Source organism: Hoeflea sp. IMCC20628 (assembly GCF_001011155.1).
Classification (GTDB): Bacteria; Pseudomonadota; Alphaproteobacteria; order Rhizobiales; family Rhizobiaceae; genus Hoeflea.
Window position 1 is genome coordinate 1121345 of sequence record NZ_CP011479.1, and the last position, 56134, is coordinate 1177478.

Here is a 56134-nt window from a genome sequence, read left to right on the forward strand (position 1 = left end):
CATCAGATGCATTGGCGATCATTAAGATAGGCAGGCATTTCAAGCGCTTGCGGGCTCTGATTGCCAAATTGAATCTGCTAACTCATGCAATTTATGTGGAACGCGTGTCACTCGACGCTGAACGGCTGATGCCGCTTGCCGAGGTCCCCGAGGACACGGCTCCGTATTTTTCGATGATCCTGATTTACAAGGGCGGCGAGGACTGGATCCACGCCTTGCCCGGGAGCAAAACATGACCACATCTCCCGCCATCATCATTCTCTCCGAAGCGGCTTTGCCGATTGCCAGGCGTATTGCCAGGGCGACCGGCGGCGAGGTGCACGGACTGGCCCGACGTATCACTGAAACCGTTGATGTAACCTTTACAGATGTGGGGTCACATCTCGCCATTCAGTTTTTGGACGGCCGCCCGATGATCGCGGTTATGGCAGCCGGTGCGGTGATCCGGCTGCTGGCGCCACACCTGTCCGACAAGATGAGTGAGCCGCCGGTGATCGCCGTGGCCGAAGATGGATCAGCTGTCGTTCCGCTTCTGGGCGGCCATCACGGAGCCAATGATCTGGCGCGGGAGATCGCCGATCTGGTTGAGGGCTTCGCTGCCATCACCACAGCCGGTGATGTGAAATTTGGCATTGCGCTGGATCAGCCGCCGGAAGGCTGGGTGCTGGCCAACCCGGAAAACGCCAAGCAGGTGATGGCGGATCTGGTGGCCGGAAAATCGGCGCGACTTGAGGGCGAGGCGGGCTGGCTGGCCGGGAGCGGATTGCCGCTGTCAGCGGATGGCGAGGTTGTTCTGCTTGCCTCTGACAAGGCCGTCACGTCGCCCGTAAATGGTCTGCTGTATCATCCAAAAAACCTCGTGCTCGGCATCGGCTGTGAACGTGGTGCTGGTGGTGACGAAGCGTTGGCGCTGGCTTTGGAAAGTCTCGAGCAGACCGGTCTGTCACCCGCTTCAGTCGGGCTCGTGACATCAATTGATGTGAAGGCAGATGAGGCAGCGGTACATCATGTGGCCAGCCACTTTGGTTGCCCGGCGCGGTTCTTCGATGCCGCTACGCTGGAGGTCGAAACGCCGCGTTTGAAACATCCCTCCGATATCGTCTTTGCCGAAGTCGGATGCCATGGGGTTTCCGAGGGCGCTGCACTGGTTGCTGTTGGGCCATCGGGCGAACTGATCGCGGAGAAACGCAAGAGCCGCCGCGCCACCTGCGCCATCGGTCGTGCGCCTGAGCCTTTCACACGTGCAAATCTGCCGGGCAGGGCTCGAGGCAAGCTGATGGTGGTTGGCATCGGCCCCGGATCGGATGGCTGGCGTTCGCCGGAAGTCTCGCAGATGGTGGCGACATCGACCGATCTGGTCGGTTACTCGCTCTATCTCGATCTGCTCGGGCCACTGACCAAGGGCAAGGCGCGGCATGATTTCGATCTCGGCAAGGAAGAGGCGCGGGTTCGCCATGCGATGGAACTGGCCGGCGAAGGCAAATCGGTGGCGCTGGTCTGTTCGGGTGACGCCGGGATTTACGCGATGGCGACGCTGGTGTTTGAACTGCTCGACAAGTCGGACGGGCCGGAGGGCCTGACGGCAGAAGCCCGCCGCATCGAGATCGCTGTCTCGCCAGGCATCTCGGCGTTGCAGGCAGCCGCCGCGCGTGCTGGTGCGCCGCTAGGCCATGATTTCTGCACCATCTCGCTGTCGGATCTGCTGACGCCTTGGGACGACATCAAGCGCCGGGTGACGGCCGCGGGCGAGGGCGATTTCGTTATCGCGTTCTATAATCCGGTGTCGAAGAAGCGCCGCACTCAACTGGCCTGGGCCCGTGACAAGTTGTTGGAGCATCGCCCGGCGTCCACGCCGGTGATCCTCGCCACCAATCTGGGGCGCGAGGGAGAGCTGATCCGTATCGTGCCGCTAGGCGCGCTCAATGTCGATGATGTCGACATGCTCACCGTGGTGGTGGTCGGCTCGTCCAATTCCACGACGGTGGCCACCGGCGATGGTAAGAACTGGGTCTATACGCCGCGCGGTTACGCTCGGAAAGAAGGCACCGTGATGACCCATGTTGGGACACAGACTGTTTCAGGAGACGCGGCATGACCGTTTATTTCATCGGCGCCGGTCCCGGCGCACCCGACCTCATCACCGTGCGTGGCCTCAAGCTGATCGAACGCTGCCCGGTGTGTCTTTATGCCGGTTCGCTGGTGCCCGAAGAGATCGTCCACGCGGCGCCTGAAGATGCGCTGGTCAAGGACACCGCGCCGATGCATCTCGACGAGATCATTGCCGACATGAAGACCGCCCATGAGGCCGGACAGGACGTGGCGCGGGTACATTCGGGCGATCCGGCGATCTATGGCGCGGTGGCCGAGCAGATGCGGCGTCTGGATGCGCTGGGGATCGACTACGAAGTGGTGCCGGGCGTGCCGGCATTCGCCGGTGTGGCGGCCAAGCTTGCCACCGAGCTGACACTGCCGGAAATCGCCCAGACGGTGATCATCACCCGCACCGGCATGAAGGCGTCGTCGATGCCGGAATTCGAACAGCTGGAAATTCTTGGCCAGTCACGCGCGACGCTCGCCATCCACCTGTCGATCCGCAATCTCGATTACGTCCGCCGTTCGCTGGAGCCGTTTTACGGCGCCGATTGCCCGGTGGTGATTGCCTATCGCGCCACCTGGCCCGACGAGCTCTATATCCGCACCACCCTGGAAGGTATGAAGGAAGAGGTGCGCAAGCACAAGATCACCCGCACCGCGCTGATCATGGTCGGCAAGGTCTTCGGCGACGTCAGCTTCCGTGACAGTGATCTGTACAATTCCGAGTACTCGCACGTGCTTCGGAATGTCGGCAAAAAGAAGAAGGCGAAGGTGGCGTAGCGCTTGTCTGTCGTCGGAACCTCAACCGCGTTTCGTGCCACAAGGACAATCTTGTATTGCTGGTTCCTCAGTTGCCGCCATCCCGGCCATGAGCCGGGACCCATCGACCCGGCGCCCGCTGGGTCAAGAGTCTTTGTTCTGGTGTTGAGTTAGGATCAGCTCAGAACTGCGGTGGCTTCGATTTCGATTAGGAAATCCGGCATTGCAAGGCACTGCACGCCGATCAATGTATTGGCTGCGGGTATAACATCACCGTAAAATGCACCTATGGCAGGGCCGATGATTTCGAGCTGGTCAGGCGAATAATTGACCACATAAGTCCTGAGTCTGACAACATTGGCTGCGGACGCACCTTCCGCGGCCAGCACCTCTTTGAGATTTGCAAAGGCCTGCGCCGCTTGCGCGCCCAAGTCACCCGGGCCCACCAGATTGTTATCCTTGTCCCACGCGACTTGCCCGGCGAGATGAAGCATTCTGCGTCCTTCAGATGCAACTGCATGCGAAAACCCAAACTGCGTTGCATTGTACATTGTGGTCGGATTAACAGCTTCTCGTTTCATGTTGGGTTTCCTACTGTTTGGGAATGATACAAGGGCCAAAATGGGCACCAGATCCACGCTTATTTTTGCAGACAAGCAGACTCACTACAAGGCATCAAAATACGCGCAAAGTGCTGTAAAGGAAGTGAGATAATTCGAGCCCTCGGTGCACACTGCGCATATCGACTGCATCGGATTTGCCAACCTGATCAGTCCAAGGACCTGGGCTGGTTGGATACCGGATCGGGGTCCGGTATGACGGAAAACCAAGCGTATTTTGCCGTTCTTATCGCCCGACCATGATCACCGGCAACCCCAGCTTCCGTGCGGCTTCGATCTTGGCGTAGGCCGACTTGCCGCCGGAGTTGCGGCAGACGATGTGGGTGATGGAATGGGCGATCAGCAGCATCGCCTCGATGGCTGCCGTGTCGCCGGGGCGTCCTAGGATCAGCGCGTGATCAGGAAGCTCCAGTTTGGTCTCCGGCGGATCGATCATGCGGACGACGAAATGCGCGTCCTCGCGGTCCGCAAACACACCGATATGCTGCGAGCCCAAGGCCAGCAGCACGCGGGCGCGGGGCGGGATGGCGTCGCGGGCGGCTTGCAGCGTCTCCACCACGATCCACTCGTCGCCTTGCTGTCTTTCCCATGGCATTCGGGTTCGGATCTCGAGCGGCACGCCCGCGATCCGAGCCGCCTCAACGGCGTTGGCGCTGATCTGGCGGGCAAAGGGATGGGTGGCATCGATCAACCGCGTAACGCGGTTTTCACGCAGATAAGAGACGAGCCCATCGATGCCGCCAAAGCCGCCGCTGCGAACTTCACCGGCCAGTGGCGCGGGTTCCCTTGTTCGTCCGGCGAGCGAGGTGATAACGCGCGCAGCGGGTTGGCTTTCGACCAGTTGTTTCGCCAGTTCAGCTGCTTCGCTTGTGCCGCCGAGGATCAGGATGGTCTCTGACGGAGCCGGATTATCGGGCATGGGCGAGCAGCTTGCCGGCGCGATCCATCACCATGACGTCAACCTCGACAGGCGCGCCGCGCAAGGTTTCAAGCGCTATACTGCGCGCTGCAACCGCAATTGCCGCGGGCAGATCAACTCCCTGTTCCCGAGTCAATTCAAGCACTTCCATCGCCGTGTTGGCAGATAGAATCCGCTGCTTCAAATCCACATGAGCTCCGAGCTGCAAAGCGTGATCGGCCAGCCAGACCATGTCGACCTGGCTGCGGCCGGAATGCAGATCCAGCGCCCCCTGGCCGAGCTTGGTCAGCTTGGCAAAGCCGCCGGCAATCGTCAGGCGCGGCACCGGATGGGCGCGGAGATATTTGAGCAAGCCGCCGGCAAAGTCACCCATGTCGAGACAGGCGATATCGGGCAGCTTGTAAAAATCCTGCGCGGTTTTTTCCGATGTCGAGCCGGTGGCGCCGAGCACATGGGCATAGCCCTCGGCACGGGCGACATCGATGCCGCGGTGGATCGAATGAATCCAGGACGAACAGGAGAACGGATGCACCACGCCGGTGGTGCCGAGCACCGACAGCCCGCCGACAATGCCCAGCCGCGGGTTCCAGGTTTGCAGGGCCAGCTCGGCGCCGTTGCCGATGGCGATCTCGATTTCGACATCCGGCGAAACACCGTGCTCCGCACAAAGCGCCGTGACCACCTGGATCATCATCTGGCGCGGCACCGGATTGATTGCCGGTTCACCGACCGGTATCGGCAGGCCTGCCTTGGTCACCATGCCGACGCCGTCACCGGCCCTGAAGACGATGCCGTCACCCGTGGGCAAGCGCCGCACACTGGCAATCACCAGTGCGCCATGGGTGACGTCAGGATCGTCGCCGGCATCCTTGATGATTCCGGCCATGGCGTGATCTTCGGTGAGGATTTCGCGGGCCAGCGGAAAACACGGAGTCTCGCCCTTTGGCAGGGTGATTTCAACCGGATCGGGGAAGTCGCCGGACAGCAGTGCGGTCAGCGCCGCCTTGGTTGCAGCCGTTGCACACGCACCGGTGGTCCAGCCGCGGCGCAGTGCCGTGGACGGTTTTTCCAGCCGGATTTCGGTTTCGTCAGCGTCCATGTCGCAGTTCTCGGTCGTGTCTAGCCTGTTGCCGTTATAGAGTGAGATTGATAGGTGTGTAACCCATGCGGCCAGAGCAACTTCGCGCGCGACGGATGAACGGAAAACAATGACCAATTGGCAACAGAACCTGCCGCAGATGCAAGCAGGCGAAGTGTGGCTTGTCGGCGCCGGACCGGGCGATCCCGGGCTGTTGACGCTGCATGCCGCCAATGCGATGAGCCAGGCCGATGTGATCGTGCATGACGCGCTGGTCAATGCCGATTGTCTCAAGCTGGCGCGCACAGGCGCGGTGATCGAATATGCCGGCAAGCGGGGTGGCAAACCCTCGGCCAAGCAGCGTGATATTTCGCTGCGGCTGGTCGAACTGGCGCGGGCGGGCAACAAGGTGCTGCGGCTCAAGGGCGGCGATCCGTTTGTCTTCGGGCGCGGTGGCGAGGAAGCATTGACTCTGGTCGAAAACCACATCCCATTCCGGGTCGTGCCGGGCATTACCGCCGGCATCGGCGGACTGGCCTATGCCGGCATTCCGGTGACGCATCGCGACACCAACCACACGGTGACATTTCTAACCGGTCATGATTCTTCGGGGCTGGTCCCCGACCGGGTTGATTGGGACGGTGTGGCGCGCGGCAGCCAGGTGATCGTCATGTACATGGCGATGAAGCATATCGCGACCATCGCCGCGCGGCTGATCGATGCAGGGCGGGCTGCCGACGAGCCTGTGGCGTTTGTTACTGATGCGTCGACAGAGGCGCAGCAGGTACTCGAAACCACCCTCGGACGAGCCGCCGAGGATGTCGCTGCATCCGGGCTGAAGCCGCCGGCCATTGTTGTGGTCGGGCAGGTGGTGCGATTGCGCCCGGCGCTCGACTGGATGGGAGCGGCTGCCGGACGGGTTCTGACCGCTGATCCCCTTGGAAATCGCGCCGATGCGCAGAAAGACAGTGCATGACCGGATTGATGATTGCCGCGCCCCGGTCGGGCTCGGGCAAGACAACTGTGACCCTTGGGCTGCTGCGGGCGCTCCAACGCCGTGGAGTGGCGCTGGCGCCGGGCAAGGCTGGTCCAGACTATATTGACCCGGCGTTCCACGCAGCAGCCAGCGGCCAGGCCTGCCTCAATTATGATCCGTGGGCGATGCGCAGAGATCTGCTTCTGGCCAATGCATCGCTGCAGTCGCAAGGCGGACGGATGATGCTGATCGAGGCGATGATGGGGCTGTTCGACGGTGCAGCCGACGGCTCCGGCTCGGCGGGCGATCTGGCCGGATTGCTGGGGCTGCCGGTTGTCCTGGTGATCGATTGCACCGGCATGTCGCATTCGGTGGCAGCGCTGGCGCACGGGTTTGCCAATTTCCATCCCGATGTTCTGGTGCCGGGGGTTATTCTCAATCACGTGGCGAGTCCGCGGCATGACGGGATGCTGCGTCAGGCGCTGGAAAAGGCGCGTGTCGAAGTGCTTGGCTCGCTGCCACGTAACGAGAAGCTGGTGCTGCCGCAGCGCCATCTCGGGCTGGTGCAGGCTGGTGAAAATGAAAAGTTGGCCACGTTGATTGACGATGCTGCCGATGTGATGGAAAGCCGCATCGATATCGACCAGTTGATCAAGCTGGCGCAGCGGGCACAGGCCAAGCCGGCGCCTGCCAACATTCTCAGGCTTCCGCCGCCCGGACAGAAAATCGCCGTGGCGCGGGATGTCGCGTTCGCGTTCTTCTACGAGCACATGCTGCTTGGTTGGCGCCGGCGCGGAGCGGAGGTCTCGTTTTTCTCGCCGCTTGCCGATGAAGCTCCGGCGGATGATTGCGACGCAGTGGTGCTGCCAGGCGGGTATCCTGAATTGCATGCAGGCCGCATTGCCAGCGCCAGCGGTTTCAAGGCGGGTATGCAGGCAGCGATTGATCGCGGTATTCCGGTCTATGGCGAGTGCGGTGGCTACATGGTGCTCGGTGACGGCTTGATTGATGCCGAGGGCGTGCGTCACGAGATGCTCGGCGCCCTGCCGCTCGAGACAAGTTTTGCCAATCCCACGCGGCATCTGGGCTACCGCCGGCTTGTGCCGATGCCGGGGTTTTTCTGGAACATGGAACTCTCGGCGCATGAATTCCACTACGCCACGGTCGTCTCCGAAGGTGAAGCGGACAGGCTGTTTTCGGCCCGTGACGCACTGGGCACTGATCAAGGTGCCGCCGGTCTCAAGCGCGGCAATGTCGCAGGATCGTTCATGCATGTGATTGACAGGATAGATTAGCCAATGGCGGACCCGAACGAAGTTCCGATAGCCCATGGCGGAGCGCTGTCGGAAGCGGTTGCCCGTTATGGCGGTTCGGCTTCCGAGTGGCTTGATCTGTCGACCGGGATCAGTCCTTTCACCTTGCCGCTACCGGAAATGACGGCTGAGTGCTGGCGGCGGTTGCCGGAACCGGCCGAAGTTCGTCGGGTTTGCGAACTGGCCATGCGGCATTATGGCGGCTCGGTGATGCCGGTTGCCGTGCCGGGCACCCAGGCTGTCATCCAGTTGCTGCCCTGGCTTGCACCAAACGCCGATCTGACGGCCATCGTTTCGCCCACCTACAGCGAATATGCATTGTCCTACCGGCGGGTCGGCAAGGCGGTCGAAGAGGTCCACAGCCTGGAAGCGGCCGCCGATACACAGGCAGATGTGGCCGTGCTTGCCAATCCCAACAATCCCGATGGCCATGAGACCATGCGGGACGATATTTTCGGCTTTGCCCGTGCGCATCGCCAGCGGCTTCTGATTGTCGACGAAGCCTTTGCCGATCTGCGTCAGGACCTGTCCATGGTGGGGGCAGCAGGCATGGAGCCCAATCTTGTGGTGTTGCGGTCGTTCGGCAAGTTCTTTGGTCTTGCGGGCCTGCGGTTGGGATTTGTCTTTGCCGAGCCAAAGCTGGCCAGAATCCTGAACGAACGGCTTGGTCCGTGGGCCGTGTCCGGACCGGCGCTGGCGATTGCGGCGCATGCGTTTTCGCGCATCGACCTGATCGGTGAACTGCGCACCAGGATCGCCAAGGCCAACACCATGACCCGCTCGGCGCTGAACATGGCCGGCGTATCGATTGTCGGCGAAGCGCCGTTGTTTTTCTATTGCGAGGTGGGTGAGGGCGCAGCGGTCCGTGATGCGATGGCCGGCAGACAGGTGCTGGTGCGGGCCTTTGATCACAGTCCTTCGCGGATCAGGGTCGGATTGGTGCCGGATGAATTGTCCGCTGTCCGGCTTCGCGAAACATTGCGGCTTGCAGGTGCCCGCGTCACGTGATGGGCCATTTGCCGGTTCTCCTTGCTGCGCTGGTGCTGGATCGCGTCATTGGTGATCCTGACTGGCTGTGGCGACGGATCAGCCATCCGGTGGTGATGTTCGGCGCTGCCATTGGCTTTGCAGACCGGCGGTTCAACCATGCTTCCGATCCTGCCGATGTCCGCCGCCGCAAAGGCCGCGCCTCGATCGCGGCATTGCTGCTGCTTGCCGGTCTTGCTGGCTGGTTTCTCTCCCGGTTGTTTGCGGAGCTGGGCGTCGCAGGCCTGATTCTTGAAACGGGTGTGGTAGCGGTGTTCCTGGCCCAGAAAAGCCTCGCTGATCATGTCGGCGCGGTGGCCAGAGGACTTTTGAAGGATGGATTGCCCGGCGGCCGCAAGGCGGTGTCGATGATTGTCGGACGCGACCCTGAGGCGCTTGACGAAGCCGGGGTGTCGCGGGCGGCCATCGAGAGCCTGGCGGAGAATTTTTCCGACGGAATCGTTGCACCGGTGTTGTGGTATGCGCTGTTGGGGTTACCCGGCCTGATGGCCTACAAAATGCTCAATACCGCAGATTCCATGATCGGCCACCTGAATGACCAGTACAGGGATTTCGGACGTGCTGCGGCCAGGCTCGATGACCTTGCCAACTGGCCGGCTGCGCGATTGTCGGCGGGGTTGATTGCTGCGGGCTCCGGTCTGGTCAAAGGCAGGCCGTCGATGCATCGGGCCATGGAGACTGCGCTGGTTGATTCAGGACTGCACCGCTCGCCCAATGCCGGGTGGCCTGAGGCGGCGATGGCAGGTGGGCTGGGGCTGGCGCTCGGTGGATCGCGTCAATACGGAGGCAAGACGGTGATTGAGGCGAGCCTGAATGCGTCAGGGCACAGCAAGGCAGGTGCGCGAGACATAGTTGATGGGCTTCTGATTTTCCGGAGAGCTTGCGATTGCCTTGCGTTGCTGGTTTTCTTGGGGTTTATTGTTTCATTGTAGCTCACTAAATGCAGAAAATGGGCCGATAGATAAAATGCCATCGTGCATCTTAACTGTAAATGATGCTCATATCTGTTCAGATTGATCCGAAGCTAATATAATTTGGTTCAAGGCAACAGGGGAAACAGCAATGCGTAACATCTTCTTGGCCGGGGTCCTTGCCCTCGCTCTTATGCCATTCTCATCTGCATCAGCTTTCGCTGCAAAGGTCATCGCCAAGATCGATGTTTCTTCGCAGACGATGGTGATCAGCCAGAACGGCAAAGTGAAACACAAGTGGCGCGTGTCAACCGGCCGGTCCGGGTATTCGACACCACGGGGCACCTATTCGCCGAAATGGCTTTCACGCTATCACCGGTCACGGAAGTATAACAATGCGTGGATGCATTATGCTGTGTTCTTCCGTGGCGGCTATGCGATCCATGCCACTCGCGACACCAAGCGTCTGGGGCGCCGTGCATCGCATGGCTGTGTCCGGCTGGCGGAAAAGGATGCCGCGAAGTTCTATTCAATGGTCGAAAAAATGGGCAAGAACAACATCCGGATCGTTGTCCAGAACTGACAATTCCACGACTGAAAAAGACGGGGCAGAGGGTCTGGCGTATGCCGGATCCTCTGTTCTTTATTTCAGGGTGTGCTTGATGTTCCAGCGGTCATGGAACCACTGCCACTGGCCGGGATATTCGCGCACCCAGCTTTCCACCTTGTCGTTGAGCAGTTGCGACGTGGCGGCAATGTCGACAGCGCCATCGGGTTGCCGCGGGATTTCAATGGCAGGCTCGACCACCAGCCGGTGGCGTCCGCCGGGAAGACGGATGGCGCGGGCCGGATAGACTTCACATTCATATTGCCTGAGCAGCTTGGCGAGCAACGGATTGGTGTGGACTTCAAGCCCGAAGAACGAGGTTCTGGTGCCCTTGTGGAATTTCTGGTCGACCAGCATGCCGACGCCGCCGCCGCTTTCGAGCCGCCTTGCGAGCGTGAATGCAGCGCCAGCGCGTGACGGCACCAGGTGGCCCATCGTGGTGCGCCGGGCGGCCAGCACCTTTTTCGCGATATAGGGATTGTTCGGCGGACGGAACAACGCCATCACATCAAGGTCAAAGGCGGCAGCAGCGATTGGCAGAAGTTCGAAATTGCCGGTATGGGCGGTGAAAACAATGAATGGCTTGTTTGTGTCGCGCAGTTTCAAGAAGATGTCGGCGCCTTCAACCTCCACCCATCCCGGTTTGTCGGCGTCCGGGTCAAAGTCGAAAATCTGGTCCAGAAACACATATTCGGCAGCCAGCCTCGACATGCTGCCCCACATGTCGGTGGCGATCTGCGTGTGCTCGGCGACGGATTTTTCCGGGAAGGCTCGAGACAGATTGTACATCGCCAGCTTGTGGCGCGAAGTCAGAGGACCAATGCGCCGCGCCATGTAATCGACGAACGGGATCGCCTTATGCGCAGGCAACAGCGAGATCAGGCGTAACAGGCTGAAGATCAGTGTGGCAATCACCCAGTCCCTGACCCGTCTCAAGGCAATGACAATGCGCGTCAGCGCCATGCGGTATTTGTACGTCATCGGATGTTTCGCGGCCTCAATCCATCCGGAGGATGATCTTGCCGAAAACATCCCTCCCTTCCATGCGCGCAAGGGCTACGGAAATGTCATCGAATCCGATTTCGGTATCGATGACGGGATGTACCAGGCCCTCGGCCATCTTCTGCATGGCGTCGGCCATGTTTTCCATGCGGCAGCCAAAGGAGCCGAGCAGCTTGAGTTGCCGCTGGAACAGCATCATCAAATTCATCTGGGTGGAAACGCCGGAGGTCGAACCGCAGGTTACCAGTCGTCCGCCGCGCTTGAGCGACAGCATCGAGCCAGCCCAGGTGTCGGCGCCGACGTGCTCGAACACCACATCCACACCGCGTTTCTTGGTGAGCTTGCGCACCACACCCTCGAAGCGGTCTTCGCGGTAGTTGATGACATGGTCCGCGCCCAAGGCCTTCGCCGGCTCTATCTTGGCGTCTGAGCCAACCGTGGTGATGACGGTGCAGCCGATTTTCTTGGCGAGCTGGATCGCTGCGCTGCCGATGCCTGATCCGCCAGCGTGGATCAGAATGGTCTCGCCGGGTTCCAGCTTGGCGTTGTCAAACAGCATGTGCTCGACAGTGCCGAAAGTGACAGGGGCGACAGCCGCGCCGATTGTGGTGACGCCGGGAGGAGCCGGAACCAGCAGCCGGGCCGGCAGATTGATTTTTTCCTGTGCAAAACCGTCGAGATGAAAGCCGTGAACACCGCTGACATGTTCGCACAGATTGTCACGGCCTTCCCGGCAGGGGCGGCACAGGCCGCAGGTGCGCGCGCCGTAGATCGAAACAAGCTGGCCGGGAACAAGTCCGGAGACACCGTGTCCTATCGAATCGATCACGCCAGATGCCTCGGCGCCGATGACCAATGGCATCTTGCGCTTGGCAAACGCCATGCCGCGCCAACCCCAGACATCGATGTGGTTGAGCGCCACGGCCTTTATGGAAACAGTGACTTCGCCGATGCCGGGCGGGGGCGGGGGTGGCAGATCCACGGTTTCAAGCTTGCGGTCTTCGATCAGCTGCAATGCCCGCATGGTACTCGTCCTTCGCCGCTCGTCGGGGCCGTAGAGGCCGCCATGAATATTCAAATGTCGAGCCCGCGCACGGGCTTCCAGATGACCGCCCGGTTGACGCGTTTACGCCTTTGCAGGATCCATGATCACCTTTGCTTCGGCCGGTTTGCCGGAACGCGCCATGCCTTAAGCGGGTTCAGCCGACATGACAAGACATGCATTCTGCCCGCCAAACCCGAAAGAGTTGGAAAGGACATGCGTGATCGTCGCATCACGTTTCACATTCGGGACCACGTCGAGCGGGATCGTCGGGTCCGGATTGTCGTAATTGATGGTTGGCGGCAGCACTCCGGTGGCGATGGTCAACAGCGAGAATACGGCTTCGACTGCGCCGGCCGCCGTCAGGGTATGTCCTATCATCGATTTGTTCGATGACACCGGAACGTCTGCCATCCGGTCGCCGAACACGGTCGACAGCGACATGTATTCCATCTTGTCGTTTTCCGGCGTTGATGTGCCATGCGCATTGACGTAACCGATTTCGTCGGATGACAGGCCGGCATCATCAAGTGCCGCACGAATGGTGGCGATCGCAGGTGCACCGCCTGGCGACGAGCGGGTCCGGTGGAAATCATCGGCCTTCTCGCCGCAGCCGCTGATGATACCGAGAATTTTCGCGCCACGGGCAACCGCAGCCTCAAGTGATTCGAGCACCAGAGTGGCTGCCCCTTCGGCAATGACAAAGCCCTCGCGGTCCTTGGTAAAGGGACGTGAGGCTTTTTCGGGGACATCGTTATTGGTCGACAGTGCCGATAGCAGTGAAAAGCGGATCAGCGCTTCGGCGCTGACCGAGCCGTCGGTGGCAACGCTCAAGGCGCGGTCTGTGCGGCCCTGGCGGATCGCCTCGACGCCGAGCTGGATCGCGGTCGCTCCTGAGGCGCAGGCAGTCGACAGCGTCACCGGCAAGCCACGGGTTCCAAACTGGTCTGCCAGGCGCTCGGAAATGGAGCCGAACATGGCGGCTTCATGAAATGCCGGGTCGGCCTTTTCGCGCAACACCGCGAGAAACTGCTCATAGGCATTGCCGGTCATCTGCTCGGGCCGGACCCGGTCGCCAAGCTCGAAACGTGCACTCCATTCAGGCTCGATCGGCGGTGCTGCCAGAAACAGCGGACCGCCAAAATCGCCCGACAGGCCAGCTTGCGCGAGTGCTTCAAGAGTGGTTTCGCGGGCAAAGGCAAAGGACCGCTCGACCGCGTTGGGGGCCGGAATTTCGATGAAATCAACCGTGCCACAAATGCGGGTGGACAAGCCATCCGAGGGGAACCGGGTGATCGAGTGTATGCCGGACTTGCCAGCGGTCAGCGCCGCCCAATTGTCCTCAATGCCCTGACCCAGCGAGGAGACGACGCCCATGCCGGTGACGGCGACCAGAGGACGGCCAAGATGGTCTTTGTACGCAGCTTTGCTCATGGCTGTCTCCGTCTCATGGCATTCTCGTCAGGCGGGCGATACCTTCACCGCGAACATGGCCGACTGTTGTCACAATGGCCGAATTTGCCGCTTCCTGGGCAACGGCTTCGCCGGCTGTAAACGGGGTCACTGGTGATCCGGCGTCGAGCGCCAGGCAGGCCAACGCCATGGCGGTGGGGAACTGGGCTTCGAGCGAATGGCCGAACAGGGCGCCAATGGTGCGCAGCGGCGTCGTGGGAAACCGCGCCTCGAGAAAAGCACGTTCGCGTGCGCTGAGATCGGGAAGGCCACTTGCGCCGGAGAAGACAATGGTGTCTGCGCCGGTTGCGCTCGCGCCAGTGCCGTCGGCAAGGTTTTCGAGCCGGCGTTCCATGCCTCCGTCGGCGCGCTGGCCGCGGTCGGCCAGAACCGCGTCGAGGCGGGCATAAATATGGGCGCCGCGCGCCTGTGCGTGCTCAAGCGATTCCAGCACCAGAAATGCGCCAGAGGTTCCGAGATTCATGCCGTTGGCCTGGCCATCGCTGTTCCAGAACGGTTCACCGGGGTTTTTGCCAAGGCTTTGCAAGGCTTCCATGGCCATCAACATGTCGAAGCGCTCGGCGATGAAGGCGCCGCCGACAAGACAATGAGTCGATTGACCGGCTGCAATGCGGGCATGGGCTGTCTCGATGGCGGAAATGCCTGCGCCTTCCTCGCCCATCAAGGTGCGCGAAGATCCGGTGACCTTGTGAACAATGGAAATATTGCCGGCGAGCAGATTGGACAATTGCGCAAGGAACAGGGTCGGGCGCAATTCGGTGGTCAATTTCTCATTGAGCAATTGTTCGCGGTCGTTGCGCTTGCGGCTTTCCTCGATGATCAGCGTATCAACCGAGATATCACGCTCACCGCCGCCGGCGGCGACGATCATGTCCATGGAAGCGCAAGCCTCGAGATCATCCTTGAGCCCGGCATCATCAAGCGCCAGGCCGGCGGAATAAACACCAAGCCGCTGCCAGTTCTCCATCTGACGCTGATCACCGCGGCGCGGGATCTGCTCGGACCAGTCAATTTCGGGCAAGGGGTGAACCGTGTAAGGCGCGAACCGGTCGCTGTCGGTTCTCTTGAGCAGCGGGGAGCCACCCATAAGCTTGTCGGAATGCTCCTGACGCCCGACGCCGAGCGACGTGACCAGACCTACTCCCGTTACCACTACTGCATGGCGTGTCTCTGTCATAGCTGGTCTCCTGATGCTTTCGCCATGGCGGTCAAAAGCCCCACTTCCTCGGCCCGGGTGCGAACGATACCGGCAAGCGGAACCTGGTCAAAGGCGACGGTTCTCAGTTTGAGCTGGCAATCGGCCACTTTTTTCCCGCCACTTGATATTCTTGCCTTGGTAACAGCGAAACCGGAGCCTTCGTGCTCCAGCGTGGCGGTGATTTCCAGCAATGCGCCGGGCTTGACGAAATCACGCATTTTGGCGCCATCAACCGACATCAGGAACGGCATAGCCGCAAAATCCGTCGCGGCCAGAACCAGAAATCCGCTGGCCTGTGCCATGGTTTCAATCAGAAGCACCCCGGGAACCAGTGGCATGCCGGGGAAATGACCTTCGAACACCGGGCTGGAGCCGGGTACGGTCGAACTTGCAACCAGAGTGCCTGCATCAAGATCAAGCGCCTCAATGCGGTCGATCATCTGGAAGTATTCAAGCTGCATGAGTCAATCCTGCCGCGTCGGGCCTGCCGCGTCGGGCGTCAACCCTTTGCAGCCCTCAGCTCGTCGATCTTGGTGCACAGATTGCCAAGCACGAAATACTCCTCGGTAGAAGCTTTGCCGTCATTGACTTCCTGCGTCCATTGCTCGAGCGGAATCTTGATGCCAAATTCCTTGTCGACAGCAAATACGATGTCGAGGAAATCGAGGCTGTCGATGCCCAGATCGTCAATGGTGTGGCTTTCAGTGGTGATGGAATCGCGGTCAATCTCGCTGGTTTCAGCGATGATATCGGCGACCTTGTCAAATGTTGCGGTCACGCTTCTGTCCTCATTGGATAACTGTTTGAGCGAAGCTATAGAAAAAACCGGCGCAAAAGCCAATGGCTTGTTTGCGCGCCGTTTCACCGGCTCGTCCGCCTGGACCCATTACATAGGGACGATGGGATCACACAGCAAGCGAATGGCGCGCACTGCCGGTGCCAAAATAGCCGTCAAATGCTGATGCAATCGAGCGCACAAACGGCTTTCCCTTTGCGGTCACTTGAAAGAGACCGCCACTGAACTCGATCATACCATCGGTGTCACAGCTTGCCAGATATTCGGCTTCATCCAGTATGGCTTCGACCGCGCCGCCAAACTCATGCCGAATCGCCGCAAAGGAAAAGGCGAAATCGCACATCAGCAGTTCTATGATGCGGGCGCGTATCCGGTCTTCTGTCGCCAACTCGAAGCCACGCACGACAGGCAACTGGCCGAGACTGACCTGTCGCTGATATTCCCCGGTGGATGGCTGATTCTGGACATATCCCTGTGGCAACTGTCCGATGGAGGACGCGCCCATTCCGATCAGCGCATCGGCAGTGTCGCTGGTGTAGCCTTGGAAATTGCGCCGCATGGTTCCGGCGGCAGCGGCAGTCGCCAGAGAGTCGCCAGGCAAGGCAAAATGATCAATGCCAATCGCCGTGTATCCGGCGGAGGTCAGAGCTGAAGCAGCCCGGTTCATCTGCGCAAACCGCTCGGTGATGTCGGGCAGGGCCGACTCATCGATCATCTTCTGATTGGCTTTCATCCATGGGACATGGGCGTAGCCGAACAGAGCTATCCGGTCGGGTGCAAGCGAGAGAACCTGTTCGATGGTTTTGTCGATGGTTCGGCGGGTCTGGTGCGGCAACCCGTAAAGTACGTCGCAATTGACTGACCGGACGCCGCGGGCCCGGACCTGTTCGACAACCTCGCGGGTCTGTTCAAAGGTCTGCTCACGGTTGATTGCCTGTTGCACCTTTTCATCGAAATCCTGGACCCCGAGCGAAGCGCGGGTCATTCCGATGGCAGCAAGTGCATCATATCTGTCGGCGGTGAGGTCGTTGGGATCCATTTCGACACTGATTTCGGCATCGGCATCGAAATTGAACCGGCTGCGCAGAGCCTGATTGAGCGCCACCATGTCGTCGGGGCGCAGCATGGTTGGCGAGCCGCCGCCCAGATGCAGCGCGGTGACGCGGCATCCTGGATCAATCAGGCCGGAAATGGTCTCGATCTCGTGTTCGAGGGCCGTGAGATAGGTTTTCAGAGGATCATATTTCAGGGTCTGCTTGGTGTTGCAGCCGCAGAACCAGCAAAGCCGGTCGCACCAGGGAATGTGGATGTAGAGCGACAGCGTTTGCCCAGGCGTCAGTTTGCCCAGCCAGCGTGCGTAAACATCGCCGTCAATTCCGTCATGAAAATGCGGAGCGGTGGGATAACTGGTGTAGCGCGGCGCCGGGCCACCGTGCTTGCGAATAAACTCTTTTTGCATGGGTCCACTTCCGTATGTGAGCGTACACAATGCCTTCCAGCGCCGTTCCCGCCTTGACTTTGATCAAGCCTCGCTGCTTTTTTGTGCGCTGGCACTGATGCGTGCGAACGAGGCGCGCTTGTGGTGGCGTGTTCAGGTGGTCTTGTTGACGCAGGAATGAGGGTTTGATGGACGCGCATCGCAAAGACATCCACAACTCTGATATTCCGGTGCTGTGCAGGGCTTGCGAAGCCCGGCACAAGGGTGTGTGCGGCGCATTGTCCCCCGACCAGTTGATCAGCCTGAGCAAGCATGCAACCCGTCGGCATGTGGAGTCGGGATCCGAATTGATCGGGCAGAGCCAGGAAACCGCCAATTACGCCAACATCATTGCTGGCGTGGTGAAACTGACCAAGATGATGGCCGATGGCCGTCAACAGATTGTCGGCCTGCAGTTCGCACCCGATTTCCTCGGGCGCCCGTTTCGCGCGGCCAGCGACATCACCGCTGATGCTGCCACCGACGTCAATCTCTGCAGTTTCCCGAAAACCGTGATTGACCGGATGATCAAGGATACCCCAGAGCTCGAGCGCAAACTGCTGGAGCAGACGCTGAATGAGTTGGACGAAGCCCGCGACTGGATGTTGACCCTGGGGCGAAAGACCGCAGCCGAGAAGGTGGCGAGTTTCCTGTTGTTGATCGCAAGCAATATCGATCCTGAATCGGACGCAGATTCGGCGCGCTTCGCATTGCCGCTATCGCGGTCCGATATTGCCGATTTCCTCGGCTTGACCATTGAAACGGTGAGCAGGCAAATGACGGGCTTGCGCAAGGATGGCATTATCCTGATTGGCAGCAGCCGCCATGTCGAGGTGCCGGATCTGGCCAAACTGGCTGAACGCGCATCGCTTTGATCGAAAATCACAAAAATCGAGACAATGAGCGTTTTCGCGATTTCTTGCCGCATACACCGCATTTTTTGTGAATATCAGCTGTTGCAGACCCCAAAATTCGAATTGGTGCAGTGAAACTCAGAGTATTTGTCACGTCAGTGGTGTTCTGAACTTTTGCCTGACAGCAATTTCCAGCAGACTTTGTCGCGGATAGACACTTGCTGCGGCAACCCTGTTGAGGAACCCGGCCTTATTGCCTATTACTTGCGAATTGATTCATGTCGCGCGTCGTCAGTTTTGCTGTGAGTACGCCAGCCAGTTGCCGCGAAAGGGTTTTGAAAGCGGGCTTGCCTGTGTCGTGTGAAATCTGATGCAGGATCGCGGCTTTGGTTCGATCCTGTTGTGAAATTGAGTGCGTGACAGGAAATTTTGACCATTGCCAGAAAGCAAGTTGGGTGATTGTCGACAACGCGCGATTATCATTGTAAAAGTATTTCCAGGCAGAAATTGATAATCGGTGTCTTGATGCTCTATGAGCTAATTCAGCAGTTTGAACGCATCGCCAGCGAATTATTGCTTGCCGTGCGCCGTGAGGACGAAGATCAGGTCGACCGGCTCGATGTCCGGCTTCAACATGTGGTGCGCAGTATATTTGAGATGCAAGCGCGTAGCCGAAGCGAAATGTCAACACAGATCAATTTCTTCAATCGCCTTGCATTGAGAGACTGCGAAGATGGCAGCAGTGTCGGACGTTACACCGACATGATGTCATCGCTGTTTGATCGCTATATGGATTCAAGCATCGCTCTAAAAGCCGCCCGGTCGGAGCAGCAGATGCTGGTCGAAGGCTATGATCCGTCCTTGCACGAACTGGTTCTTGATTCGGTGCTGGAGCGCGTTGCTGTCATTGGCCTCGATTACCGCTATATCTATTGCAACAAGCGCAACGCCGATTTTCATGACAAGCGTCCGATTGATTTCATCGGCAAGCACCTTCTCGACATGATCGATATGGAGCGGTTCCAGTCCCGTGCAAAGCTGCGCCTCGATCAGTGTTTTGGCGGGGCGAGGGTGTCCTATACCTACGAAGTTTCCGACAACCGTGGTCGTATGTACGATGTTATCTGCCGGATGACGCCGTTTCTCGACAAGAGCGAAAAAGTGGCCGGGGCCGTGCTGGTGCTGCACATGCAGCCGATGTTCGCCAGCGCCGGCTGAGAATTCCTCCTTTTGATCTCGAACCACTCCGGGCTCCTCGCTGGTTTCTCGGCCGCCACACTGTCTCCACTGTTTTCAATCCGATGCTGAACACCGTTCCACCGTGCAGCCATGATGCGCATGGCAGGCGCGGCAATGCCGCGACCGGTTCTGCCGTTTCAGCCTGCGCAACGGAGGCAATGACAAATTCGGTGGTTGACGTTTACGTGCGCGTCAATAATTGTTAGGTGAGAATGCAAATCCTGTCGCATCCCGGCTCGACTTCGCGCGCGCCATTTGCCATGACAGGATGAACCGGCCGCAAGGCCGTTTGGTGTATCCGGAGTGCGGCTCAACAGGTCCGGCCTTCCGTTTAGACCAGAGCCCGATGTTGGATTGATCCGACGCGTCCGCCACAGCCTGGCGCCGCCGGATCAAAGAGGTGAGGACGTCCGATGACTGATGTGAACGAGCTTCCCGAGCGCGAGAGCATGGAATTTGATGTGGTGATCGTGGGGGCAGGGCCAGCTGGCCTCTCCGCGGCAATCCGGCTCAAACAGCGCGACCCCGAACTGACGGTGGTTGTTCTGGAAAAGGGCGGCGAAGTCGGCGCGCATATTCTTTCAGGCGCTGTCGTCGATCCGGTCGGCATCGACAAGCTCATACCCGATTGGCGCGATGACCCCGATCATCCCTTCAAGACACCGGTCAAGGCCGATCATTTTCTGGTCCTTGGACCAGCCGGGTCAATCAGGCTGCCGAATTTCCTGATGCCGCCGCTGATGAACAATCATGGCAATTTCATCGTATCGCTGTCCAACGTCACCAAATGGCTTGGCGACCGCGCCGAAGCGTTGGGCGTCGAGATCTATCCGGGCTTTGCCGCCACCGAGGTGCTGACCAATGACGCCGGTGCCGTGATCGGTGTCGCCACCGGCGACATGGGCGTCGAGCGCAATGGCGAACCCGGCCCGAACTACGCCCGCGGCATGGCTCTGCTGGGCAAATATGTGCTGATCGGCGAGGGAGTGCGCGGTTCGCTGGCCAAGCAGCTGATTTCAAAATTCAAGCTCGATGAAGGCCGCGAGCCGCAGAAATACGGCATCGGTCTGAAGGAACTCTGGCAGGTCAAGCCGGAGCATTCCAAACCGGGCCTGGTGCAGCATTCCTTCGGCTGGCCGCTCGACATGAAGACCGGCGGCGGATCGTTCCTGTATCATCTCGATGACAATCAGGTGGCGGTCGGTTTCGTTGTTCACCTCAACTACAAGAATCCGTGGCTGTCGCCCTTCGAGGAATTCCAGCGCTTCAAGACCCACGCAGCGATCGCGCCGGTGTTTGAAGGCGGCAAGCGGCTGGGCTATGGCGCCCGCGCCATTTCCGAAGGCGGCTGGCAGTCGGTGCCGAAACTTGTCTTTCCGGGCGGCGCGCTGATCGGCTGTTCGGCCGGTTTCGTCAATGTGGCCCGCATCAAGGGTTCACACAACGCCGTGCTGTCGGGCATGATGGCGGCCGACCATGCCGCCGACGCCATTGCAGCTGGCCGGGCGCAGGATACGCTGGAGGGTTATGACGCCGCCTGGCAGGCTTCTGACATCGGCAAGGACCTCAAGAAGGTCCGCAACGTCAAGCCACTGTGGTCAAAACTCGGCACCATTGGCGGCGTGGCACTCGGCGGCTTGGACATGTGGCTCAACACGCTGTTCGGCATTTCGCCGTTTGGCACCATGAGCCACGGCAAGCCCGATTACGCCATGCTCGAGCCTGCGGCCAAGCACAAGAAGATCGCTTATCCCAGGCCAGATGGCGTGCTGACCTTCGACCGGTTGTCCTCGGTGTTCTTGTCCAACACCAATCACGACGAAAACGAACCGGTGCACCTGCAGGTCAAGGACATGGCGCTGCAGAAAACCTCCGAGCATGATGTCTATGGCGGACCGTCTGAGCGCTATTGCCCGGCCGGCGTCTATGAATGGGTCGAAACCAACGGTGTGCCGACCTTCGTGATCAACGCCCAGAACTGCGTCCACTGCAAGACCTGCGACATCAAGGACCCGAACCAGAACATCAACTGGGTCCCGCCTCAGGGCGGCGAGGGGCCGGTCTATACCAATTTGTGAGGGTGGCGGGCAGGGCGGACAGATGCGCTCTGCCTGAAGCCGTAGCTTTGTGGCTCCGGCTTTGAGACACCGCAAGCCGCGTTTATCCGCCTCGGGCTTTTTAGGGATCTTCGGCCTATTTGCCCGATGGTCACTGACGACCTTTACGAACCGCCGTCACCTTCCAAAATACCGCACCTCGGCTTCCGCATTGCTGCCGTTCGTCGCCGCGCAGCATTCTTGGCAGATCAACGTCGGCACAGGCCCTGCCGACCATCATTGCCAGAGATGCGGTCCAGTCTGAAGGTCTTGCTTTTTGCGGAGAGGTCAAATCTATTCGCAGTCACTCTGGCGAGTTGTGGGAAGGCGGTTTGATGGCTGAAGTTAGCGAACGGATGCGCGATGCCTTTGAAGCCGTTGCCATCGATGATGAAGGACGCGCGTGCAGGGACATACCTGATAGCGTTTGTCACGAAGAGCCGCGAAATTTCTTTGTTCATGTCGGGTCGTTGGCGCTGACAAAATCATCCGATGGACTGATTGATCCAAAGCTTGTGCTGAGCTGGCTGCTAACGGAACTTGCTGCACCAATATTTCTTGTAGGTCTGCTCGTGCCGGTCCGTGAAGCTGGTGCCCTGTTGCCGCAAATATTCACTGCCAGCACCATCAGACGGTTCCCGGTACGCAAATGGGTCTGGGTGATGGGAAGCCTCGTACAGGGGTTGGCGGCAGCAACGATCGCTGTTTGCGCGCTGACACTGGAAGGTGCGGCCGCGGGCTGGGCCATCGTCTTGTCACTCGCGGTTCTCGCCATCGGGCGAAGTGTCTGTTCGGTTTCCTACAAGGATGTGCTGGGCAAAACCGTGTCAAAATCCACGCGCGGGACAGCAACAGGCCTGGCAGGATCTCTGGCAGCTGCGGTAACGATCATTTATGCGATCGTGCTCATATCCGGATTTGTGCCAAGAATGACACTGGTTATCGGCGGATTGTTTGTCGCAGCGGGCTGCTGGCTGATTGCCGCAATGGTTTTCTCCACTCTTTACGAAGAAGCTGGCGCAACTCAGGGCGGAAAAAATGCCTTCAAATCGGCAATTGCCGATCTGCAATACCTGGCATCCGATGCGCAGCTTCGCCGCTTCATCATGGTCAGGGGGTTTTTGACGACAACCGCTCTGGCGCCACCGTTCATGATTGCTGCAGCAAGCAAGGCCGGCGAGGGCGGCTTTGGTGGCCTGGGCTATCTTGTTCTGGCATCTGCTTTTGCGGGCCTTGTCAGCGCATATGTCTGGGGTCGGTTGGCTGATCGATCCAGCCGCAAGGTTCTTTTCATTGCATCGGCGATATCGATGGTGGTGTTGGCGCTCGCCTCCTGGTTTTCGGTCACGGGGTGGCTGACGGCGCCCATGGTCCTTCCCGTTCTGCTCTTCTGTATCATGATCGCATACCAAGGCGTCCGGCTCGGACGTTCCACCCATCTGGTGGATATGGCGACCGTCGACACAAGAGCCGCCTATACCGCCTTGTCAAACACGATCATCGGAGTCGTGCTGTTCGCAGGCGGGCTTTTCAGCATTATTGCGGAATTTTTCGGGGTTTCCGTTGTTCTGATCACAATGGCACTCATGTGTGCCGCAGCAATCCCCATGGCTCTCGGCCTGGATGAGGTTCAGGCGGAGTAGAGCATTCCGCCCTTGGTCTCTCTGTCCACACTGCAGACCCACATGATTTGCAGATATGAAAAAGGCGGGATCCTCGGACCCCGCCTTTTCTGTCTGCTATTGAAACGCCGTCTCGAAAAAGCTTCTGAGTTTGCGTGAATGCAGCCGTTCGGGCGGCATGGCGGCGAGTTTCTGCATCGCCAGCAAGCCGATCTTGAGGTGCTGGTTGACCTGCGTCTTGTAAAACGCCGAGGCCATGCCGGGCAGTTTGAGCTCGCCATGCAGTGGCTTGTCGGAAACGCAGAGCAGCGTGCCGTAAGGCACGCGGAAGCGAAATCCGTTGGCGGCGATGGTGGCCGATTCCATGTCGAGCGCGATGGCGCGCGATTGCGACAGCCGCTGCACCGGGCCGCGCTGATCGCGCAGTTCCCAGTTGCGGTTGTCGATGGTGGCGACCGTGCCGGTGCGCATGATGCGCTTGAGGTCGTAGCCATCGAGCCCGGTGACTTCCGCAACCGCTTCCTGGACTGCGACCTGCACTTCGGCCAGTGCCGGGATCGGCACCCAGGAAGGCAGATCATCGTCAAGCACATGGTCCTCGCGGACATAGGCATGGGCCAGCACATAATCGCCGAGGTTCTGGCTGTTGCGCAGGCCGGCGCAGTGGCCGAGCATCAGCCAGGCATGCGGGCGCAGCACGGCGATATGGTCGGTAATGGTCTTGGCGTTGGACGGACCGACGCCGATATTGACCATGGTGATGCCGCCATGGCCCTTGCGCTTGAGGTGATAGGCCGGCATTTGCGGCAGGCGCATCGGGGCGACGCCCTCGGTCGGGCTGCCATGGCCGGCCGGCGTGATCAGATTGCCGGGCTCGACAAAACACTCATAATCATGACCGGTCTCCTGCATCAGCGAGCGGGCGTGTTCGCAGAACTCGTCGATGTAGAACTGATAATTGGTAAACAGCACGAAATTCTGGAAATGATCCGGTGCTGTGGACGTGTAGTGCGACAGCCGCGCCAGCGAATAGTCGATGCGTTGCGCCTTGAACGGTGCGAGCGGAAGCAATTCGCCGGGGCCGGGTTCATAGAGCCCGTTGACGATCTCGTCGTCGGTGGTGGCAAGATCGGGGGTGTCGAACAGATCGCGCAGCGGCATGTCGAGTTTTTCAGCCACCGCCGCCTCGACATAGGCGCCTTCGCCAAAGGCGAAATGCAGCGGGATTGGGGTTTCCGATTCCGAAATCGTCAGTGTGCCGCCGTGATTGCGCAGCAGCAATTCGAACTGGGTGGTCAGATAGGTGCGGAACAGCGCCGGTCTTGTGATGGTGGCGGCGTAATGCCCGGGCGAGACGACATGGCCATAAGACAGTCGCGAATCGACCTTGCCGAAGGATGTCGTCTCAAGGCTGATCTGCGGGTAATAGGCGCGGTAGCGGCCCGTTGGTTTTTCCGTCGCCAGGCTCTGAAAGGCCTCGCACAAAAAGCGGGTGTTGCGTTCATAAATGGCTTCAAGTGCTGCGACCGCGCTCGCCGCATCGGAATATTCCTGCGGTTCGATCGGATCGGGTGAAGTGAAGCCGTTTGCGGTGTGGGAAGAGATTCGTTGGTTCATGCTCTGTTATATACGATAAACATTGACAAGGAAAAGACACGCAAACCGAAAGGTGTTTCTGCTGAAGCTGTGAAGACAGCCGGATATTGCTTCGGCGATCTTCAAGACAGGGTGGGTGGATCAGTAGGCGTTGCGCTGCAGGCTCATGTAAAGCACGAACCCGGCGCCCGAGAGGCCTGACTGCTTGTCACCGGACTGGGCATAGGCATAGGCGCCGACAGGGCCAACCAGAAATGCGGCCAATGCGGTGATGCGCAACAGGGTGGCGATGGTGTTCTGGATATTCATTACTCAATCCTCGTTGGCCGGTTTAGCGGGATGCCATGCAGTTCAGGCCGGGGTGAAAGACGCAGGCATCGATTGCGCCATTGCGCCATCCACTGGTTGCCCGGTCGGTGTTGGCCACCGCCGCGGCCATCAACAGCGCGAAGATCACGAAGATCAGGCTGATGATGATGAAGCGGCGTGCGAGAATGGCCATGTGTCTTTGTCCCCTTGTGTGAGGAGATATTCGCATGACACGGCTGAACCGGGCCTGAGGCCACCATTCATCTGGCGTTCAAATAGATTAACCGGAGATTTTTCATGTCCGCCACCGGGCCCAAGTGGAGCCGAACCCGGCTCGCTCGGGTGACCGAGACCGTCCGTGTTTACCACTTGCTCATTCTAACAACTGAAACACAGCCCTTAGCTGTCGATGTTATCTCAATCTAAGCCGGTACCAGCCATATTCAGCATTGCTAATGTAAAAGGCGTGCAAGATGCGAAGGCCTGCCGAAGAACCAACAAGCGGTCAAATCCGTCAGCCGACACTCGATCGGCTGCTGCGTTTTGACCGTGACACCGAGGCACGCTACGAGGCGGAGCATGGTGCAGAACGGGCCGCCCAGTTGCGCGGTGCGACCGTCTTCGGACTTTTGCTCTATTTTCTGCACGACATATCGACAATCCTGCTGTTGCCGGAGAGCTATCTGCTCATCGTTTATGTCACGCTTTTTGCAATCCTTCCGTACTCACTCCTGATGTATCATTTCGTTGGCAGAATTTCTCATGAGGCAAGAGAATTGCTGACCCTGAGTGGCCTTCTCGTTGCAACCGTTTTGCCGCTTTACATGATGTATGTGTCTGATTCCACAAATGGAATCTATATGAACCTGAACGTGGTCCTATGTATCGTCTTTGGCAATGTGCTGATCTCGTTGCGGTTCAGGCATGCGTTTGTTTTCACATCGGTGATTTTTGCCTTCGCGGTTCTGGCGATCACGATGAAGGATGGAATTGATCACAGCCTGAAAAGCGGGCTCTGTTTCCAGTTTGCGACTGTCTGCATTCTGGGGCTTTATTCAAATTACCTGTTTGAGCGGCGGCGTTGCGTGGATTACTGCGTTTCGCTGGGCGCGGTATTGCGTGCCGAGACCGCAGAAATCTCGGAAAAACAGTTCCAGGTCATGTCGAGGACGGACTCACTTACCGGTCTGCCGAACCGCAGGTTTCTGGACGAGCGGCTTGATGAATGGTTTGCTGACAGCCGGTCGGCCGTGGTGATGATGATCGACATCGATCATTTCAAGCTTTTCAACGACACGCTGGGCCATCCGGCTGGCGATGACTGCCTCAAGGAAATCGCCGAGGCATTTCGGGGGGCATTTCCCGAACCGGATTTCTTCTGCGCCTGGTTTGGCGGTGAGGAGTTCACGCTTTCGGTCAGAGGGGCCGAAGAGCCTCAGGCCCGCCGACTGGCCAACACCGTTGTCAGATCGATCGAAGCTCTCAAGATACCGCATCCCGGCCGAAGCGACGGTATCAACATCGTCACCATCAGTGTGGGCGTTGCCCTGAAACCGCAAGACGCCATGGTTTCGCGGGCAACGGTCCTGTCCCAGGCGGATGAGGCGCTCTACCGTGCCAAGCACAAGGGCCGAAACTGCTTTGTCATCAACACCAAGGCTTCCAGAACGCTGGCTGCGGTGAATTCCTGAGCCCATCTGATTAGCGCTTGAGGCGGTTGCCTGCAGCGCGGTGCAGCGGCCGGAACACGCAAATTTGAGCCCGGAACAATGCCCGCGGGGATTGTCAAATGCGTACTTCGATTCCAAACCTGCCGCATGGCAATGGAAGGAATGGCGGATGACAACCCAGACTGCAGCAATTGAGCTCTATTACTGGCCAACACCGAATGGCTGGAAGATTACCATCATGCTCGAGGAACTGGGCGTTCCCTACGAGGTGAAATATGTCAATATCGGCCGCGGCGAACAGTTCGAGCCGTCCTTCCTTGCGATTGCTCCCAACAACCGGATGCCGGCGATCATTGATCCGGAAGGTCCGGACGGAGCGCCGATCTCGGTTTTCGAGTCCGGTGCGATCCTGCAATATCTCGGCCGCAAATTCGGCAGGTTCTATCCCGACGACGAGCGCAGCCGGGTGGAGGTCGAGCAATGGCTGTTCTGGCAGATGGGCGGGCTGGGCCCGATGGCCGGTCAGGCGCATCATTTCCGGCACGCAGCACCCGAGCAGGTGCCCTATGCCATCGACCGCTACACCAATGAGGTCAATCGGCTCTATGGCGTGATGGATCGGCGGCTGGCCGACCGGGCGTTTCTCGCCGGCGACTATTCGATTGCCGACATGGCCGCGATCGGCTGGGTCAAGTCCCATGAGAAACAGGGGCAGAATCTCGAGAATTTTGCCAATCTCAAGCGCTGGTTCGAGACCATGATGGCCCGGCCGGCGGTGGCAAGGGGCTGTGAGGTCGGCATCGAATTCCGCAAAAGCGTCGCCGATGACAAGGATGCGCAAAAAGTGCTGTTTGGGCAGACTGCCCGGTAATCAGTCGGCAAATTGCCCGCAAATAAAAACACCCGCGCCGGATTGCCAGCGCGGGTGTATCTATATGTCGATCAGAGCCAAAGCCCGGATTACAGTTTGGACCAGTTTTCCGAGCGGCACAAAAAGCCCAGGACGCAGCCCTTCATTTTCATGGTTTTTCCGGAGATCGACGCTGAGCCTGAATAGGTCTTGTCTTTTTTCGGATCGGTGATCGTACCGGAATAATCGCCGTTAGCGCCCTTCATCTTGCCAATGCTCTTGCCGGAATAGTCGCCGGTTGTCAGCTTGACGCAGAATGAACCACCGCATTTGCTGATGGCTGCGGTCTCGCCGCTTTTGGTTTTCCAGTTGCCTTCAATCGGGTCGGCCAACGCCGGGGCGGTCATGGCGACGATGAGAGCGCCAGTTGCAATCAGTTTGCGAAGCATGATGTTCCTCCAACAGATACGCGCTACCTCCAGCGCATTTCTTACTTAACTTACGTCTACGTAAAGGTAAACGGGATTCTAGGGTCTTGAACCGCTTATTCGGCACGACGTGGCGCGGGCTCAGCGCCGGGTTTTTAAGCAGACCTTTCCCGCTCCGGCGGCTTTTTCAGAAAATACGATGGATCTTTGGTTAGCCGTTCGTAACTTTTTTCAGCGGCCTTGAATCGATGAAAATCGTCGCTTTGGCGGAAACGCTGGGTCTTGGATGTTTAACAAAACCGCAAATTTACCAAGCGTTTGGACTTTGTTCGTTCCCAGTTAAGCATGCAATTTAACGGGGCTTTCAGGCGAACCCGGCACACTTCAATCCAACAAGACAGCGCCGGGCCAACCCGGACAAACGACAAAAACAGATGGCTCTTGAGAGCTGACAGGGACAACGAAACACAAGATCTACAGGGACTGAGAAAATGGCACGTTATGAAATTCACGATCACGATACTGCAACCATCGGCGGCGAAGCCCGCGCAGACATTTTCTGCGAAATGGGTTTGATGTATGCCACCGGACGCGACTGCGAAATCGACTACATCGCCGCCCATAAATGGCTCAACATTGCCGCCATCAAGGGCTCGGACCGGGCAGCGACGCTGCGCTCCGAACTGGCCGAAAGCATGAGCAAGGCAGACCTTGCCAGCGCGCTGCGCGCTGCACGCGAATGGATGACCATGCATTGATCGGCTTTCGGACGCGGGCACACAGCAGTCCATCCGATGGCAGAAAGACATACCTCGAGGGGACCGAGGCGAAGCCAGAGCACGCTGCTCTGAACTCCGGGCAACACGGAGAGGCTTCACACAAAGGCCGCACTTGATCGCACCCGATCAGTTGCGGCCTTTTTGCTGCGCGAACGTCAACCGAGTTCGGCAATCACCCCAGTTCGGCAATCACCTCGTCCAGATTCTTCTCGAAAATATCAAGCTCCGCCTCCGGTCCGGTCGAGATCCGGATGCAGCGATTGAGCGGCGCCACGCCGGGCATGCGAATGAACACGCCGCGGCTGACCAGGCCATCAAGGATCGCCTTGGCGTAACCCGCATCGCGGCCGCAATCGATGGTGACGAAATTGGTGGCTGACGGGATTGGCGTAAAACCATGGCTTTGCGCAATGCGCTCAATCCGCGCCCGTGATGCGGCGACCTCGGCCAAAACATGACCCAGCCATGCCTGATCTTGAAGTGCCGCAAGGGCTGCCGCCTGACCCAGCCGGTTGACGCCAAAATGGTTGCGCACCCGGTGAAACATTGCCACCGTTTTTTCAACGCCAAAGACATAGCCGACGCGCTGGCCAGCCAGGCCATAGGCCTTGGAGAATGTCCGGAAGCGCAGCACGTTGGGCCTATCGGCCAGCTCTGCAATCGCCGGGATTGCTGACGCCGGCGCGGTTTCGCCATAGGCCTCGTCGAGCACCAGCATGGTGGTTTCGGGCAACATCTTGGCGAAGGTGACAATGGCCTCTGCCGAATGCCAGGTACCCATCGGGTTGTCGGGGTTGGAGAGATAGACCAGCGGTGCGTTTTCGCGGTGCACGGCGTCGAGCAATCCGTCGAGATCCTCGCGGTCATCGCGGTAGGGGACAGTGACCAGCCTGCCGCCAAAACCCGCGACATGGAAATTGAAGGTCGGATAGGCCCCAAGCGAGCTGACGACCGGGGTTCCCGGCTCGACGATCAGCCGGACGATCAGGCCCAGCAACCCGTCAATGCCTTCGCCAACCACCACCCGCTCCGGCGCCAGCCCCAGATGAGTGCCAAGGCCCGCGCGCAAATCATGGTTTTCCGGATCGGCATAGCGCCAGATGAGCGGCGCTTCGCGGGAAATCTCCTCGAGCACCGATGGCGCCGGCCCGAACCCGCTCTCATTGGCGCCCAGCCGGGCAATGAATGTCTCCCCGCGCGCCCGCTCCTGGGTTTCCGGTCCGACAAACGGCACGGTGGGCGGCAGGGATTCAGCAAGGGCTGTAAAACGCGAAAAAGCGGTCATGGCAGGTCCGTCCTCAACAATCGGCCCGAAATCCCTAGCGGCAACCGGGCAGGGCTTCAAGCGGGGAGGGGGGTGAGGGCACGCGGAAACGGCGGAAGGCGGGAGAATTGCCCCAATCTCCCCCCTTGCGGGGGAGATGTCACGAAATGACAGAGGGGGGTAAAGCTGCGCCAATCACCGGCCCTTCAAACCAAGCCCAACCATCCCCCCTCTGTCGGCGATGCCGACATCTCCCCCGCAAGGGGGGAGATTGGGCTCCCCACAAGACGATAATCCCGTGCACAAACCCGCACTCACACTCCAGCAATTCCAACAACTTATTCCCAAAACCCACCCCATTTCATCCCCACCTCAACGTCCCGTGCCACACTGGTCTCGCCTTTCGCCAGATCGGATGTGCCGGGTTTACGGAGCCCGGCACGGCGGCAGGTGGTGGTTTTTTGCGCTTGGCTGTTCCGTAACTTCGCGCAAAAAGGATCTGGAAAACGACATCCCGGCTGCCCCGTGCCATTGAGCGGGACAGTCGGCGCCGGACTTGAAGCGGGCCGGTATCCCGCGTCCGGCGGGCCCGTGGGCTCAAAGGGTCGGATGACCCTGACAGTCTTCGGGAAGGGCGGGTTCGGCGTCGGGCGCCGAACGATAACGACCGTCCAAAAGCGCGTGTCGCAAGCCCTGATCCTGGAGAGCCCGGCGCCCGGAAGGCGTCAGGTCCGGCTACCGGCGGGGCGCGCCCACACGCGCCAAAGCCAACACCACTTTATCCATCACGGGCCGTGTGCTCGTGCGCGCCCCGCATTCCGGCTGAGGCCGGAAGCCCTAAGTGCCCCATACCGTCGGCGAAACTTTTCGCGCGCGGAATTCTGGCGTGGCCAGAGACTTGAGCATGGCGCTTTGCGCTGCTGTCCGCACAGTCTATGAACAAGGTCGCGCGATAAAGCTTTGAGTCTCCCAGCCATGCCTCCCTTTGCCGAAACCATTCTTGTTGTTTTCACGCTGATTGCCATCGGTTATGGCTCTGCGGCTTTGCGGGTGCTCAAACCAGCGACCGGCGACGGGCTTTCGGATTTCGTCTTCACCATCGCGGTGCCGCTGCTTTTGTTTCGCATCATCGCCACGGCGAGTTTCGACCACGGAGCGCCGTGGGCCTTGTGGGCTGCCTATTTTACCTCCGTGCTGGTCACCTGGATTTTTGCGCATTTCATAATTCGTACCGGCTTTGGCCGCGATGCGCGCTCTGCCGTGGTGGCCGGGGTGACGGCGGGATTTTCCAACCTGGTGCTCTTGGGCATCCCGTTCATGACCGGCGTCTATGGCGAAGAGGGACTGGCGATCCTGTCGCAACTGGTCTCTGTTCACATGCCGGTGATGATGGGAGCGTCGGTCATTCTGTTCGAATGGGCGCTCAAGCGCGATGGCGCCAGCACCGAAACCAAATCCGTGCTCACGCTGGTGACCGGGTTTTTGCGCCAGCTTTTCTCGAATCCGCTGATCATCGGCATCGTGGGCGGTTTTCTGGTCCGGCTTTCCGGCCTCGATATTCCGGTGGTGGCTGACCGCGTGATCGCCAGTCTCGGTAGCGTTGCCGGGCCGCTGGCGTTGTTTGCAATGGGGGTTTCGCTGCAGGGCTACGGCATTCGCGGGCAGGTGCCGCAGGCGGTTTCGCTGGTTGTCTTGAAGCTGATGCTGATGCCGGCAGTGGCGCTCGGCATGGCGCTGCTGCTTGGCTTGCCCGAGCTTCAGGCCAAGGTGGTGGTGGCGGCTGCCTCGCTGCCGGCCGGGGTCAATTGCTGGCTGATCGCCAACCGTCTGGGCACCGGCCAGCGGCTGGCGTCCACCTCGATGACGCTGGGCACGGCCGCGGCGGCTGCCACCACCGGGATCTGGCTGATGATCGCTGAATTGGTGTTCTGAGCTGTTTTTCCACTGATGCGCGATGCATTGTTTTGCTTTCGTTTGTTTTCTTTTGACATTCGCTCTTGTTTCGAATTAAAAAAATGCGGCGAGTATGCGCGGAACAGGGGAACCCAATGGCGGAAGACAAGCTCTATGATGTTTTCGTCATCGGCGGCGGCATCAACGGGTGTGGCATCGCCCGTGACGCGATCGGGCGCGGCTATTCGGTGTTTCTCGCGGAGATGAACGATCTTGCCTCGGGCACATCGTCGTGGTCGTCGAAACTGATCCATGGCGGCTTCCGCTATCTCGAATATTATGAATTCAGGCTGGTGCGGGAATCGCTGAGCGAGCGCGAAGTGCTGCTGGCCAATGCGCCGCACATTATCTGGCCGATGCGTTTCGTGCTGCCGCACCACACCGACATGCGTCCGGCCTGGCTGCTGCGGCTCGGGCTGTTCCTGTATGACCATATCGGCACGCGCAAACTGCTGCCCGGCACCACGACGGTGGATCTCAAGACATCGCCGGTCGGCAAGCCGCTGAAGCCGATCTTCTCCAAAGGGTTCGAGTATTCCGATTGCTGGGTCAACGACGCCCGGCTGGTGGTGCTCAATGCCCGCGATGCGGCGGATCGGGGCGCTGTCATCCGCACCCGCACAGAGGTGGTGTCGGCAGAACGCCAGGATGGCGTCTGGGCGGTCACCCTTGCCGACCGGATGACGGGCGTCCGCCAAACCGTCAAGGCACGGCTGATCGTCAATGCCGGCGGGCCGTGGGTGGACCGGATCCTGTCCGGCGTTGTCGGGCGCAACAACGCGCACAATGTGCGTCTGGTACAAGGCAGCCACATCGTGGTGCCGAAACTGCATGACCATGACCGCGCCTATATCTTCCAGAATGGCGACGGGCGGATTATTTTCGCGATGCCTTATGAAGAGGATTTTACCCTGATCGGCACCACCGATCAGGATTACGAAGGCGATCCGAAGGATGTGGTGATCACCGATCCGGAGATCGATTATCTGTGCGCTGCGGCGAGCGAATATTTCGCCAAGCCGGTGGAGCGCCAATCGATCGTCTGGACCTATTCCGGTGTCCGTCCTCTTTATGATGACGGTGCTTCGGCGGCGCAGGAAGCCACCCGCGACTACGTTCTCAAGCCTGACCCGGCGGAAGGTGCGCCGCTGCTCAATATTTTCGGCGGCAAGATCACCACGGCCCGCAAACTGGCGGAATCGATGCTCGATCTGATCGAAGCCCGGCTTGGCAAGAAGTCCGCGCCATGGACCCACAGGGCAGCCCTTCCGGGTGGCGATTTTCCGGCGGATGGTTTTGAAGATCAGGTGACGCAGTTGTACTCCGATTACCCGTTTCTCGAGCCCAAACAGGCGCGGCGCTATGTCCGCCAATATGGCACGCGGGCGCGGGTTCTGCTCGGCGAGGCCAAGTCGGTAGCGGATCTGGGGCAGGATTTCGGCTACGGTCTTTACGGGAGAGAGGTCGACTATCTGATGGTGCAGGAATGGGCGCTGGAGGCGGCCGATGTGATCTGGCGGCGCACCAAACGCGGGCTTCGCCTGACACCTGAACAGGTGGCGGGGCTTGAGGCCTACATGGCGGCAAAAACCACGGCATAAATTGTCTGGCGGTGGCAGGCTTTGCGCGAGGCGCGAATCCGGTTCATATGGGACCGGAACGGGAGGACAGCATGAGCGGATATATTCTGGCGATCGATCAGGGCACCACATCGAGCCGCGCGATCGTTTTTGACGGCCAAATGCGCATCGTCGGTACGGGCCAGAAGGAATTCACGCAGATCTATCCGAAGTCAGGCTGGGTTGAGCACGACCCCGAGGAAATCTGGAAAACCGTGATCTTTACGGTCAAGCAGGCTTTGAAAAAGGCCGGTGTCGAAGCCTCCGACATTTCGGCCATCGGCATCACCAACCAGCGCGAGACGGTTGTGGTCTGGGAGCGCGACAGCGGCAAGCCAATCCATAACGCGATTGTCTGGCAGGACCGCCGCACTGCCTCCTATTGCGAAAAGCTCAAGCGCCAGGACCTGGAAAAGACCTTTGCACGCAAGACCGGCCTTTTGCTCGATCCCTATTTCTCCGGCACCAAGCTGTCGTGGATGCTGGCCAATGTGAAGGGTACGCGGGCAAGGGCTGCGCGCGGCGAACTCTGCTTCGGCACCATCGACACATTTCTGATCTGGCGGCTGACCGGCGGCAAGTCTTTTGTCACCGACGCCACCAATGCGTCACGCACGCTGATGTTCAACATCGAAACCCAAGACTGGGATGAGGAACTGCTGAAGATCCTGCGGATTCCGGCGGACATGCTGCCGGAAGTCAAGGATTGCGCAGCCGATTTCGGCGTCACCGAGAAATCGCTGTTTGGTGCTGAAATCCCGATCCTCGGCGTGGCCGGAGATCAGCAGGCGGCGACCATCGGCCAGGCCTGTTTCGAACCGGGCATGCTGAAATCGACCTATGGCACCGGTTGCTTCGCATTGCTCAACACAGGCGAAGACATGGTGCGGTCAAAGAACCGGCTTTTGACCACCGTCGCCTACCGGCTTGATGGCAAGGTCACCTATGCGCTGGAAGGCTCGATCTTCATCGCCGGTGCGGCGGTGCAGTGGTTGCGCGACGGTATCAAGGTCATCAAGAAGGCCGAACATAGCGGCGATCTGGCGGCGGAAGCCGATCCGACCCAGGATGTCTATCTGGTGCCGGCCTTTACCGGGCTGGGCGCACCGCACTGGGATGCCGAGGCGCGCGGCGCGATCTACGGCATGACCCGCAATACCGGGCCGGCTGAATTTGCCCGCGCGGCGCTGGAGGCGGTCTGCTACCAGACGCGTGATCTGCTCGACGCGATGCACAAGGACTGGAAGAGCGCAGACACCGACACGGTGCTGCGGGTGGATGGCGGCATGGTGGCGTCGGACTGGACCATGCAGCGGCTGGCCGACATTCTCGACGCACCGGTGGACCGGCCCACCATCCTCGAAACCACGGCGCTGGGTGCTGCCTGGCTCGCCGGGCAGCGGGCAGGTGTCTGGCCCAAGCAAAAGGCCTTCGCCAAGGCCTGGGCGCGTGACACCCAGTTCAAGCCGCAAATGGATGACAAGACCCGCAACGCCAAGCTCAAGGGCTGGCGCGACGCGGTGCGGCGGACGCTGAGCGCCAACTGAGCCACCGGGAATGAACCGGCCTCAAGCCCCATCTTGGTTTGTGGCAAAATTGCTGTAGGATTTTTCCTGTCATTGAAGCTCGTCATGTTCGATGGCGGGCGGACATGGTGTTTGAGGAGAAACCCATGCAGCTTGGTGCGTTTTCAATCAGTCTTGCAGTGAAGGATCTGGCTTTATCCAGAGCGTTCTACGAAAAGCTAGGTTTTGAAGTTACCGGCGGCGAAGCCAAGCAGAATTGGCTGATCCTGAAGAATGGCGACTGTATCATTGGACTGTTTCAGGGCATGTTCGAGAACAACATTCTGACCTTCAATCCCGGCTGGAGCACCAGCGCCCGCCCGGTTGATGACTTCACCGATGTGCGCGAACTTCAACAGCAGCTCAAGGCGAAAGACGTTGCCTTTGATGTTGAAGCGGATGAGACAACCAGTGGACCGGCCAGCTTCATCATCACGGATCCGGATGGCAATCAGATCCTCGTCGATCAGCACCGGTAACCCGACGGTTCCGGTGCTGACACAGAGTATACGGTGTCCTAGTCGATGAAGCTGACGCTGACACCCGGTGCCACCATGCCGGCCAGTTCGGCGGCATCCCAGTTGGTCAGGCGCACACAGCCATGCGATGCGGTCTTGCCGATCTTCGAGGGTTCGGGCGTGCCGTGAATGCCGTAGGTGGGCTTGGACAGCGCAATCCAGATCGTGCCGACGGGGCCGTTCGGTCCCGGCGGAACCTGCAGGATCTTGTCATTGCTGCCTTGGGTGAAATTGATTTTCGGATTGTAGGTGTAGCCCGGGTTGCGCGCCACACGTTCGACGGTGACTTCGCCCGATGGTGAGGGCGTATCGCTTGAGCCGATGGTGGCCGGATAGGCCGAAACCAGCTTGCCGGAGGCATCATAGGCACGAACCTGCTTGCGCGCCTTGTCGGCAACGATACGGGTGACAACACCGGACTTCTCCACGCCGATGCCGACCACCTTGATCTGCACGCCGGGCAGGGTGAAATCGACGCCGGGATTGAGCGCCTTGAGATAATCTTCGTCCATGTGAAAACGTTCGGCCAGCATTTCGACCGTCGAGGTAAATGAGAGCCGGTCGAGTTGTGCCTTTTCGGCATAATCGCTCGGGATAGAGGCCAGGAACGGGCCTGCGGCATCTTCTGCGGTGATGGTGTAGGTCGAGAATGCCAGGCCGCCGCTGGCTGCCAGGCGACTGACGATCAGGTCGGTGTCAGCAGGATCGATCCGCTCACCGGTTTCCTCGTACCAGGCATCAAGCGCCTTGGTGACATTGGAGCCCATGCGGCCGTCAATCACGCCGGGGGAAACGCCGTTGCGGTCGAGATAGACCTGCAGCGATGCGACCTGCGCCTTTGACAAGGCTGACGCCTTTGTCTGCTGTGCCGGCACGGATGGCGCTTTGGTGGCCGGTGCTCCGATGACTTCGGAGTCGGAAGGAACCGTACCAGTCATCGGGTTGAGATCACGGCGCTCGATGCCGGCGCCAGAAGGAGTCGAGGCGAATTCGTCGCGTTGAAATTGCTCACGCGGCGGCAACGGCCGCTCCGGGAAAACCGATGGTTCACGACGCCGGTCGAACTGGCGACTGGCGACTGGCGGTTGATCACCGCTTTGCTGCTGGTATTGCCAGGCCGGGACTTCGAAACCAATTACCTCGTTCCAGTTGTCCACCAGCAGGCGGCGGCCCTGGTTGTCGATGATGACACGCACCGATCCGGCTTCCGGGATCTGACGCATCAACCGACCATCCGTGTCGACGAGAACCATGCGTTCTCCATCAAACGGACCGGCAAAAGCCAGCGGGCTGGTGAAAACACCAACCGCCAAAAGCGCTGCGGTGAAACGAAATCGGGACGTTGTCATCATGGAATCAACCTGCGGCTCGAATAACAATGAAGTCATCATTGTCAGATTATGCTGAATACAAGCTGAACAAACTTTGAAAAATCGGCTTCAGTAAGGCAGGCCGACATAGTTTTCCGCAAGCGCGGCTTTGGCTGCGTCTGAGTCCAGCGTGTAGCCGAGTTCGGTCTCGAGAATGCGCGCTTCAAATGGCGCCTGTTCGGGAAAGCGGTGCAGCATGGTGGTCATCCACCAGGAAAACCGCACGGCGCGCCACACCCGGGTCAGCGCCCGCTGGGAATAGGCGTCAAGCAACGAGGCATCACGTTCAAGGAAATGGCCGCGCAGGCCTTCAAACAGATAATGCACGTCGGACGCCGCAAGATTGAGGCCCTTGGCGCCGGTTGGCGGCACGATGTGGGCGGCGTCACCGACCAGGAAGAGGCTGCCGAAACGCATCGGTTCGGCGACAAAGGACCTCAGTGGTGCGATGGATTTTTCAAAGGATGGCCCGGTGACCATTGTCTCTGCAATTTCCGGCGGCAATCGACGGCGCAGTTCGGTCCAGAACTGGTCGTCGGACCATGCCTCGATGCTGTCGCCCGCGTTGCACTGGATGTAATAGCGGCTGCGCGTCATCGAGCGCATCGAACACAGCGCAAAGCCGCGCGAATGGCTGGCGTAGATCAGCTCGTGGCTGACCGGTGGCACGTCGGAGAGGATGCCGAGCCAGCCGAAAGGATAGACTTTCTCAAAAGTCTGAATCGCGTCTTCGGGAACCGCGCGTCGGCTGGCCCCATGAAATCCGTCGCAGCCGGCGATGAAGCTGCAGTCGATCCGGACTTCCTCACCGTCAATGCGGCAGGTGACATGCGGGGTGGCGCTGTCAAAATCATGCAATTCAACCGTCTCGGCCTGGTAATGCGTGATGCCGCCGGTTTCGGCGCGGCGATCGACCAGGTCCCTGGTGACCTCGGTCTGGCCATAGACCATGACGTTCTTGCCGGCGGTCAGTTTGGCGAGATCAATCCGGTGGACGTCGTTTTCGCGGGTGATGGCAAAGCCGTCGTGCGGCAGGCCTTCGACCCGCATGCGTGCGCCGGCGCCGGCCTGTTCGAGCAATTTCACCGTGCCCTGTTCGAGCACTCCGGCACGGACCCGGCCCAGCACATGATCGAGACTGGAGCGTTCGAGGATGACCGTGTCGATCCCGGCATCGTTGAGCAATTGCCCCAGCAGCAGACCCGAGGGGCCAGCGCCGATGATGCAGACCTGGGTCGACAGTGTCTTCATGACGGCTCTCCAATGCGTTGGATGGATTGAAACAATTCACAGGCAGCGGTTAGGCTGGCGCCTGCGGTTTCACTCATATTTGGCAGGATCATCCATTCCAGCATCCAGGCAGCACCCGAGCGCTCCATCTCGTGGATCTGCGCGTGATGCATGCCGGAGATCAGCGTGGCGTTGTAGCGGGCCAATGTCACAAGCCGTTCGGCGGTCACCGGGTTTTGCTTGTGCGGCATGGCCGATGACGAGCCGCCACCGGACAGAGCTATATCCTGTTCGCCGCGCAGTGCCATCAGGGCCACGTCCTGACCGATCTTGCCGAGCGCGCCGCTGAGCTCCGACAACCAATTGGCATGTGCGATGATCGGTCCGCGTGCCGAATGCCAGCTGTGGCCGGGCCAGCGGAGATCAAGTTGCTGCGCCAGTGAACGGGCGACGATGGGGGCCTTTTCGCCAAGCGCCTGAAGATCACCAACGGCGCCGCCGAATTGCAGGACCCGTGTGCGTTGGTTGAGCTCCGTCAGCCGTTCGCGCAGATCTTCAAGCGGGTGTATCCAGGTCGAAAGCCGCTCGGATGCGTCAAAAGGCAGTGCCGCCTGCATACGGGTGATGGCTTGCAGCGAATTGCCGCCGTCGCGGCTGCTGCGGTCAGCGATCAGCGCCAGCAGTGCGTCGAGCCGTGCGGCGAGAATGTCACTGGTTCTTGCCAGCGCTTGAATCGTGGCGGTGTCGATCAGGTCCTGGCTGGTGGCGCCGTGATGCAGCATCGAACTGCCCGGCCCGGAGACATGAGCGCGCAGTTGCCGGACATAGTCGGGCACTGGCAAGCCGTCGCGGACAACAGCTGTGACGGTGGCTTGGTGATCGGGTTGAAATCCGGCAATCTGGCTGACCAGCCGCGCCGCGTCTTCAGCTTCGACGAGACCGGCCTCGGCAAGCGCGTTGATCAGCGCCTGTTCGAAGCGGGCGAAACCGGCGAACATGGCCGCATCCGAGAATTGCTCAGCGATCTCGCGATCCTTGAACAGTCCTGACGCCCAGCCTTGTCCGCCGGTGCTCATGTCAGACCCGTTCCAGCGCGATGGCGATGCCCTGGCCGACGCCAATGCACATGGTGGCCAGCGCCAGTTTCTCGTTGCGGATGCCGAGTTCCAGTGCGGCGGTGCCGGTGATGCGGGCGCCGGACATGCCGAGCGGATGGCCCAGCGCAATGGCGCCGCCATTGGGGTTGATGTGCTCGGCGTTCTCGTCGAGGCCAAGCTGGCGAAGCACGGCAATGCCCTGGCTGGCGAAAGCTTCGTTGAGTTCGATCACGCCAAAATCCGAAGGCCTGAGACCGAGGCGGTCGCAAAGCTTCTGGGTTGCGGGGGCAGGGCCGATGCCCATGATCCGCGGCTCGACACCTGCGGTAGCGCCGCCGAGAATGCGGGCGATCGGCGTCAGACCGTATTTCTTCGCCGCTGCTTCGCTGGCAATGATCAAGGCTGCCGCACCGTCATTGACGCCCGAGGCGTTGCCCGCCGTGACAGAGCCGCCTGCGCGGAACGGTGTGGGCAATTTGGCCAATTGTTCCGGCGTGGTTTCGGGGCGGGGATGCTCGTCGGTGTCGACGACAATCGGGTCGCCCTTGCGGCGCGGGATTGTGACGGCGACGATTTCCTTGGCGAAACGGCCCGAGGCCTGAGCCTTGCCGGCACGGGTCTGGCTGCGCAGCGCGAAGGCGTCCTGATCTTCGCGGGTGATGCCGAAATCCGCAGCGACGTTCTCACCGGTTTCGGGCATGGAGTCGATGCCGTACTGAGCTTTCATCACCGGGTTGACGAAACGCCAGCCGATGGTGGTGTCGTAGATTTCCGCCTTGCGCGAAAATGCGCTGTCGGCCTTGGGAATGACGAACGGTGCGCGCGACATGCTTTCGACACCACCGGCGATGACGAGGTCCGCTTCGTTGGAGCGGATCATCCGCGCGGCTGCCAGCACGGCGTCCATGCCCGAGCCGCAGAGCCGGTTGATGGTGGTTCCGGGAACAGTCACCGGCAGCCCGGCCAGCAAGCCCGCCATGCGGGCGACGTTGCGGTTGTCTTCGCCGGCCTGGTTGGCGCAGCCATAATAGAGCTCGTCAACGCTCTCCCAATCGACGCCGGGATTGCGCTCGGTGAGCGCCCGGATCGGGATGGCGCCCAGATCATCGGCGCGGACAGCGGAGAGGGCGCCGCCAAAACGGCCAATCGGGGTGCGGACATAATCACAAATAAAAGCGTCGGCCATCAGGCAGCTTCTCCAGTTTTTCCGCCGGAATGGGCGGCTTTTGTGCGGGTATTGAGATCGCGCAGCGTCTTCAGTTCGATCCCGGTCGGTTCGGGTGTCTCATCAAGCGCGTCGGCGAAGCGGACGGTCCAGCCGCATTCGGCCTGAACCATTTCGCGCGTCACGCCAGGATGCAACGACACCACGGTGAATTCCCGTGTTACCGGATCAGGCTTCCAGACCGCAAGGTCTGTCACCATCAGTGTCGGACCTTTGGTGGTTATTCCAAGTCGCTGACGATGATCCCCGCCTTCGCCGTGGCCGAAGCTGGTGAAGAAATCGATCTTTTCGACCATGGCGCGTTTCGACTGCTTCATGGTGATGAAGATCTCGCCGCATGAGGAGGCTATCTCGGGCGCACCGCCGCCACCGGGCAGGCGGGTCTTGGGATGGTCGTAGTCACCAATGACCGTGGTGTTGATGTTGCCGAACCGGTCGATCTGCGCGGCGCCAAGGAAACCGACGGTCACGCGTCCACCTTGCAGCCAGTAGCGAAACATTTCCGGCACCGAAACCGTTGTGACGGCGGTGTCGCAAAGTTCGCCATCGCCGATCGACAGCGGCAGCACCGTCGGCGCTGTGCCGATGGTGCCGCTTTCATAGATCAAGGTGACATCTGGCGCATGGGTGAGGCGGGCAATGTTGCAGGCAGCCGACGGCGCGCCAATGCCGACGAAGCAGACATCGGTATTCTTCAGCGCCCGCGAGGCGGCGATGGTCATCATTTCGGTGGAGGTGAAGTCTGTCCCGCTCATGACGCGCTCCTCAAATGTTTGATCCGGTCGGCAAAATCTTCCGGCGTGGCGTCAAGAACGTTGTCCTTCATCCAGGCCAGGAATGTGTCGCGATCGGCGGCGATCTTGTCCCAGGCGATGTAGCTGGCATTGTCGCGCGGGTAGTAGCCGTGTGCATAGGAAGGATGGGCGCCGCCGGGGACAACGCAGATTGCGGTGACGGCCCAGCCGGGCAGCACGCAGGCATTGGGGTGGGTCTCGAGATCATCGACGATCTCCTCGACGGTGACCACCGAGCGCTTTGCGGCCAGCACGGCCTCTTTCTGAACCCCGACAATGCCCTCGATCAACACATTGCCCTTGCGGTCGGCTTTCTGGGCGTGAATGAAGCTGACATCCGGGCGGATCGCCGGAACGGCAGCCAGTTCCTCGCCGGTGAAGGGGCAGGTGACCGATTTGATGTTCGGGTTGACCTTGGCAAGCTCGGCGCCTTTGTAGCCGCGGAAGGCAGCAAACGGCAGGCCGGCAGCACCGGCTTCATAGGCATTGGCCACGGCGGCGTGGGAGTGTTCCTCGATCTCGATCCGGTTGGGCCAGCCGTTTTCAACGGAATCGCGCAAGCGCCGGAGCAGGCCGACGCCGGGGTTGCCGGCGTAGGAGAAGATCAACTTGCGGACCGCGCCCATGCCGATGAACTGGTCATAGACGACATCGGGGGTCATGCGCACAAGGGTCAGGTCCTTGACGCCCTGACGAATGGCCTCATGCGCGCTGGCATGCGGAATGAGATGCGTGAACCCCTCGAAGGCTGCCATATCGCCAGAGTGGAGGTTTTGCGCCACCGCTTCGGGCAGCGTCATGAAGTGTGCCATGGTTTGCTTAGCTCTCAGATATCGAAAAACACGGTTTCCTGCGGTCCCTGCAGGTGGATGTCATGGCTGTAGCTGCAGCCACTGCCCTTGGCGATCAGCGATCCGGCACGCTCCTGCAGATCCATGCGCAGCAGCACAGGATCACCGGCATTGGCCTCGGCCTCGTCCTCGAAATAGATCCGGCTGTTGAGGCCCAGATTGATGCCGCGGGCGACGATCCAGATGTTGATGTGCGGCGCCTGCATCCGGCCATCGGGATAGGAAACCCGGCCGGGCTTGATGGTGTCGAAACGGAACATGCCGGTTTTTGCATCGGCAGGGGCGCGTCCCCAGCCGGAAAATCCGGGCTCGGCTCCGTCAGGATAGCGCCCATCAGCGTCGGCCTGCCAGATTTCGACAAGCGCATCGGTGAGCGGATTGCCGGCGCCGTCGATGACCCTGCCTTGCAGCGTGATCCGCTCGCCCTTGGTCTTGTCGTTGACCATGGCGGTGCCGAGATCGGCGTCATAGACACCGGAAATTCCGCAGAAATTCGGTGTCAGTCCGATATGGACATAAGGGCCGGCGGTCTGGGACGGGGATTCCTTGAAGGGATACAGCGGTATGTCGGTGGATTTTGTCATCTCAGTTGCCCTCCAGCCGGTTTTCAAACAGCGTCGAGCGGCTGCCGCGCAGGATGACGTCGAAGCGATAGGCCAGCGCATCCATCGGCGCAGAAGCGTTCATGTCGAGCCGCGCGGTCAATTGCTCGATCGCCTTGGGATCGTTGATGGTACGCACGATCGGGCAGATCGGAATCAGCGGATCGCCTTGAAAATACATCTGGGTGATCAGCCGCTGGGCAAATCCGTGGCCGAAGACCGAAAAATGGATATGCGCCGGGCGCCAGTCATTCGGGCCATTGGGCCAGGGGTAGGGGCCGGGGCGGACGGTGCGAAAGGCGTAAGCCCCATCATCACCCGAGATGGTGCGGCCGCAACCTCCGAAATTCGGATCCAGCGGCGCCAGATAGCCGTCCTTCTTGTGGCGGTAGCGCCCGCCGGCATTGGCCTGCCAGAATTCAAGCAGCACGCCCGGAACCGGCTGGCCGCGCTCATCGAGCACCCGGCCCTGGACCATGATGCGTTCGCCGATGGCGCTCTGGCCTGACTGGGCAAAATTGAGGATCATGTCATTGTCGAGCGGACCGATGATGTCATGACCAAAGGCAGGGCCCGATGTTTCGGAAAGGGTGTTGCCGAAGGCCACCAGGGCGCGGGTCGGCGAGCGCAGGACCGATGACTTGTAGCCGGGCGCATAGGCTTTCGGATGCCAGGACCGGTCCCGGGTGAAGTAATTGGCGACGGATGGCTGGCTGTTCTTCATGTGCTGGCCCCTCCCTGTTCGGCCTTCATCTCTGCGAGGGTCCGCTTGGCGACGCGAAACGCGGTATTGGCTGCGGGGACGCCTGCGTAAATCGCAACATGCATCAGTGCCTCGCAAATATCGTCTTCTGTAGCGCCGGTGTTGACTGTCGCGCGGACATGCATGGCGACTTCTTCCTCGTGTCCGAGGGCAGCAAGCAGTGCGATGGTGACAATCGAGCGGTCGCGCTTGCTCCAGTTCGGCCGTGACCACACCCCTTCCCAGGCGCTCACGGTGATCAGATCCTGAAACGGGGCGTCGAAGGGCGTCTTGGCAGCGATCGACCTGTCGACGTGGGCATTGCCCAGCACCGCGCGCCGCGTTTGCTCGCCAATGGATTTGGTATCCGGCATTCGATCCTCCCTGTCTCATTCCCTGGAAACAGTTTACATATTGAAATGGAAATGAATAATGATTTTTTGAGGCAATAATAATCCCGGAACTGGTATGGATATTTCGCGACGCATTAAAATCCGGCATCTGGAAGCCTTTGTCGAAGTGGCCCGCCAGAAGAGCGTCGGGCGGGCCGCGATTACCTTGTCGCTGACCCAGCCGGCGGTGACGCGGACCATTCGCGAACTCGAACAGATTGTCGGTGCGGCGCTGATCGAGCGTGATGGCAGGGGCATAAGACTGTCGCATCAGGGCGAAGTGTTTCTGTCGCATGCCGGGTCCGGGCTTGCGGCGGTTCGCGGCGGGATCGCGGCACTTGCCAATGTTGCCACATCCTCGGGGCCGCCGGTGCGTATCGGCGCGCTGCCGACCGTATCGGCGACCATCATGCCGGGTGCGGTGGCCGAGTTCCTCGATTCCGGTCTCAGAAGTCCACTCCGGGTGATCACTGGCGAAAACTGGGTGCTTCTGGATCAATTGCGCAGGGGAGACCTTGATCTGGTGATGGGACGGATGCCTGCGCCGGAAATGATGGCCAGTCTGCGGTTTGAACCGCTTTACCGGGATCGGGTGGTCTTTGTCGTTTCCAAAAACCATCCGCTTTCCGGCCATCGCCAGGTGGCGGCCGACATTCTGGCGCACCATCCGGTGCTGGTGCCGCCTGCAGGATCAATCATCCATCCGTTTGTCGCGCGAGTGATGCTGGAACAAGGCATGGCGCCGCCGGTGCAAGCGGTCGAGACGGTGTCCGACAGTTTTGGCCGGGCTTTTTTGCGGTCCATTGATGCGATCTGGATCATCTCGCGTGGGGTGGTGTCTGCTGAAATCGCATCGGGTGAATTCGTCGAGCTGCCGATCGACACCAGCTCGACCATGGGAGCGGTGGGATTGATCACCCGCGACATCGACCGGCAACATGATGCAGCGGTGTTTTTTGCCGATATCCTGAGGCGGCGCACGGCGCAGAATTGAGCTGGTCTGCCCTACCAAAGTTTGTGGTGTGGCCTACTGGAAGACGCGGCGGGTGCTCTCCATATGGCTCTTCAGGCGGGAATGGGCGACAGGGGGCTTTGGCGGTTCATGCAAGATATTCTGGCGCTCGCGAGTGCGAACCTGTTGTCACCGGCAGTCTTGTTTTTTGCGCTTGGCTTCTTGGGCACAATGGCGGGCTCGCATCTGACCTTGCCGGAAGCCGTGGCCAAGACCCTGTCGATCTATTTGATGCTTGCCATCGGTTTCAAGGGCGGTGTCGCGGTGGCGGTGCATGGGCTCGGGATCGATATCGTGCTTGCACTGGTTGCGGGGATGGTGCTTTCGGCGCTGATTCCGCTGGTGGCCTTTGCGCTGCTGAGCGTGATGGCGCGGCTTGACCGGGTCGACCGCGCGGCGGTTGCGGCGCATTACGGCTCGATCTCGATTGTCACCTTTGTTGCCGCCAGCGAGGCATTGCGGGTCGCAGGCCTGTCTTTCGAAGGCTATCTGGTGGCGGTTGCCGCGGTGATGGAAACACCCGCGATCCTGGTGGCGCTCTATCTGGCCCATGCCGGGAGTTCAGCGCGTGCATCGCCGGCCAAGGCCGATGGGCGCCAGGAAGGGCTGATGACCGAAGTGATGTTGAACTCCTCGGTGGTGGTGCTGATCGGTTCGTTTGTGATCGGTTTTCTGTCCGGCCCCAAGGGGCTTGCGGAAATCGGTCCATTCATCGTTGATCCGTTCAAGGGCGTTTTGTGCCTGTTCCTGCTCGACATGGGCGCTGTGGCAGGGCGCGGTATCCGTTCGGGATGGAAGCACATGAGCCCGGGGCTGGTGCTGTTCGGGCTGGTGATGCCCTATGTCGGTGCGGTGTTCGCGCTGGCTGCCGGGCTGGCCATCGGACTGTCGACGGGTGGTGTGGCGCTGTTGATGGTTCTCGGCGCCTCGGCCTCCTATATCGCCGTGCCCGCTGCCTTGCGGCTTGCGCTTCCCGAAGCCAAGCCCTCGATCTATCTTACCTTGTCGCTCGGGATTACTTTTCCAATGAATCTGACCATCGGCATCCCAGCCTACATAGCGCTGGCGCGGATGGCGGTCGGGTAACCGTGGAGATCACCATGCATACTTATGCCAAAAAGCAGATCCAGATCATTTGCGAGCGGCCCATCCTCAAGCGCGTCCAGCGCCATCTCACCCAGGCGGGCGTCAAGGGATTTACCGTGTTTCCCGCGCTATCAGGCTCAGGATCTGAGGGCGAATGGGACCGGGAAGGGATGATTGGCGATGCCGGTCAAATGGTGATGGTGCTGGTGGTGCTTGACCCTCAGGACCTTGATCGGGTTCTCGCCGACATCTTCGATGTGGTCAGCGCCCAGATGGGGGTGATCACCATTTCCGACGTCGAGGTGGTACGGCCTGAACGGTTTTGATCAGCCGGAAACGGCCAGGCGCATTGTGGTTTTCGTTTCTTTCGTTTTAAACTGGGCACGAAACCAACGAACCCTGGATGCTTTTGCCCATGTATCTCGCCCCGCGCCATTCTGAAATCATTGAACTAGCCAAGATCGAGGGAAGAGTTCTGGTTGATGATCTGGCCACCCGCTTTGATGTGACGCCGCAGACCATCCGCAAGGACCTCAATGATTTGTGCGAACGGCAGTTGCTGATGCGCATTCATGGTGGCGCGGTTATTCCGTCGAGCACGCAAAACATGGAATATGCCCAGCGCGGCAAGATAGCCGCGGAGGAAAAGCAGACCATTGGCGCCGCCGCCGCCAATCTGATTCCGGACAATGCCTCGCTGTTCATCAATATCGGAACGACGACCGAAGCGGTCAGCCAGGCCCTGCTGCGTCATGGGCGGTTGATGGTCATCACCAACAATATCAACGTTGCAAACCGCATGCGGACGCATCCGCAATTCGAAGTCGTGATCGCCGGTGGCGTGGTGCGCGCTTCAGACGGCGGCATTGTCGGCGAGGCTGCGGTGGATTTCATCCGCCAGTTCAAGGTGGATTACGCGGTGATCGGCGCTTCGGCGATTGATCACGACGGCGCATTGCTGGATTATGATTTTCGCGAGGTCAAAGTGGCCCAGGCGATCATCGCCAATGCCCGGCAAGTGATCCTGGTCGCAGATTCGACCAAGTTCGAACGCACTGCGCCGGTGCGGATAGGACATCTGGAGCAGGTCGATACTTTTGTCACGGATAGATGTCCAAACGACAAGATCAGGGGCATCTGCCGCGAATTTGATGTCGAACTGATCGAAACCCTGGCGCTCTGAAGCGTTCAGCAAGCCTGATGCGGCCGCGTGTTCAGCGGATGTTTCTTGCCTTCTTGACTGCGGCCTCAAGCCCTTCGGCAATCGCCTCCGGGATCGGCGAATTCTGCATCGAGATCAATCCTGCCGCGGTGGTGCCGGCATAATCGATCATTTCCTGCACATGCTCTGAGGGCGTGGGCTTGCCGTGCGCGAGCATGGCACCCGACGCCAGGAAGAGTTGGCGGACTGCCCGGTCGGCGATGGCAGGTGAAATTCCTGCCGTGACGGCATAGTCAACCATGCATTTGGCGTAAAATGCCACAAAACCCGGGACAGGGCCTGTCATGGCTGTGAAATGATCCAGATGGGCTTCATCATCGATTTCATCGGTGGTTCCGCAGGCCTTGAAGATCTTTGTGACCCAGGCGCGATCGGCTGCATCAACTTGTGCAGTGGCGACCCACGGACTGTAGGCCAGACCAAGGTCAGCAGCTGGACTGCTCATGGCCCGGACGATCCGATCGGAGCCGGTGAGGGCCTGGAGTTCGCTGACAGTGACCCCCGCCATGACAGAAATTACCAGACGGTCCGCGACATGAATGGAAATTTCAGATGCCAATGCGGGAGGCACCGAGAGGATGATGATCTTGCAGGCGTCGGACAATTGTTTGTTGTCGCTGGTGACATTAATGTCGGGGAAGTGCTCGAATCCTGCTGTGCTGCCACTCCGGTTGGAAACCCAGAAGTCCGATGCGGGTATGATCTTGCGATCCAGCAATGCGTGTGAAATGGCGCGCCCAAGCATGCCCGAACCACCTATGATACCTATCGAACATTCGCTGTTCGTCATCGCAAAATCCTCCGTAAAATCAATGATTCAGTTCTTCCGGGGAGAAGTCTAACCCGATTCCCCGGATCACAAACACATGCTGATGGCGGGATCGGAGGGGCGGGTTTCAGAATACCCCGGCACTCTTTGGTGATAAGCACAAAACCAGAAACAGGAAGGGTGATTGCGGATTTGTCTGTGATTGACGCTCTCGAAATGCCGGCCGTTTTTGGACACATATCGAGGATTTTATACCTGTTGCAGTGAAGTCACGGCCCGGCGCCAATAGCAGTTTGCAGAGAAATTCAACACTGTTGTCCTTTTTAGACCTTACTGGTGTCTATATATATCGCCAACGCACACGCCTGATCGCGGTTGAATGACCGTTAGTTTGCGCCCTTGCGGGCTTTGCAGCTTTATCTTGGCCTCTGGGCAGAATTATTTGAGAGCGGGTTTTATGGCTATGCCAAGGTTTCATACCGTTGCCGCATTTGTTGTGCTGGCTGTTTCGGCGGCTTGGGTGCTGACCGGGGAATTTTCGTCGATCGGCAGCGCAGCGCAGGACAGTCCGGATAAAGCGTCCGAGGCCAGCGAACCAGCTGCGGCCGAGACCCAAAAAGTCCTGCGTACAGTCGCGGTGATGGAACCGAATTTCATCCAGCATAACCGGATCATCCGGATCTCCGGGGTGACCGCGCCAGACAAGCGCACGACGCTTGCTACCCGCAGCGCAGGAATTCTCGGTGAACTCAAGGTCGAAAAGGGCGATAAGATCCGGACCGGAGATGTTGTTCTGGTGCTCGACGGTGCTGAAAAGCAGTCCGTCGTGGATACGGCCAAGGCACTTCTGGATCAGCGCCAGAAGGAAGCCGACAACATCGAGCGGCTGGTCAAGAACGGCATTTCCCCATCCACACAAAGTGACAGCGCCCGTTCGGCACTGGCGTCAGCCCGCTCGCAACTGGAAGCCGCGCAGGCCGATGTCGACCGGTTGACCGTCGTTGCGCCATTTTCTGGCGTTATCGATCAGGTTATGGTCGAGGAAGGCAGCTGGCTGCCCTCGGGCGAGGATGTTGCGGTGCTGCTGCAGCTTGATCCGGTGGTGGCGCTGGGTGAAGTCAGTGAGCGCGAAATCACCCATGTCAGCGTCGGCCGTGAAGCCGATGTCCGGTTGATCAGCGGTGAAATTGTTTCCGGATCGGTCCGGCATGTCAGCCTTGAAGCAACGGCGGGAACCCGCACGTTTCCCATCGAGGTTGCCATCACCAATCCGGACAACAAGGTTCCTGCGGGCATGACCGCCGAAATCATGATCAAATCCGAAGCAGTTACGGCCGTCAGACTGCCGCGCTCGGTGGTCACGCTCGACGCGGCCGGCAATCTGGGTTTGCGCATTCTCAAGCCCGACAACACGGTCGGTTTCGTGCCGATTGATCTGATCGACGATTCCCCCGAAGGCCTGGTGCTCAGCGGCGTTCCGCTGGACGCCAAGATCATCGTTGCCGGCCAGGATCTGGTCAGCGATGGCGAGACCGTCAATGCGGTGCCGGCAGATGCCGATCTTGTCGCTGCGGCCACCGTTAAAACGGCGGAGCCGTCACAATGAATTTTGTCGATGTCGCCATCCGCAATGCGCGGCTGACACTGGCGGTCCTGCTGTTTCTGATCATTGCGGGGTCGATGGCCTATGTCTCTATACCCAAGGAGGCCGAACCCGACATCCAGATTCCGATCATTTATGTGAGCCTGAGCTATTCCGGGATTTCGCCTGAGGATTCGGAACGGTTGCTGCTGCGGCCCATGGAAACGCGGCTCAAGAATGTCACCGGCATCAAAGAGATGCGCTCGACCGCCTATCAGGGTGGCGGCAATGTGGTTATCGAGTTCATGGCCGGCGCCGATCTTGCCAAGGCGCTGGACGACGTGCGCAACAAGGTGTCCGACGCCAAGCCGGATTTGCCGCAGGGTGCGGACGAGCCGACCGTCAACGAGGTCAATATCTCCGAATTTCCGGTGCTGGTGGTGACGCTGGCGGGGGATGTGCCCGAGCGCGCGCTGACCCGTGCTGCGCGCGAACTTCGCGATCGCATGGAAGAAGTCAACGGCGTGCTTGAAGCCTCGCTGCAGGGCGCGCGTGACGATCTGGTCGAGGTGATCATCGATCCGGTCAAGCTGTCATCCTACGGCATGCAGCTCGACCAGCTGATCGCCGGGGTCAATGCGTCCAATTCCGTGGTCGCAGCAGGTGCGCTGGAAGGCGACGAGGGTTATTACGCGGTGAAAGTGCCGCTGCTGATCGAAACTGCTGAAGACGTCGCCAACCTGCCGATCATTGCGGGCGCCAATGCGGTGGTGCGCGCTCGTGACCTTGCGACCATTCGCTCGACCTACAAGGATGCCGAGACCATAACCCGGCTGAACGGCAAGCCAGCGATTGCCATCGAGGTGTCGAAGCGAACCGGGGCGAACCTGATAGAGACCGTTGATGCGGTCAAGGTGGTGGCGAACGAGTTCAAATCACTGCTGCCGGAAGGCGCCGTCATCGGCTTCAGCCAGGACAAATCGACTTCGATCCGGCAATTGCTGGGCGACTTGCAGAACTCGGTGCTGACAGCGGTGATCCTGGTGTTCATCGTGATTCTGTACGCATTGTCCGGCCGGGCCTCGCTGCTGATCGGCTTTGCCATTCCGGCATCGTTTCTGATGGGTATCCTGGCGCTGTCGCTGGCGGGACTGACGGTCAATATCGTTGTGCTGTTCAGCCTTATTCTTGCTGTTGGCATGCTGGTCGATGACGCCATCATCGTGACTGAATTCGCCGAGCGGCGGATGAGCGAAGGCATGGACAGGAAAGAGGCGTTCTCACTGGCGGCCAAGCGCATGGCCGGACCTGTGGTTGCCGCCACCCTGACACGCGTTGCTGCGTTTTCGCCGCTGCTGTTCTGGCCGGGCATGGTTGGCGAGTTCATGAAATACATGCCGATCACGTTGATTGCGACACTCTCGGCGTCGCTGCTTTACGCATTGGTGTTCACGCCAACGCTGGGCGCGCTGTTCGCCAAGCCAACGGTGGAGGACGGCCCGAAGCGGGATGGGCTTTACATGCGCTTTGTCGCCCGCGCGGTGCGTCATCCGTTCATCGTGGTGTTTTTCACGCTTGCTGCGTTGATTATTGTTCCGGTCGCCTATGGCAAGTATGGCAAGGGCGTCGAGTTCTTCCCGAATGTCGAGCCCGACTACGGGCTCTTGTATGTGCATGCACGCGGCAACCTCTCGCTTGAGGAAAAGGATGCCGCCGTCAGAAAAGTCGAGAAACGGATTCTCGGCTGGCCCGGTTTGACCAGTGTCTACACCCGCGTCGGCAAGGTCAGCGGTGGCGGCAACGATGTCGGTGAAGATGTCGTGGGCGTGATCCAGTATGAATTTGTCGACTGGCGTGAACGCAAGGCCGCCGGTGAGATCCTGGATGATTTCCGGCGCGAGCTGACCGGATTTCCCGGTGTGGATATCGAAGTTCTGGTGCCGCAGGGTGGCCCGCCGACAGGCAAGGCGATCCAGATCCAGTTGTCGGCTGCCGATCCCGCAGGACTGGCGGATGTTGCGCGCAAGGTCGCCGCGCAACTGGCCGAGACGCCGGGTGTCATCGACATTTCCAACGGCCTGCCGCCGCCGGGCGTGGACTGGGAGATCAAGGTCGATCGCGCCGTGGCTGCGCGATATGGCATCGGTCCGGCCTCGGTCGGAACCGTGGTGCAACTGGTCACCAGTGGTCTGAAGCTCACCGATTACCGGCCTGCGGGCGCGGATGATGCGGTGGACATCAGGCTGCGGCTTCCCGAGGACCGGCGCACATTGTCGACGCTTGACGATCTCAGGATTGAGACCGCGCAGGGTTCGGTGCCGATCTCCAACTTCGTCACCCGCGAACCGGCGGCGAGCGTCGGGACGCTCAACCGTATCGACGGCGTGCGCACCATCACCATTTCGGCGGGTATCAGCGAAGGCATTCAGGCCGATCCGCTGCGTCAGGGCATCGTTGCGGAACTGGAAAAGGCCAATCTCGAAGCGATGGGGATCCGCTGGAAGCTGGCGGGTGAAGATGAAGAGCAGAAGGCTGCCGGCGAGTTCCTGTCAAAGGCCTTCGGTGCTGCGATCTTCTTGATCTTCGTGGTGCTTCTGGCCCAGTTCAACAACTTCCTGTCAGTGGCGCTGGTGCTGTCGGCGGTGGTGATGTCGACCATCGGCGTGTTCCTCGGTCTGCTGATCATGGAGCAGCCGCTCGGAATCGTCATGACCGGCATCGGCATCATTGCGCTGGCCGGGGTGGTGGTGAACAACAACATCGTGCTCATCGACACCTATGACCATTTGCGGCGCGAGGGCAGCGACAAGCTCGATGCAATCCTCGAGACCTGTCGCGAGCGTGCCCGTCCTGTGGTGCTGACCGCCGTCACCGCGATCCTCGGCGTGCTGCCGATTGCTTTCGGGTTCAACCTCGAGATCATGGCGCATGAGACCACCTATGGTGCGCCTTCGACGCAATGGTGGGTTTCGCTGTCGAGCGCCATCGTGTTCGGGCTGGCGTTCTCGACCATTCTCACGCTTGTGGTGACACCGTCACTCTTGATGATTGTGACGCGCTCGAAGGACAGCAAGATCACGGCCTGGTGGCAACGGATGAAGGCGCGTGTCGGACTTGGCAGCAAGCCAGCCCTGCCGAGCACGCGGACGGAAGCTGCAGAATAGCGGTATCCCTCGATGTTGGAACGCTTCACAGGGCGCCCGGGTTTGACCACCCGAGCGCCCTGTGTCTTTTCATGGGTTCTCTGGATTATTCCTGACGGCAGATCTGTTTGGCACGGATTTCCTGGGCCGTGCGCAGCACAAGGGTGGCGACGGCAAAGGCGAGTATGGTGGTCAGCGCAAATCCGATCACCAGGTGGAAACTTGAACCGGTTTCGTGGGCGAAGACGAATGAGGCGACCGAAAGGGCAGCCACCGGGAAGGTGAGTGCCCACCAGGACAAGGCGAACGGCAGCCGGTAAAATCGCGGCGCTTGCGTCAATACGATCAAGGCAAAGACATAGCCGATGTTGAGGAGAATACGTGCGAAAGCATCGACGTCTCCGGTCAGTCGTACCCAGGCGACGAAGGCGACTGTCGGCGGGGCGATGAGGATCACCAGGGTGGGGATCAGTCTGCCGGCCAGCGGTTCGTGAAAGATCAGTCGGTTCATCACAAGAGTCAGCAGCACAACCCAGAACAGGATTCCGGCGGAGAAGAACAGCCAGGAGAGCTCAACCGCACCGAAGCCAACGCCGGCGAGCGGCACAACCACATTTCCCACCGCAGGAATGAACCAGGCAGGCGACAGGTGGATTGGCTGGTAGAGGCGGTGGCCAATCCAGTTGGCGACCACACTGAGGGACAGAACGGCCTGGGCCGCGGCGCCGATGCTCCAGACAACATAGGCCAGATCAGGGATGCGGGGCGCCAGCGCGGTCCCGAGCAGCAATAGCGATATCGAGATTGTTGGGAAGAAGGCGATGCGAACGGGATGGTTCCATTCGGCTTTCACGGCTGTGGGATGGCGGAGAAGCTTGAGCCCGTAAAACCCAGCCAGAACAATAAAGACCGCGACGGCGGCGCCAAGGATGAATTGCGAGACGCTGCCCGATGCGCCTGCAGCCTCTTCTGCCGCAGTCATTGCCAGGCAAAGCCCCAGCAGGCCCATCATCACAGCAAAGAAGGTGACGGGGAAGTTTTCAAGCCGATCGGGCTCGCTGGCGGACATGTCGACCATCATCAATGGTTCCTCATTGGGATTTTTACGGGTGAATTGCCTTAGGCCAGTTTGTCGGTCAATGACAAGGACCAAGCCAGGTGCGGGCTTGTTGAAAATTGGTTGAAGGCGCAAGGGACAATTGAGCCCTGGGCTATAAGGGATACTGATTGCCCGTGTCCATTTTTCGGTTTCAAGTATTTGTTTGGAATGAATAAATCAGAATGGGTCTGTGCGGGCACCTTGAGTTTTCGGGTGCGTGGGTTCCGTCCATCGCCTGTTTGTCGCTTGACCGCCAAACAGGCTTCCATTGCCCGTCGCGCGTGTCGGTTTTGGGATATTTCGATGAACGTCTGCGACACAATTTGTTGGGTCGTTCAACTTGACATGGGCATCTAATTGCTGAACGATCATTCAATATTGGACGACAATTCGACCCTCGGCTGCTGACTGTTTCATTGTTTTAAGCCGATGGTGTATTGTCTGAATGTTGGTCGGTGGGAACCAGATTGTATCAAGCAGGAGTGCCTTTGAACACCTCGACTCAAAACGACGGAGAGCCTTCACCGGCATCAGACAGCTGCGCGGTATCGGTGCGCTCCCTGAGTAAAATCTTTGGTACGGGGTCCAACGCTTTCCGCGCCCTTGACGATGTGTCCGTGGACATCAGGAAGAACGAGTTCTTCACGCTGCTTGGACCTTCCGGCTGCGGGAAAACAACGCTGCTGCGGCTGATTGCAGGTTTTGAACAACCGACGTCTGGCGCGATTTTGCTCGACGGGGCCGATCTTTCGGCAAGGCCGCCCTATCAGCGTCCGGTCAATACGGTTTTCCAGAACTACGCCTTGTTTCCGCATATGACGGTTTCCGAAAACATCTCGTTCGGACTGGAGATGTTGGGACGCCCCAAAGATCAGATCAAATCTGTCACCGCAGACATGCTGCGGTTGGTGCAGCTTGAAGCCATGGCTGATCGCCGGATCACACAAATTTCGGGTGGCCAGCAACAGCGCGTGGCGCTGGCGCGGGCACTGGCGCCGCAGCCCAAGGTGCTGTTGCTGGATGAGCCTTTGTCAGCGCTTGATCTGCAACTGCGCAAGGAGATGCAACTGGAACTCAAGCGGCTGCAGACCGACACCGGAATTACCTTTGTCTTCGTCACCCACGATCAGGATGAGGCACTGACCATGTCAGACCGGATTGCGGTGATGAATGGTGGCGAAATCCTCCAGATCGGATCACCGCGCGAAATTTACGACAAGCCGCAACACCGGTTCGTTGCAGGCTTTATCGGCGAGATCAATTTGCTGCCGGCCCAAGCCATGGGCGAGGGCGAATACTCGATTGCTGGTGTCGGAATGTTGCGCTCCAGTGACGCATCCGGGTTGAGCAAGGGAGCCGCAGCCACACTGGCGGTCCGGCCTGAACGGATCACGCTGTCAAAGCCTTCGGCAGCGACCTTGCCCGGTGTCATTTCCAATGTGGTCTATCACGGCACCGACACGATCTTTCATTTCAAGCTGGCCGATGGCCTGGAGATGCGGGCGCGCTCGCAGAACAACACGGCTCAAACCCGGTCCTTCGCCAAGGGCGATGACATTGGCTGGTCCGTCGATGCGACCTCGGTTTCCGTTCTGGCCGATGATCCGTCATGACCCGGGCCGGCAAAAACACCATGTTCCGGGCTCTGTTGATCGGTCCTGCATTGCTGGCGATCACTGTCTTTATGATCGTGCCGCTGGGGTTGATGGCCTATATCTCGTTTCGGGAAAGGGACTATTCCGGCGGCGTGCTGTGGGACCAGTTCAGCGCTGAGGCCTATGTCAGGCTGTTTTTTGAGCGCGAGCTTGATGGCACTCTGGCGCTGAACTTCAATTACATGTTCATCATCCTGCGCTCGGTCTGGCTGTCGTTCCTGACCATGGTGATTTCGCTGGCCGTGGGGCTGCCGGTGGCGATGTTCATGGCGACGCGGGACCGCAAATGGAAAGCGGTTCTGGTGTTCATGGTGACGTTGCCATTCTGGACCAATCTTCTGGTGCGCAACTACGCCTGGATCCTGCTGCTGCGCGACCATGGCACGATCAATTCCACACTCATGTGGCTCGGCATCATTTCTGAGCCGTTGCCGCTTTTGCACAATGCTTTCGCGGTGGCGGTGGGTCTGACCTATTCGTTTTTGCCGTTCATGGTTCTGCCGATCTATTCGAGCCTTGAGAAAATGGATTTTCGGCTGGTCGAAGCCTCTTTCGATCTCTATGCCAACCGCTGGCAAACCATCAGGAG

53 protein-coding genes (2 of these 53 cut by a window edge) are annotated in these 56134 nt (G+C 59.6%); 27 read left to right on the top strand and 26 right to left on the bottom strand.

Features of this window, described 5'->3' with window-relative positions:
* The 3 genes in view from cobI to cobM are tightly spaced (each overlapping or abutting the next) and all read left to right on the top strand, a layout consistent with a single transcriptional unit that may run on beyond the window.
* Positions 1-236, top strand: partial view of a precorrin-2 C(20)-methyltransferase gene (cobI, locus tag IMCC20628_RS05235; RefSeq protein WP_047029337.1) — the end only. Its footprint begins 493 nt before the window's first position; 236 of the gene's 729 nt are visible here — the last part of the coding sequence; its start codon lies beyond the left edge, outside the window; the stop codon is at positions 234-236.
* On the top strand, positions 233-2095 hold the full coding sequence (gene cobJ / locus IMCC20628_RS05240; RefSeq protein WP_047029338.1) for a precorrin-3B C(17)-methyltransferase: 1863 nt from the start codon (positions 233-235) through the stop codon (positions 2093-2095). Before cobI ends, cobJ begins: the two co-directional genes overlap by 4 nt.
* The gene (cobM, locus tag IMCC20628_RS05245; protein WP_047029339.1) at positions 2092-2874 is read left to right on the top strand and encodes a precorrin-4 C(11)-methyltransferase; all 783 of its coding nucleotides are present in this window, start codon (positions 2092-2094) and stop codon (positions 2872-2874) included. The genes cobJ and cobM overlap by 4 nt, the downstream gene beginning before the upstream one ends.
* Before the next feature lie 155 nt (positions 2875-3029).
* On the opposite strand, the gene IMCC20628_RS05250 is transcribed toward cobM, so the two are convergent.
* The 3 genes from IMCC20628_RS05250 to IMCC20628_RS05260 all read right to left on the bottom strand — a co-directional run bounded on the left by IMCC20628_RS05250 (position 3030) and on the right by IMCC20628_RS05260 (position 5491).
* The gene (locus IMCC20628_RS05250; protein ID WP_047029340.1) at positions 3030-3434 is read right to left on the bottom strand and encodes a RidA family protein; all 405 of its coding nucleotides are present in this window, start codon (positions 3432-3434) and stop codon (positions 3030-3032) included.
* Positions 3435-3699: 265 nt separating this feature from the next.
* Positions 3700-4392, bottom strand: coding sequence for a cobalt-precorrin-6A reductase (locus IMCC20628_RS05255; RefSeq protein ID WP_047029341.1), 693 nt, complete (start codon positions 4390-4392; stop codon positions 3700-3702).
* Positions 4382-5491 (bottom strand): cobalt-precorrin-5B (C(1))-methyltransferase, encoded by a 1110-nt coding sequence (locus IMCC20628_RS05260; protein WP_047029342.1) that lies wholly within the window; start codon positions 5489-5491, stop codon positions 4382-4384. Before IMCC20628_RS05260 ends, IMCC20628_RS05255 begins: the two co-directional genes overlap by 11 nt.
* Before the next feature lie 109 nt (positions 5492-5600).
* Here IMCC20628_RS05260 and cobA point away from each other — a divergent pair, with 109 nt between their 5' ends.
* The 5 genes from cobA to IMCC20628_RS05285 all read left to right on the top strand — a co-directional run bounded on the left by cobA (position 5601) and on the right by IMCC20628_RS05285 (position 10300).
* On the top strand, positions 5601-6446 hold the full coding sequence (cobA, locus tag IMCC20628_RS05265; protein ID WP_047029343.1) for a uroporphyrinogen-III C-methyltransferase: 846 nt from the start codon (positions 5601-5603) through the stop codon (positions 6444-6446).
* On the top strand, positions 6443-7741 hold the full coding sequence (locus IMCC20628_RS05270; RefSeq protein ID WP_047029344.1) for a cobyrinate a,c-diamide synthase: 1299 nt from the start codon (positions 6443-6445) through the stop codon (positions 7739-7741). Before cobA ends, IMCC20628_RS05270 begins: the two co-directional genes overlap by 4 nt.
* Positions 7742-7744: 3 nt before the next feature.
* Positions 7745-8767, top strand: a complete 1023-nt coding sequence (cobD, locus tag IMCC20628_RS05275) for a threonine-phosphate decarboxylase CobD (protein ID WP_047029345.1) — start codon at positions 7745-7747, stop codon at positions 8765-8767.
* Entirely contained in the window at positions 8767-9738 is a 972-nt protein-coding gene (gene cbiB, locus IMCC20628_RS05280; protein ID WP_047029346.1) for an adenosylcobinamide-phosphate synthase CbiB, read from the top strand. Before cobD ends, cbiB begins: the two co-directional genes overlap by 1 nt.
* Positions 9739-9868: 130 nt before the next feature.
* Positions 9869-10300 (top strand): L,D-transpeptidase, encoded by a 432-nt coding sequence (locus IMCC20628_RS05285; protein WP_047029347.1) that lies wholly within the window; start codon positions 9869-9871, stop codon positions 10298-10300.
* Positions 10301-10360: 60 nt separating this feature from the next.
* Here IMCC20628_RS05285 and IMCC20628_RS05290 read toward each other — a convergent pair whose 3' ends face one another.
* The 7 genes from IMCC20628_RS05290 to hemN form a co-directional block, all read right to left on the bottom strand.
* Positions 10361-11305, bottom strand: a complete 945-nt coding sequence (locus tag IMCC20628_RS05290) for a lipid A biosynthesis lauroyl acyltransferase (protein WP_047032278.1) — start codon at positions 11303-11305, stop codon at positions 10361-10363.
* A gap of 16 nt (positions 11306-11321) precedes the next feature.
* Positions 11322-12350 carry a zinc-binding dehydrogenase gene (locus IMCC20628_RS05295; protein WP_047029348.1) on the bottom strand — a complete coding sequence of 343 codons (1029 nt, stop codon included), beginning with the start codon at positions 12348-12350 and terminating at the stop codon, positions 11322-11324.
* Positions 12351-12515: 165 nt separating this feature from the next.
* Positions 12516-13802 (bottom strand): beta-ketoacyl-ACP synthase, encoded by a 1287-nt coding sequence (locus IMCC20628_RS05300; RefSeq protein WP_047029349.1) that lies wholly within the window; start codon positions 13800-13802, stop codon positions 12516-12518.
* 13 nt (positions 13803-13815) lie between these two features.
* Complete coding sequence (locus IMCC20628_RS05305; protein ID WP_047029350.1) at positions 13816-15018, bottom strand: beta-ketoacyl-ACP synthase; 1203 nt, start codon at positions 15016-15018, stop codon at positions 13816-13818.
* Positions 15015-15500 carry a 3-hydroxyacyl-ACP dehydratase FabZ family protein gene (locus tag IMCC20628_RS05310; protein WP_047029351.1) on the bottom strand — a complete coding sequence of 162 codons (486 nt, stop codon included), beginning with the start codon at positions 15498-15500 and terminating at the stop codon, positions 15015-15017. Before IMCC20628_RS05310 ends, IMCC20628_RS05305 begins: the two co-directional genes overlap by 4 nt.
* Positions 15501-15538: 38 nt before the next feature.
* On the bottom strand, positions 15539-15817 hold the full coding sequence (locus IMCC20628_RS05315; protein ID WP_047032279.1) for an acyl carrier protein: 279 nt from the start codon (positions 15815-15817) through the stop codon (positions 15539-15541).
* A 127-nt stretch (positions 15818-15944) separates the two neighbouring features.
* Positions 15945-17294: an oxygen-independent coproporphyrinogen III oxidase gene (gene hemN / locus IMCC20628_RS05320; RefSeq protein WP_047029352.1), complete on the bottom strand. Its 1350-nt coding sequence runs from the start codon at positions 17292-17294 to the stop codon at positions 15945-15947.
* A 167-nt stretch (positions 17295-17461) separates the two neighbouring features.
* Between hemN and IMCC20628_RS05325 the strand changes: the two genes are divergently transcribed.
* The 4 genes from IMCC20628_RS05325 (at position 17462) to IMCC20628_RS05340 (ending at position 23144) form a co-directional block, all read left to right on the top strand.
* Positions 17462-18187, top strand: a complete 726-nt coding sequence (locus IMCC20628_RS05325; protein ID WP_047029353.1) for a Crp/Fnr family transcriptional regulator — start codon at positions 17462-17464, stop codon at positions 18185-18187.
* A gap of 504 nt (positions 18188-18691) precedes the next feature.
* On the top strand, positions 18692-19384 hold the full coding sequence (locus IMCC20628_RS05330; RefSeq protein WP_047029354.1) for a PAS domain-containing protein: 693 nt from the start codon (positions 18692-18694) through the stop codon (positions 19382-19384).
* A 434-nt stretch (positions 19385-19818) separates the two neighbouring features.
* Positions 19819-21483: an electron transfer flavoprotein-ubiquinone oxidoreductase gene (locus IMCC20628_RS05335; protein ID WP_047029355.1), complete on the top strand. Its 1665-nt coding sequence runs from the start codon at positions 19819-19821 to the stop codon at positions 21481-21483.
* A gap of 353 nt (positions 21484-21836) precedes the next feature.
* Positions 21837-23144: an MFS transporter gene (locus tag IMCC20628_RS05340; RefSeq protein WP_047029356.1), complete on the top strand. Its 1308-nt coding sequence runs from the start codon at positions 21837-21839 to the stop codon at positions 23142-23144.
* Between the two features lie 96 nt (positions 23145-23240).
* Here IMCC20628_RS05340 and IMCC20628_RS05345 read toward each other — a convergent pair whose 3' ends face one another.
* From IMCC20628_RS05345 to IMCC20628_RS25025, 3 genes are all read right to left on the bottom strand, one after another.
* Positions 23241-24740: an AMP nucleosidase gene (locus IMCC20628_RS05345; protein ID WP_047029357.1), complete on the bottom strand. Its 1500-nt coding sequence runs from the start codon at positions 24738-24740 to the stop codon at positions 23241-23243.
* Positions 24741-24860: 120 nt separating this feature from the next.
* Entirely contained in the window at positions 24861-25028 is a 168-nt protein-coding gene (locus IMCC20628_RS25380) for a hypothetical protein (protein ID WP_197078393.1), read from the bottom strand.
* A gap of 22 nt (positions 25029-25050) precedes the next feature.
* Positions 25051-25221 carry a hypothetical protein gene (locus IMCC20628_RS25025; protein ID WP_156174417.1) on the bottom strand — a complete coding sequence of 57 codons (171 nt, stop codon included), beginning with the start codon at positions 25219-25221 and terminating at the stop codon, positions 25051-25053.
* Between the two features lie 280 nt (positions 25222-25501).
* Here IMCC20628_RS25025 and IMCC20628_RS05350 point away from each other — a divergent pair, with 280 nt between their 5' ends.
* Together IMCC20628_RS05350 and IMCC20628_RS05355 are read left to right on the top strand one after the other, a co-directional pair.
* The gene (locus IMCC20628_RS05350; protein ID WP_047029358.1) at positions 25502-26719 is read left to right on the top strand and encodes a GGDEF domain-containing protein; all 1218 of its coding nucleotides are present in this window, start codon (positions 25502-25504) and stop codon (positions 26717-26719) included.
* A 148-nt stretch (positions 26720-26867) separates the two neighbouring features.
* The gene (locus IMCC20628_RS05355) at positions 26868-27569 is read left to right on the top strand and encodes a glutathione S-transferase N-terminal domain-containing protein (protein WP_047029359.1); all 702 of its coding nucleotides are present in this window, start codon (positions 26868-26870) and stop codon (positions 27567-27569) included.
* 89 nt (positions 27570-27658) lie between these two features.
* On the opposite strand, the gene IMCC20628_RS05360 is transcribed toward IMCC20628_RS05355, so the two are convergent.
* A complete protein-coding gene (locus IMCC20628_RS05360) occupies positions 27659-27997 on the bottom strand; it encodes a DUF2147 domain-containing protein (RefSeq protein ID WP_047029360.1) in 339 nt (112 codons plus the stop codon).
* A gap of 470 nt (positions 27998-28467) precedes the next feature.
* Between IMCC20628_RS05360 and IMCC20628_RS05365 the strand changes: the two genes are divergently transcribed.
* Complete coding sequence (locus IMCC20628_RS05365; RefSeq protein ID WP_047029361.1) at positions 28468-28734, top strand: sel1 repeat family protein; 267 nt, start codon at positions 28468-28470, stop codon at positions 28732-28734.
* 193 nt (positions 28735-28927) lie between these two features.
* Here the strand turns inward: IMCC20628_RS05365 and IMCC20628_RS05370 are convergent, their stop codons facing one another.
* On the bottom strand, positions 28928-30040 hold the full coding sequence (locus IMCC20628_RS05370) for a pyridoxal phosphate-dependent aminotransferase (protein ID WP_047029362.1): 1113 nt from the start codon (positions 30038-30040) through the stop codon (positions 28928-28930).
* 954 nt (positions 30041-30994) lie between these two features.
* Between IMCC20628_RS05370 and IMCC20628_RS05375 the strand changes: the two genes are divergently transcribed.
* The 4 genes from IMCC20628_RS05375 (at position 30995) to IMCC20628_RS05390 (ending at position 35635) form a co-directional block, all read left to right on the top strand.
* Positions 30995-31951, top strand: coding sequence for an AEC family transporter (locus tag IMCC20628_RS05375; RefSeq protein WP_047029363.1), 957 nt, complete (start codon positions 30995-30997; stop codon positions 31949-31951).
* A 116-nt stretch (positions 31952-32067) separates the two neighbouring features.
* Positions 32068-33573 carry a glycerol-3-phosphate dehydrogenase gene (glpD, locus tag IMCC20628_RS05380; RefSeq protein WP_047029364.1) on the top strand — a complete coding sequence of 502 codons (1506 nt, stop codon included), beginning with the start codon at positions 32068-32070 and terminating at the stop codon, positions 33571-33573.
* 71 nt (positions 33574-33644) lie between these two features.
* Positions 33645-35138 (top strand): glycerol kinase GlpK, encoded by a 1494-nt coding sequence (glpK, locus tag IMCC20628_RS05385; protein WP_047029365.1) that lies wholly within the window; start codon positions 33645-33647, stop codon positions 35136-35138.
* Between the two features lie 125 nt (positions 35139-35263).
* Entirely contained in the window at positions 35264-35635 is a 372-nt protein-coding gene (locus IMCC20628_RS05390) for a VOC family protein (protein ID WP_047029366.1), read from the top strand.
* Between the two features lie 38 nt (positions 35636-35673).
* On the opposite strand, the gene IMCC20628_RS05395 is transcribed toward IMCC20628_RS05390, so the two are convergent.
* The 9 genes from IMCC20628_RS05395 to pcaC form a co-directional block, all read right to left on the bottom strand.
* Positions 35674-37026 (bottom strand): L,D-transpeptidase, encoded by a 1353-nt coding sequence (locus IMCC20628_RS05395; RefSeq protein ID WP_082128303.1) that lies wholly within the window; start codon positions 37024-37026, stop codon positions 35674-35676.
* An 87-nt stretch (positions 37027-37113) separates the two neighbouring features.
* Entirely contained in the window at positions 37114-38286 is a 1173-nt protein-coding gene (pobA, locus tag IMCC20628_RS05400) for a 4-hydroxybenzoate 3-monooxygenase (protein WP_047032281.1), read from the bottom strand.
* A gap of 5 nt (positions 38287-38291) precedes the next feature.
* Entirely contained in the window at positions 38292-39350 is a 1059-nt protein-coding gene (locus IMCC20628_RS05405; protein ID WP_047029367.1) for a 3-carboxy-cis,cis-muconate cycloisomerase, read from the bottom strand.
* A gap of 1 nt (position 39351) precedes the next feature.
* A complete protein-coding gene (pcaF, locus tag IMCC20628_RS05410; RefSeq protein WP_047029368.1) occupies positions 39352-40557 on the bottom strand; it encodes a 3-oxoadipyl-CoA thiolase in 1206 nt (401 codons plus the stop codon).
* On the bottom strand, positions 40557-41351 hold the full coding sequence (locus IMCC20628_RS05415) for a CoA-transferase subunit beta (protein ID WP_047029369.1): 795 nt from the start codon (positions 41349-41351) through the stop codon (positions 40557-40559). The genes pcaF and IMCC20628_RS05415 overlap by 1 nt, the downstream gene beginning before the upstream one ends.
* Positions 41348-42202 (bottom strand): CoA transferase subunit A, encoded by an 855-nt coding sequence (locus tag IMCC20628_RS05420; RefSeq protein ID WP_047029370.1) that lies wholly within the window; start codon positions 42200-42202, stop codon positions 41348-41350. The genes IMCC20628_RS05415 and IMCC20628_RS05420 overlap by 4 nt, the downstream gene beginning before the upstream one ends.
* Before the next feature lie 14 nt (positions 42203-42216).
* Positions 42217-42825, bottom strand: coding sequence for a protocatechuate 3,4-dioxygenase subunit alpha (gene pcaG, locus IMCC20628_RS05425; RefSeq protein WP_047029371.1), 609 nt, complete (start codon positions 42823-42825; stop codon positions 42217-42219).
* 1 nt (position 42826) lies between these two features.
* The gene (gene pcaH / locus IMCC20628_RS05430) at positions 42827-43567 is read right to left on the bottom strand and encodes a protocatechuate 3,4-dioxygenase subunit beta (RefSeq protein ID WP_047029372.1); all 741 of its coding nucleotides are present in this window, start codon (positions 43565-43567) and stop codon (positions 42827-42829) included.
* Complete coding sequence (gene pcaC / locus IMCC20628_RS05435) at positions 43564-43959, bottom strand: 4-carboxymuconolactone decarboxylase (protein ID WP_047029373.1); 396 nt, start codon at positions 43957-43959, stop codon at positions 43564-43566. Before pcaC ends, pcaH begins: the two co-directional genes overlap by 4 nt.
* A 94-nt stretch (positions 43960-44053) precedes the next feature.
* Between pcaC and pcaQ the strand changes: the two genes are divergently transcribed.
* From pcaQ to IMCC20628_RS05455, 4 genes are all read left to right on the top strand, one after another.
* Positions 44054-44971, top strand: coding sequence for a pca operon transcription factor PcaQ (pcaQ, locus tag IMCC20628_RS05440; protein ID WP_047029374.1), 918 nt, complete (start codon positions 44054-44056; stop codon positions 44969-44971).
* A 63-nt stretch (positions 44972-45034) separates the two neighbouring features.
* The gene (locus IMCC20628_RS05445) at positions 45035-46075 is read left to right on the top strand and encodes a sodium-dependent bicarbonate transport family permease (protein ID WP_245307882.1); all 1041 of its coding nucleotides are present in this window, start codon (positions 45035-45037) and stop codon (positions 46073-46075) included.
* Between the two features lie 14 nt (positions 46076-46089).
* The gene (locus tag IMCC20628_RS05450) at positions 46090-46401 is read left to right on the top strand and encodes a DUF190 domain-containing protein (protein ID WP_047029375.1); all 312 of its coding nucleotides are present in this window, start codon (positions 46090-46092) and stop codon (positions 46399-46401) included.
* 89 nt (positions 46402-46490) lie between these two features.
* Positions 46491-47258 (top strand): DeoR/GlpR family DNA-binding transcription regulator, encoded by a 768-nt coding sequence (locus tag IMCC20628_RS05455; RefSeq protein ID WP_047029376.1) that lies wholly within the window; start codon positions 46491-46493, stop codon positions 47256-47258.
* A 31-nt stretch (positions 47259-47289) separates the two neighbouring features.
* Here IMCC20628_RS05455 and IMCC20628_RS05460 read toward each other — a convergent pair whose 3' ends face one another.
* Positions 47290-48087 carry a pyrroline-5-carboxylate reductase dimerization domain-containing protein gene (locus tag IMCC20628_RS05460; RefSeq protein ID WP_047029377.1) on the bottom strand — a complete coding sequence of 266 codons (798 nt, stop codon included), beginning with the start codon at positions 48085-48087 and terminating at the stop codon, positions 47290-47292.
* 436 nt (positions 48088-48523) lie between these two features.
* On the opposite strand from IMCC20628_RS05460, the gene IMCC20628_RS05465 reads away from it, so the two are divergent.
* Together IMCC20628_RS05465 and IMCC20628_RS05470 are read left to right on the top strand one after the other, a co-directional pair.
* Positions 48524-49672 (top strand): efflux RND transporter periplasmic adaptor subunit, encoded by a 1149-nt coding sequence (locus IMCC20628_RS05465; RefSeq protein ID WP_047029378.1) that lies wholly within the window; start codon positions 48524-48526, stop codon positions 49670-49672.
* Positions 49669-52812, top strand: a complete 3144-nt coding sequence (locus IMCC20628_RS05470) for an efflux RND transporter permease subunit (protein ID WP_047029379.1) — start codon at positions 49669-49671, stop codon at positions 52810-52812. Before IMCC20628_RS05465 ends, IMCC20628_RS05470 begins: the two co-directional genes overlap by 4 nt.
* Positions 52813-52897: 85 nt before the next feature.
* Here the strand turns inward: IMCC20628_RS05470 and IMCC20628_RS05475 are convergent, their stop codons facing one another.
* A complete protein-coding gene (locus IMCC20628_RS05475) occupies positions 52898-53872 on the bottom strand; it encodes an SLAC1 anion channel family protein (protein WP_156174418.1) in 975 nt (324 codons plus the stop codon).
* A 587-nt stretch (positions 53873-54459) separates the two neighbouring features.
* On the opposite strand from IMCC20628_RS05475, the gene IMCC20628_RS05480 reads away from it, so the two are divergent.
* Positions 54460-55503, top strand: coding sequence for an ABC transporter ATP-binding protein (locus IMCC20628_RS05480; protein ID WP_197078461.1), 1044 nt, complete (start codon positions 54460-54462; stop codon positions 55501-55503).
* Positions 55500-56134, top strand: partial view of an ABC transporter permease gene (locus tag IMCC20628_RS05485; RefSeq protein ID WP_047029381.1) — the 5' portion only. Its footprint extends 262 nt past the window's final position; only the first 635 of its 897 coding nucleotides appear in the window; it begins with the start codon at positions 55500-55502; the stop codon falls past the right edge of the window. The genes IMCC20628_RS05480 and IMCC20628_RS05485 overlap by 4 nt, the downstream gene beginning before the upstream one ends.

Coding starts and splice junctions, on each gene's coding strand:
- IMCC20628_RS05455 (WP_047029376.1), top strand. CDS start 46,491: ATGTATCTCGCCCCGCGCCATTCTGAAATCATTGAACTAGCCAAGATC.
- pcaG (WP_047029371.1), bottom strand. CDS start 42,825: ATGACAAAATCCACCGACATACCGCTGTATCCCTTCAAGGAATCCCCG.
- IMCC20628_RS05250 (WP_047029340.1), bottom strand. CDS start 3,434: ATGAAACGAGAAGCTGTTAATCCGACCACAATGTACAATGCAACGCAG.
- IMCC20628_RS05345 (WP_047029357.1), bottom strand. CDS start 24,740: ATGAACCAACGAATCTCTTCCCACACCGCAAACGGCTTCACTTCACCC.
- IMCC20628_RS05270 (WP_047029344.1), top strand. CDS start 6,443: ATGACCGGATTGATGATTGCCGCGCCCCGGTCGGGCTCGGGCAAGACA.
- IMCC20628_RS05460 (WP_047029377.1), bottom strand. CDS start 48,087: ATGACGAACAGCGAATGTTCGATAGGTATCATAGGTGGTTCGGGCATG.
- IMCC20628_RS05310 (WP_047029351.1), bottom strand. CDS start 15,500: ATGCAGCTTGAATACTTCCAGATGATCGACCGCATTGAGGCGCTTGAT.
- IMCC20628_RS05350 (WP_047029358.1), top strand. CDS start 25,502: ATGCGAAGGCCTGCCGAAGAACCAACAAGCGGTCAAATCCGTCAGCCG.
- IMCC20628_RS05305 (WP_047029350.1), bottom strand. CDS start 15,018: ATGACAGAGACACGCCATGCAGTAGTGGTAACGGGAGTAGGTCTGGTC.
- IMCC20628_RS05330 (WP_047029354.1), top strand. CDS start 18,692: ATGCTCTATGAGCTAATTCAGCAGTTTGAACGCATCGCCAGCGAATTA.
- pcaQ (WP_047029374.1), top strand. CDS start 44,054: ATGGATATTTCGCGACGCATTAAAATCCGGCATCTGGAAGCCTTTGTC.
- IMCC20628_RS05415 (WP_047029369.1), bottom strand. CDS start 41,351: ATGAGCGGGACAGACTTCACCTCCACCGAAATGATGACCATCGCCGCC.
- pcaC (WP_047029373.1), bottom strand. CDS start 43,959: ATGCCGGATACCAAATCCATTGGCGAGCAAACGCGGCGCGCGGTGCTG.
- IMCC20628_RS05390 (WP_047029366.1), top strand. CDS start 35,264: ATGCAGCTTGGTGCGTTTTCAATCAGTCTTGCAGTGAAGGATCTGGCT.
- IMCC20628_RS05340 (WP_047029356.1), top strand. CDS start 21,837: ATGGCTGAAGTTAGCGAACGGATGCGCGATGCCTTTGAAGCCGTTGCC.
- IMCC20628_RS05475 (WP_156174418.1), bottom strand. CDS start 53,872: ATGATGGTCGACATGTCCGCCAGCGAGCCCGATCGGCTTGAAAACTTC.
- IMCC20628_RS05365 (WP_047029361.1), top strand. CDS start 28,468: ATGGCACGTTATGAAATTCACGATCACGATACTGCAACCATCGGCGGC.
- glpD (WP_047029364.1), top strand. CDS start 32,068: ATGGCGGAAGACAAGCTCTATGATGTTTTCGTCATCGGCGGCGGCATC.
- IMCC20628_RS05260 (WP_047029342.1), bottom strand. CDS start 5,491: ATGGACGCTGACGAAACCGAAATCCGGCTGGAAAAACCGTCCACGGCA.
- cobD (WP_047029345.1), top strand. CDS start 7,745: ATGGCGGACCCGAACGAAGTTCCGATAGCCCATGGCGGAGCGCTGTCG.
- cbiB (WP_047029346.1), top strand. CDS start 8,767: ATGGGCCATTTGCCGGTTCTCCTTGCTGCGCTGGTGCTGGATCGCGTC.
- IMCC20628_RS05360 (WP_047029360.1), bottom strand. CDS start 27,997: ATGCTTCGCAAACTGATTGCAACTGGCGCTCTCATCGTCGCCATGACC.
- IMCC20628_RS05255 (WP_047029341.1), bottom strand. CDS start 4,392: ATGCCCGATAATCCGGCTCCGTCAGAGACCATCCTGATCCTCGGCGGC.
- IMCC20628_RS25025 (WP_156174417.1), bottom strand. CDS start 25,221: ATGGCCATTCTCGCACGCCGCTTCATCATCATCAGCCTGATCTTCGTG.
- IMCC20628_RS05285 (WP_047029347.1), top strand. CDS start 9,869: ATGCGTAACATCTTCTTGGCCGGGGTCCTTGCCCTCGCTCTTATGCCA.
- IMCC20628_RS05290 (WP_047032278.1), bottom strand. CDS start 11,305: ATGACGTACAAATACCGCATGGCGCTGACGCGCATTGTCATTGCCTTG.
- IMCC20628_RS05375 (WP_047029363.1), top strand. CDS start 30,995: ATGCCTCCCTTTGCCGAAACCATTCTTGTTGTTTTCACGCTGATTGCC.
- IMCC20628_RS05300 (WP_047029349.1), bottom strand. CDS start 13,802: ATGAGCAAAGCTGCGTACAAAGACCATCTTGGCCGTCCTCTGGTCGCC.
- cobJ (WP_047029338.1), top strand. CDS start 233: ATGACCACATCTCCCGCCATCATCATTCTCTCCGAAGCGGCTTTGCCG.
- pcaH (WP_047029372.1), bottom strand. CDS start 43,567: ATGAAGAACAGCCAGCCATCCGTCGCCAATTACTTCACCCGGGACCGG.
- IMCC20628_RS05295 (WP_047029348.1), bottom strand. CDS start 12,350: ATGCGGGCATTGCAGCTGATCGAAGACCGCAAGCTTGAAACCGTGGAT.
- hemN (WP_047029352.1), bottom strand. CDS start 17,294: ATGCAAAAAGAGTTTATTCGCAAGCACGGTGGCCCGGCGCCGCGCTAC.
- IMCC20628_RS05325 (WP_047029353.1), top strand. CDS start 17,462: ATGGACGCGCATCGCAAAGACATCCACAACTCTGATATTCCGGTGCTG.
- IMCC20628_RS25380 (WP_197078393.1), bottom strand. CDS start 25,028: ATGAATATCCAGAACACCATCGCCACCCTGTTGCGCATCACCGCATTG.
- IMCC20628_RS05470 (WP_047029379.1), top strand. CDS start 49,669: ATGAATTTTGTCGATGTCGCCATCCGCAATGCGCGGCTGACACTGGCG.
- pcaF (WP_047029368.1), bottom strand. CDS start 40,557: ATGGCCGACGCTTTTATTTGTGATTATGTCCGCACCCCGATTGGCCGT.
- IMCC20628_RS05395 (WP_082128303.1), bottom strand. CDS start 37,026: ATGATGACAACGTCCCGATTTCGTTTCACCGCAGCGCTTTTGGCGGTT.
- IMCC20628_RS05355 (WP_047029359.1), top strand. CDS start 26,868: ATGACAACCCAGACTGCAGCAATTGAGCTCTATTACTGGCCAACACCG.
- IMCC20628_RS05370 (WP_047029362.1), bottom strand. CDS start 30,040: ATGACCGCTTTTTCGCGTTTTACAGCCCTTGCTGAATCCCTGCCGCCC.
- cobA (WP_047029343.1), top strand. CDS start 5,601: ATGACCAATTGGCAACAGAACCTGCCGCAGATGCAAGCAGGCGAAGTG.
- glpK (WP_047029365.1), top strand. CDS start 33,645: ATGAGCGGATATATTCTGGCGATCGATCAGGGCACCACATCGAGCCGC.
- IMCC20628_RS05465 (WP_047029378.1), top strand. CDS start 48,524: ATGGCTATGCCAAGGTTTCATACCGTTGCCGCATTTGTTGTGCTGGCT.
- IMCC20628_RS05420 (WP_047029370.1), bottom strand. CDS start 42,202: ATGGCACACTTCATGACGCTGCCCGAAGCGGTGGCGCAAAACCTCCAC.
- IMCC20628_RS05450 (WP_047029375.1), top strand. CDS start 46,090: ATGCATACTTATGCCAAAAAGCAGATCCAGATCATTTGCGAGCGGCCC.
- cobM (WP_047029339.1), top strand. CDS start 2,092: ATGACCGTTTATTTCATCGGCGCCGGTCCCGGCGCACCCGACCTCATC.
- IMCC20628_RS05335 (WP_047029355.1), top strand. CDS start 19,819: ATGACTGATGTGAACGAGCTTCCCGAGCGCGAGAGCATGGAATTTGAT.
- IMCC20628_RS05405 (WP_047029367.1), bottom strand. CDS start 39,350: ATGAGCACCGGCGGACAAGGCTGGGCGTCAGGACTGTTCAAGGATCGC.
- IMCC20628_RS05445 (WP_245307882.1), top strand. CDS start 45,035: ATGGCTCTTCAGGCGGGAATGGGCGACAGGGGGCTTTGGCGGTTCATG.